The following is a 57671-nucleotide window of genomic DNA, read 5'->3' on the forward strand; positions in this document are numbered from 1 at the left end:
AAAGACATGCTGGGACGCGTTCCGGACAGTATCGAGGTCGTTCAGCCGCTCCGGAACGGCGTTATCGCCGAATATGAAATTACCGAAAACCTGCTCCGGTTCGCGATTCAGAAGGTCTGCGGGACGATGCTCGTGTTCCGGCCGCGGATCCTGATTACGATCCCCTGCGGGATTACCAGCGTCGAACGCCGCGCGGTGCATGAAGTTGGACTGGGAACGAGCAGCCGCGAAGTATTTCTCATGGAACAGCCGTTGGCCGCGGCGATCGGGGTCGATCTTCCGATTTCGACGCCGTCGGGGAACATGATTATTTGTCTGGGCGGCGGACTGACCCAGGCGGCGGTCCTGGCGATGAACAGCGTCGTCACGTCCGAAACGAGTCAGGTCGCCGGCCTCCGGCTTGACGAGGCGATTCAGGGGTACGTCCGGAAGAAGTATGGGATTATTATCGGCCAGCCGACCGCGGAGCAGATTAAAATTCGAATTGGCTCCGCCGTGCAGGTCGAGCAGCCGCAATCGATGGAAATTCAGGGGCAGGACCAGGTAACCGGCCTGCCGAAACCGGTGCTGCTGACGACGGACGACGTGGTCGACGCGCTGCATGATCCGCTGGAGGAGATTGCCGGCACGGCGCGGAAGGTCCTCGAGAAGACGCCGCCGGAGCTGATTTCGGATATTATTGACCGCGGCGTCGCGCTTTGCGGCGGGACGAGCCTGCTGCGCGGGATCGATAAGTACCTGACGAAGACGCTGGGAATCCCGGCGTATATGGTCGACGAACCGACGATCTGCACTGCGTTAGGCGCGTCCAGGGCGATTTCGATGCGCGAAGTGTATCGGCGATCGATTATTCAGGGTTAAGTGAGCGCTGGACGCTTGCAGGGCGCATGCTGCTGTACTTTTTTCGGAAGTGAACTAATAACTTCTCTAAAGGTAGAACGTCATGTGCTGCAGCGCGCTAATCGGATCGATATACCGGACCTGGACGTCCTGGGGAACGACGAGATTCTGCGGCGCGTAGGTTAAGATTCCGCGGACGCCATATTCGATCATCTGGTTGGCGACGGACTGCGCTTCGCTTCCGGGAACGGCGAGAAGGGCGAGGCGGATTTCGTATTTACGGATAAACGCCTCGGCCTCATCCATCGAACGGATCGGAACGCCATGAACTTCTCTTCCGATCAGGTTCGGATCAATATCGAAGACCGATACGATCCGGAATCCAGAATCCGGCGTATTGTAATAGTTCAGGACGCCATGGCCGACGTTCCCGAAGCCAATCAGAACCATTTCCCATGTCCGGTCGACCTGCAGGATTTCTTCAAGCTGCCGGATCAGGTAATCGATATCATAGCCTTTCCCCTGTTTCCCGAATTCGCCGAATTGGGAAAGGTCCTTTCGGACCTGCGGCGCGGTGTATCCGAAGATTTCGGCTAATTCTTTGGAAATAATCGTGTTTCGCGTCGCCTGAAGCTGCTTGAGCGTCCGGAGGTAATACGGAAGACGGCTGATCACGATGTCGGAGGCGATTCGTTCGTTTTTTGGCATGTGTTTCTGCCTTTTTAATACCTTCGCCGGCGATTTCCGCCGCTCAGGATACTGGAATAGTAAAGGAGCGTGGCGATCGATTGAAGCGCGGCGGCGATATACGTCAGCGCGGCTGCGTCGAGGACGGTGGCAATGCCTTTCTGTTCTTCTGCGGTGAAGACGCCGGTATTCGCAGCCCATTTTTTCGCGCGGTTCGAAGCGTCAAATTCGACCGGCAGCGTGATCAGCGTGAAGACGGTCGTCAGCGAAAAAAGAATAATCCCGACCCAGGCGATCGTGATCCCGAAGTTCCCGACGAGAGAGGAAAGCGCGAGCCCGCCGATGAATAACAGGATCCCCAGATTCGAGCCGATTCCGACGACTGGGACGATCCGCGACCGGAGTGTCAGCCATGGATAAGCAGCCGCATGCTGATAGGCGTGTCCCGCTTCATGGCAGGCGACGCCGACCGAAGCGACGCTGGCGGAATCATAGACGCCCTGGCTGAGCCTGAGAACGCGTTTCGTCGGGTCATAATGATCCGTGAGGGTTCCTTCGACGCGCTCGATCTGAACGTTTTGGAGCCCCGCCTGATCCAGCATTTTGCGCGCGGCTTGCGCTCCGCTCATGCCGTACTGCGTCGGGACGGCGGAATATTTACTGTAGGCGGAGCGGATACGGGACTGCGCCCAGAGTCCGAGGATCATGGGGATGATTACGAACAGGAAATAGGTTTGCATGCTGCCTCTTTTCGGTTGACGCGAGGATTCCCCGCGTTTTTTCTTTCAGGCTTCCATAAATTCTGGAAGGCGAAGTAACTGCATTGAAAGATTTTAGCATAAGTTCGCCGGATGTTTTCGGGTTTCTGCGCTGATTTTCTGACCCGGATGAGGACGGGATGGGTCCGTTTTGAAGATACCCTTCCCTGGTCATAAGTTGTATATAATTAGGGGGGTAACGGATTCCGGACGCGTTTCGGGCTATTTCAGAGATAAAAGCGAAAGTTGGGCGATAAGTATGGATCCTAAGTCGTTTCAGGAATGTCATATCGGGCTGGCAAGGCGGGTCCTTCCGTGCTTAATGTTTTTGTTGATTCTGGCTGTCGGTTTGATCGTATATGATGATTATGGAATCCCGTATGACGACGTTCAGGAACGGCGAACGACTTTAGTCAATTTGAAATATATACTGCGGTCGGCTGCGCCTTCGCTTTCGCTGCCGGCGGAGCTTGAATCCGCTCAGGATCTTCTGCAATGGGGCGACCGGTATTATGGCGTTGCAGCGCAATTGCCGACGGCGATCGTCGAATATATTTTCGGTTTCTCGTTCAGTTGGCGCCGGATTTTCATGCTTCGGCACTTTTGGACCTTCCTTCAATTTTTCACGGCGCTGATTTTTTTCTTTTTGATCCTTCGGCGCAGGTTCAGATCGACGTTTTTAGCGATGGCAGGCGTTCTATGCCTGTGGCTCAGTCCTCGAATTTTCGCTGACGCATTTTATAATATCAAGGACATCCCCTTTCTTTCGTGGGTCATCATTGCGAGTTATTTTATGTTCCTTCGAATAGAGAACAGTTCGAAAAGCGCATTGGCGCTCTTTGCGTTCTTCTCGGCGATAGCAACGAATACCCGTGTCGTCGGAGGTATTTTGCTGTTGCTGGGCTTTGTCGTCCTCGTTATTGAATTTATCCGGAAACGCCGTCCGGTCAGGTCTTTTTTGTTTGATTGCCTGATTTTATTTTTGGTGTATGGCGTGGGCTGGGTCCTGATTTCTCCGGTCGCCTGGAGTGATCCGATTGGCGCAATGATTCAAACGCTTCGATATTTCTCTGCGCATCCGCATCCTTTAGCTGAACTGTACTTTGGAACCGTATTGACTTCAAAACCGCTCCCATGGCATTATTTGCCTGTCTGGATTGGAATTACGACGCCGATCCTGATTGTTGTCAGCTTTGTTATCGGGGCGGGTATTTTTACGCGGCGCTTAATGCTGCGGCGCGGACGTGAGAGCGCGTTTGAGCTGCAGCTGATGGATGGATACGCTGCCGCGTTGGTAGTACTGCCGGTTCTTTCCGCGATTCTATTAAATTCGACGCTGTATAATGGATGGCGTCATTTTTACTTCGTGTATCCATGGATTATTTTTATCTCGGCTATCTGTGTGGATTGGTTGCTTCGAATGGATCGACGGATGGCCCGATCCGCGGCGACAGCGATCGTTATTCTTGGGATCGGCTGGCTCGCCGGGTGGAACCTGCGCTTCCATCCGTATCAGTACGTTTACTTTGGAGGTTTCCTCGCTGAAAGCCAGCGAGAAGATTTTGAGAACGATTATTGGGGCGTTTCGGGGCGACGGACGTTAGAAAAGATCATCGAGACGGATTCTGATTCCCGGGTTGCCGTGTCGACGATTGGCGTTCGGTTGGATCTTGCAATTCTTTTTTTTCCGGAACAGGAAGCTGAAAGGATCTACCTGGTTGATTGGAACGACGATTATTCAGAAAAGGATTATCTTGCTATTGGATATTCCTCGAAAGAATATAATCTGTTTGGAAAAAGCTGCGTCTTTCGATCTGACTTCCAGTTCCCGGCTTACGAGCGGGTCGACCTGTTAATGGTGGACAGACTGCCGATCGTGGGGCTCTACAAGCGGATCACGAACCGATATTTGGGGATCGAAAAGATATCGGCCGCTTCCGACGAAGAAAAGGCTGGGGAAGCGATTCCGGCGTTGACGGATTGGGACCGGACGACGGAATGGAGCTATGACGAAACGGCGAACGCGAAGAAAATTTCACTGCTGATCGAGTTGCGAGAACCCCAATCTATTTCCGGGGTGACGCTGCGGACGGTTATCCAGCGGCATGGGGTCCCGGCGAAGGTGGTTATCTCGACGTCCATGGATGGCTCGGCGTATCGACCGGTGACGCTGACGGATACGAGCTATGCGGAGTTCTTCTTTGAACCGGTCGAGGCGCGGTACGTTCGGATCGAAGGCGCTGAAGCGGGGACGGATTGGCGCCTGAGCGAAGTGCAGCTTTGGGCTGGGACGCTTGATTAGAATGGATATGCTGGCATGACGAACTTGAATGATTTTTTGAAGCGTTCCTGGAAAACGATTGTTATTGTGTTTGTTTTCGCGGGAATTCTTCTGATCGGATTGGTCATTTATGATGATTATGGTATAGCGTATGACGAAACGATCGAGCGGACAACGACTTTTGTAAACTTGAAGTATATTCTCGAAACGATTCATCCGCAAATCCGGCTCCCGGAGGTATTTGACGAGATTCCTGATTTGGCTGAATGGAAGGATCGGTATTACGGCGTCGCGGTTCAGCTTCCGGCTGCAATGATCGAATGGATGACTGGTTTTAAATTCAGCCAATTTACGATTTATAGAATCAGGCACCTGTGGATTTTCCTGCAATTTTATGCTGCATTGATTTTTTTCTTTCTCTTGTTGCGAAGACGTTTCGCCTCTGTCCGGACCGCGATAATCGGCGTTCTTTTGCTATGGTTGAGTCCGCGAATTTTCAGTGACGCTTTCTATAATATTAAAGACCTTCCGTTTTTATCCTGGATCGTTATTTCGTTGTACTTCATGTTCCGCTGGCTTGAAAATCGTTTGAGAAGGTATTTGATTCTTTTCTCGATCGTCTCTGCTGTAGCGATTAATATTCGAATTGTCGGGGGAATGCTGATTGCGGTAGCTGTCGGAATTCTGATCAGCCAGCTTTTGCGAAAGGAAAAATTACCGAAGACAGTTGTTGCGGAGGCTCTGACTATTTTTTTTGTTTCGGCGGCTGTTTGGATCTTGATTACCCCGTTAGCCTGGAAGAATCCGATCCTCGTTTTGGGGGATACGTTGCGGACGTTTTCATCATATCCCCACTATACTCGCGAACTATATTTTGGGAAGCGTTATTTAAACACACAGCTTCCCTGGCATTATCTTCCGATTTGGATTGGGATTACGACGCCTGTCCTCGTTATTTTCAGCTTTTTGGCTTGTTTGTTGTGGGAAACTGGAACCTTTGTCTGGCGCTTTTTCAACGGTGATAAGCCCCGAAATATAGCGGGTTCGACGATTCAAAAAAGTTTTGATCGCGGCATTTTGGCGCTTATTTTTATCCCGATTCTTTTCACGATACTATTTCATTCACCGATATATAACGGATGGCGACACTTTTATTTTGCTTATCCCTGGATTGTTTATTTTGCGGTTGATTGGATAGATCGTTTATCAAAGTCAAGATTTAGTTTTGTCAGGGCTGCTATTTTTAGTTTGGTTGGGATGAGCCTGATTTATAATGCATCTTGGATTATTCGCGTTCATCCTTATCAATTTATCTATTTCAATGAAGTATTCCCGCGGAATATTCGGACGGGGTTTGAAAAGGATTACTAGTGCGTCTCTTGTCGGGATTTATTGCGGCAGCTTCTTGATCAGGACTCTAACCTGAGAATCGGTATTGATGCCTGGGGAATGATCCTTTCGCAGAGTTTTGATGGGCTACGAACGGAGGAGGCTGAAAGACTGATCTACGTTTTCGGCGGAGACGATTACTCGGAAATTGATTATTTCCTCGTTTCATATACCGGGTTTGTCGAGTCTCCATTCTGCAATCCCGCTTACGAAAAGGTTGATGAAATGGTTGTGGATGATTTGCCGCTTTTTGGAATTTACCGCCGCGTTAAGGATCGCTTTGTGGGTTCGCAGAATTTAACCGTTCTTGCGGAGGGAGCTGAGAATGAGGTGGTCGTGTCAGAAGCGCTGACGGATTGGGACCGGACGACGGAATGGAGCTATGACGAAACGGCGAACGCGAAGAAAATTTCACTGCTGATCGAGTTGCGAGAACCCCAATCTATTTCCGGGGTGACGCTGCGGACGGTTATCCAGCGGCATGGGGTCCCGGCGAAGGTGGTTATCTCGACGTCCATGGATGGCTCGGCGTATCGACCGGTGACGCTGACGGATACGAGCTATGCGGAGTTCTTCTTTGAACCGGTCGAGGCGCGGTACGTTCGGATCGAAGGCGCTGAAGCGGGGACGGATTGGCGCCTGAGCGAAGTGCAGCTTTGGGCTGGGCGCGAGGCGAAACAGGAGGGGCCGGACGGAGAGATTTCGCAAGGCTCGCAAATGTCATGACTTTCGCTATGGCGGAGCAGGACGACGGTATAATCAACATGCCTGAAAGTTGGGTTTATTACGGTGGGCAGCACGAAGGAGCAAGATCAATGACACCACTTCCAAAACGAAAAGTCGCGGCCGCGCGACGCGATCGACGCCGAGCGCATGATTTTCTGACGCCGAGTAATTTAACCGTTTGCAGCAATTGCGGTGAAGTCCGCTTGCCGCATACGGTGTGCCCGAATTGTGGATTTTACAAGGGCCGTGAAGTCGTCAAGGTCAATAGCGACGAAAAAGCCGCCTGAAGCGTAAACCCGAATTTGAAAAGGCCGCCTCATTTTGGAGACGGTCTTTTTTTATTTACGCCGCGGACGAAGCCGCAGGTTCCGCGGCGAGATAGGGCTGAAAACGGACGAAATAGCGTCCTGGAATTGAGCCCGCGATGACCACGCCGGAAGTCCGGCTTTCAGTCATCGTTACGAGTCCTTCGTCATGAAAAAGCGCGATCAGGGCGCCTTCCTGATATGGGAGGAAGAGCTCGACCTCGATCATTTTCTCATACAGCGCTTCCATGATTCCTCTTTTCAGTTCTTCTAATCCGACGCCAGACTTCGCTGAAATCAGGAACGCATCTGGCTCGGTCCTTTCAAGCAGTTCGCGTGTTGCGGCGGCGTCTTCAAGCGTGTCCGCTTTGTTGAAAACGTTCAGAGCTGGAATGTGATCCGCGCCGATTTCTTTCAGCGTCTCTTTAACGCTTTCGAACTGCTCGAAGGCGTTGTCATGCGAAACGTCGATCAGGTGAATCAGGAGATCGGCTTCGACGATTTCTTCGAGCGTGGAACGGAACGCCGCGATGAGCTGGGTCGGAAGTTTGCGGATGAATCCGACCGTATCGGTAAACAGGCAGTAGCGTCCTCCTGGAAGTCGGACGCGGCGCGTCGTCGGGTCGAGCGTTGCGAAAAGCTGGTCAGCGACGTAAACGTCGGCGTCTGAGAGCGCGTTGAGCAGGGTTGATTTACCGGCGTTCGTATAGCCAATAATCGCAACGATCGGGATACGCGATCGTTTTCGCTGACCGCGATATCGTTCGCGATGTTCCGAGACTTTCCCGATCTGTTTTTTGAGGATCGCAATCCGTTTTCGGATTTCCCGTTTATCGACTTCAAGCTGCGTTTCGCCGGGGCCGCGAAGTCCAACGCCGCCCGCGGAGCCGGAACGCCCGGACGCGCCGCCGCCCTGCCGTTCGAGATGGCCCCATGCATGCGACAAGCGCGGAAGGCGGTATTCATGCTGTGCCAGTTCAACTTGCAGCCTGCCTTCATGCGTTTGCGCGTGTTGAGCGAAGATATCGAGAATCAGCGCGGTCCGGTCGATGACGCGGAGCGCATTCCCCAGACCCTTTGAGATTTCGCGCAGGTGCCTTGGCGAAAGCTCGGTATCGAGAATGACGACGTCGGCCATACGCTCCTCCGCGAGCGCCCTGACCTCTTCTAATTTGCCTTTGCCGATGTAGGTTGCCGGATCCGGAGCTTGACGTTTCTGCGCAGTTTCGCCGACGACTTCGAGCCCAGCCGTTTCGGCTAACAGCGCGCATTCTTCCAACGAATCAGCGACCGGGAGCGGTTGGGGTTCGCTGATAATTTCAACGCCGACGAGAAACGCCCGTTCGATCGGGCGATTGGTTGTACGCAGATTCGATTCATTCATTAATACAGGATTATAACGGCGTTTTACCGATTACGGACTATCGGTTTATATCGATAAGGAGTCGCGGACATCAGATTCAGACAGTCTGGCGGAGCTGGCGCGGCAGGGCGCGAACGCAAACGAAATCATCTGACGGCGAATTATCGGGAGCTGAGCGAGGCAGCGGGACTTCCAACACGACGAGAGCGGATGAGAGCGAGCGGAGGGTATGACGTTCAGCTCCCCGGTTCGTTAGCGCCTCCAACTGGATTCGAACCAGCAACCTACGGTTTAGAAGACCGCCGCTCTGTCCGTTGAGCTATGGAGGCGGGTACCCGCCTATTATAACAAAATTATTCGATCCCGTACCTGCTTTCCGCGAACGCCGCAGGCCCGATTCGGGGCGGCTAATATGGCTTGATTCCTCGATAAATCCTTGGCCCCGACAGCGTTTTCAGGATCGTCCCCGCCGGCTTCTTCAATATCTCGCTCAGTTCGCGACAGGATAGGGGTTGGTTCCCGTTCGCCAGGAAAATCCGGAAAACAGAATCGGTCAACGGACCGTTCGGTTGGAGAAAACTTTCCTGCCGGGCGCAGTGATTCGTTAAAATCTCCTGAAGCGTATCCCGGCGCGAAACTTCGCCCGTCTCCGGATCGATAAAATCGACCATGGTATCGCTTTCCGGCTGGCTCAGGAAGAAATCCCGATGCTCGTCGCACATGCAGCGGACCATCGCGTTCCGCCAGCCTAAATCGCTGGCCTGCCACCACTCGAAGTCGATATGAAACTGCGTATCGATCGACGGCTTGAAGAAAAGGCCTTTTTCCGCTTTCGTCTCGCTCATCCGTTCCCTCCTTCCTCGGCTCCTTCGACAGGATTAAGTTTAAACGATAAATTGGACAGGGGCGTAATGTTTTCGTCCTCCAGCAAGGCCGCTAAGAGTTCTTTCGGGGCGCAGCGATGCATCATATTTAAGCCGGCATAGAGTTCGGAAAAATGGATAATTCCCTGCGGATTTTCACGGGTGATTTCGCGAAACGTCTGCCGGATGAGGCGTTGAAACTGGATGTCTTGCCTGTTATGGTTTTCCCAGAGAACGTCCAGCTGCGGCGTATTTTCAACATGGATCGCAAGCCGTTCGTCAAAAGCGGTCGAGACATGCTGCTGCCGTGTTTCGAAAAAAAGACGCCCTTTTGCGTCGAACTGCGCCGTGCGAATCCAATCCTTTGACGACCGCGGCGGGATTTTCGAAAGCAGGACCTGATCATGCGTTTCGCCAGGGCGAATTCGAATCACGCTTCCGGGAATAATTTTATTCGCCCGGTACCAAGGCTTCAGGCCGCAGACGTAATTCTCGTCGCGGATGACCCACCCCATGAACGTGTCTTCGGTCGATTCGTCAACAAAATTAAAAACATAGTGATTCGTTTCGGTCGAGCTTGGAAAGATATCGAGCGTCGCGCCTAAAAGCGGAAGCGTGCCCGCTTTCCAATGCGGATAGGACACGCAGAAGTCAAAATGATCCGGGGACGCATACGGCTGTTCCAGACTGCCTTCGTCTAATTCGTCATGGATCAGGTATTCCGTCGGATCGAGCTCGATTTCTTCGTGGTTCGTCGAGTAGGCTGAAGGACGGTGCCGCAATGTCAGCGGGACCTTCCGAACGTCTTCCGGTTCCAGCGAATACAGCGTCCAGAGAATTTTTCCGAGAGAGCCGACCTCGTCGAAACGTTCGTCCTGTTTCAGCGCATAATTAAACGAAAATTCGGTCAACGCTGCGTTGCTGTCGCTTGGATACTCGATCATTTCGAGGATTTTCGCGGTCGAAAGCGGGACCCCGTTTTCCATCTCCATCGCCGCTTCGGCCAGGTTCAGGAAGCCGGGATTGACGTCCGCTAAAAGCGCGGTCGGGAACCAGTAATCCGACATGCCGAAAAGCTCCTCGGATCGGCTCAGGTCGCGCCGAAGCGACTTCAGGATCAGTTTCCCGTATTTCTTCAGCGTGCCGTTCAGGTCCATGAAATCCGGATAGAACGCGCTGAGCGGATCCAGCTGGTTCAGCGCATGCGTTTCGACGCCGGCGGCAAACTCTTTCTCTTTACCGTCGGCGAAGCGAAATTTCGCGACGCTGAATTCAGGCAGATCCGGATTTTTCCCCTTTCGAAGCTCGATAACCGTTCCGACCTGATTCGCTAACTTGGGAAAGGCAACCTGATCGCCGGGCTGATACGAATCGGCAGGGCGATAAATTTTCCCGAGCTCCGAGATCGATTTCATCAGTTCGTTCCGTTGAACGCGAATCCGTTCGCCGATCATCGCTTCCGCGATTTCCCTGGTCGACGCGGGCGTCTCTTTCTCAAGTAAATAGTTATAAATAAAATCCAGATCGGACGAGGATAAGGAAAACTTCGTCCAGTCAGGTTGTGTGATCGTTTGATTCGGTTCCATCGTAAGTAATCTCCTAACCGGAAAGATTCAGTCTACGGAAAATCCGTTTTCAGCCATGTATTCGGGTCGACGTAAATCCCGTTAACGCGGATTTCCCAATGCAGGTGCGGCCCGGCAGAGCGGCCGGAATTCCCGATCAGCCCGATGACCTCGCCGCGCTTTACTTCCTGTCCGACGGTGACGACCGCTTGAGATTGGTGCGAATAGGTCGAGTATACGCCCCAGCCATGGTCAATAATCGTGTGAAGCCCATGAATCGGAAGCTCGGAACAGAAGAGGACTTTCCCGTCCGCAGCGGCGTAGATATTGATATTATTCGCGGTCCAAACGCCGAAGTCAAGCCCTGTGTGGTAATTTTTGTAATCGGTATTATTGTACGTCCTGCGGTTTCCGAAACCCGACGCAATATATGGCTCGTCGACAGGGTAGGACATTCGCGTTCCCCATTGCCGGATCGGCGACGTCTCGGTCACGCCTTCGAGCGCCTGTCGGTCAATATCGTTGCTGTGATCTTCGAGAGTAGCGGCGTCGACGCCGGAAACGACCTCGTAGGTAAACAGGCCCGGCTCGATCAGGATTTTCTGGTCGAGCGTAAAGGTTTCGCCGTCTTCAGCAACCGCTCGCAGGCTGATATCGCTCAGGCCGGTGGTCTGGTCGGCTTTGATCCCGATCATCGCGATCTTCCTGTCGGGAGTCTCTGGATCGTTGAAAAAGCGAAGCGCGGCTCCGGCGAGCGACCCCGAGAGGTCGAGATTCTTCGCCTGATCGATTTCCAATACATAGGTCTCGCCCTGAACGAGCGGAAGGCTCCGCAATTCGAGCCTGGTAAACAGCGGCGTAATACTTTGAGCGGTTGCGTCGCTGCCTTCCGCCGATCTGACAAAAACGAGCTGGCGGTCGGTACGGTCCCAGTTGCCGGCAAGCTGATTTATTTTCTTTAATTCTGCCGGATTGACGTTCTGCTGAACCGCTTTTTCGATTAGCGTTTCTCCCTCGGCGAACGAAGAGGCGGGGGCGTAGGGCGACGCTTCTTCGGATTCCACGAGGATAATCGTTTTTCCGATATAAAACTCTGAACGGCTGGCGACATGATTGATTCGAAGGATGTCCTCCGCGCTCATTCCGGACCGGATCGCAACGCTTGAGAGCGTATCGCCGATCTGGACAGCGTCGGTTACGAGCTTCCCGGACAGCCCTTTTAGCGAGGGGATTTTAATCTGATCGCCGATCGAAATCGTATCCGCGTTGGCAATGTTGTTAATATCGATAATTTCCTGAACAGTTGTTCCAAATCGAATCGCGACCAGCGAAAGAAAATCGCCGGATTCAATCTGATAAATCGGGTAAACGTCGTTATTTTGAGCGAAAACGACTGCGGCCGGGAGAAGAATAGCGGCGAAAAGAATCGGGAAAAAATGAGCGCGGCGGATCAGCTTGTTCAACATAATACCCGAATATTGTAACATAATTGTCCGGGCGCTGACCGTTATTCATCAGATGCCTTACGCCTGCCCGTTCTGGGCGTGCCGAAAATCGCCTGATACGTGTCGTCGAGTTCTTCGTTTGCCAGATGCGAATAGCGCTGCGTTACGGCAATATTGCTATGCCGGGCAAATTCCTGCGCGATTTTCAGGTTGCCGGTCGCCTGGAGGACCATCGTTACAAAATAGTGGCGGAAGGAGTGGGGCGTGATCGTTCCGACCGCATCTTCGCCCAGGCATTGTTCAACCCGCTCAGAAACGATCATGCGACCGGTTTTCGTCGTAATCGGGAGCGTCTTTTTCCCGGCGCCTTTATCATGTCGCGAGAAAATCGGGAGAGCGGAGCGGGCGAGCGCGAATTTCTCGCCGAGTTCGGCGCGGAGACCTAAATAATTTCGCATAGCCAATATAGAACGATCAGAAAACCTGATTATCGCTTCTTTATTCCCCTTCCCAATAATAATAGCCTTTCCCGTTCGCCAATTAATATCGCCAAGCCGAAGGCCGCAGATTTCATGAATTCGCAGTCCGGTATCGGCAAGCGTCAACAGGAACGCCGAATCCCGGCAGTTAATTAATCGATCCGTCTCGGTTTCGCATAGGATAGAGGGGAGGGACTCCGCGTATTCAAGGACCTTGCGAATATCTTCTTCCGGGAACTGCGGCAGGCGAACGCCGGGTTTCCGCGTTCGATGACGGATCAGCATTTTGACACGATTCAGATTCAGGCTCAGCATATTTTCCGCCGCAAGATATTCTAAAAAGCTTTTGAGTACGTTGATATACAGCGTTTCTGTCGTCGGTGAATAGCTTTTCAGATAGGTCGAAAAATCCGAGACGATCGTTTCGTCGAGGACTTCGACCAGGACCGAATCGAGCTCCGAATCCTCAAGGTTTTCATTTTCCTTGTACATCTCCAAAAAAGCTTTCATTCCATTTTGATAGGTTTTCGCTGTATTTCGGCTGCGTGAATTTTCGATCTGGCGGACGAACCGATTCGTCGCGTCTGAAAGCGTTACGGATTCCGGCATGATTAAATGGCTCCTGTTTTGCTGGCTCTTATGCGTACGATAATAATTCTTATCGCACCCATAATAATAACCGAGCTGCGTTCGACTGTCAAGATGCTCTTATCCTTGAATTCGCGCCGGTTTGCAAAGCTTTCTATCTCGACCCGTGCGTACTTAAAATCCTCCGCATAAATTTTTTTGGACTTTATCGTTTATACTAAAGGTACGTTTTAAGGGCGCTTCGACGATACTGGCAGCGGTCCCTGAAAGGCGTAAGTGGCTGAATCAGAATCTTTTTTTAGCAGAAAGGTTTATTGAAAAATGGCAGAAGAAAAAGACCGCGCTTCCGGGATAACGACGATTGCGGCAGAAGTTATTGAAACGATCATGATCCAGACGGCTGTCGAAACGAAAGGCGTTTCGCGCATCTCCCCGCATTCTTCGCATCCGGGCGTCAAGCTGAAAATCGATGGGAAAACGGTTAATGCGGACGTTTTCGTCATCCTGAAAGCAAAGGAAAACACGAACAGCGTCGGGGCGGAAATTCAGAAGAATATTTCGCGCTCGATCGTTGAAACGGTCGGGATGGACGCCGGCGCGATCAACGTCCATATCGATAATTTCGATATTACGCCGCCTGAAGCCTGATTGCCGTATGAAACTTCGCTTTATCGACGACAGCGAGACAAAAGGGATCCCTGCCGATTTTGAAGACGGGGATAAGTATGAATCGGTTGAAATTGAGAACGCGCCGCTTGACGATCGGACGCAGGCGCGTGGCGTTGCGCTTCAAATCCTATACGAAAGAGATCTTACGGACCATCCGCTGGGCGCGATTATCCGGGAACGAATGGAAACCGTCGATTTAGATAACGATCTGGCGAAATTCGTAATTCAAATCGTTGCCGGAACCATTCCGAATACGGCGATGATCGATTCATTTACGGTCAGGTATGCGCCGGAATGGCCCATCGATCAGATCGCCGTCATCGATCGGAATATTATCCGTATGGCGGTCTGGGAATTCGCGATCGCGGAGCTGAATCCGCTGAAAGTCGTTATTAATGAATCGATCGAATTAGCGAAATACTTTGGATCGTTGAGTTCTAAACGCTTTGTGCATGGGGTTTTAGGAAGTCTTTCGGGTCATATCGATGAGATAAAAGCTGCTGCTAAGCTCCCGGAGGAAGACTAAAATATACTAATTCCTGAACTGGGATTTTCTGTTTTTTCCCGCCTCAGGATACGGCTGTGCTCGCGCGCAGGCGTCACTTGATCTTTTTACCCCTCTCTCTTTTCTTTTATTGAAGACTGACGCGGATCGCCGGCGTCTTGTCATTATTAATTTAAGCTAACCTAAAGCCTCGATTCCCAACAAACCGGTTTATAATTATCGTGATTGGAATTCTTTGCGGGGACGACTTGCCCCGTGTCAGTTTCAGGTTAGTTTTTTTCCATAAGAGACCAATCGAAACACAAAATCTATAAAGGAGTATTGCAAAATGGAAATTATTGGCGTTCCTGGAAAATATGGTCTGGAAAATTACGGTATTATCAATCCCAATAAGGTCTATTGGAACCCGGCTCAAACCGTATTAATTGATGAAGCTGTCTCTCGCGGCGAAGGCGTTTTCTCTCCTGACGGCGCTCTGATGGTTGCCACCGGTAAATACACCGGCCGTTCCCCTAACGATCGTTTTGTCGTCGATAACGGAACTGAAGAAGAAAAGAATATCGACTGGGGCAAAGTTAACGTTAAGATTTCCCCGGAAAAATTCGACGTTCTTTATAACCGGATGCTCGGATATGTTCAGAATCGCGATCTGTTCGTTTCGGATCTGGCCGTCGGAGCCGACCCGGCGTATCGGCTCCCGGTTCGCGTTATCTCCGAACTCGCATGGTCGAACCTGTTTGCGACCAACATGTTCCTTCGGCCGCCGCTCGCCGAACGCGTCGACCAGGTCCCTGGCTTTACGGTCATCTGCGTTCCCGGCCTGCTCGGACGAAAAGAAGACGGATTGAACTCCGAAGCGTTTATTCTCGTTAACTTCGCGAAGAAAATCGTCCTGATCGGCGGTTCGCAATATGGCGGAGAAATTAAGAAATCGATCTTCTCGGTCATGAACTTCATGCTCCCGCTTAAGGGCGTCATGACGATGCACTGCTCCGCTAACGTCGACAAAGTTAACGGCGATACGGCGCTGTTCTTCGGGCTGTCCGGAACGGGGAAAACGACCCTGTCCTCCGATCCGAATCGGCTCCTGATCGGAGACGACGAACATGGCTGGAGCGATCATGGGACGTTTAACTTTGAAGGCGGCTGCTATGCGAAAGTAATTCGTCTGAGCCATGAGCATGAGCCGTTGATCTGGGACGCCATCCATCGCTATGGCGCGATCCTCGAGAACGTCGATTATGACCCGGTGACGCGCGTGATCGATCTTGACAGCGCCCGTCTGACGGAAAACACGCGCGCTTCCTACCCGATCCATTTCATTGACGGTATCGTCGAAAACGGGCAGGGCGCGATTCCGAATAATATCTTCTTCCTGACGGCTGACGCCTCCGGCGTCCTTCCTCCGCTTTCGAAATTGGACAAGAACCAGGCGATGTATTACTTCATGTCGGGATATACGTCTAAGCTTGCCGGTACGGAACGCGGGGTTACCGAGCCGCAGCCGAACTTCTCGGCCTGTTTCGGTTCGCCGTTCCTTCCCCTCCATCCGTCCGTCTACGCCGCGCTTCTCGGAAAGAAAATCGCTGAGCATGAATCAAACGTTTGGCTGCTGAATACGGGTTGGTCAGGCGGTCCGTACGGTATCGGCTCCCGCTTCAAGCTCCCTTATACGCGCGCGTTTGTGACCGCGGCGCTGAACGGGACGCTGAAAGATGTCGAATTCGTCAAGGAACCGTTCTTCGGTTTAGCGATTCCGAAGAGCTGTCCGGGCGTTCCGTCCGAGGTTTTGAATCCGCGCGATACATGGGCGGATAAGGCTGCATATGACGAAGCCGCGAAGAAACTCGTCGCCTCGTTTGAACAGAACTTCAGGAAATACGCTGCGCAGACCGCCGCTGAAATCGTCAACGCCGGGCCGAAAGCCTGATTCCCTGGCAAAGCAGCGAAAGTTGAAAGTTATCGAAGGAGCCCCTGGAAAATCGGGGCTCTTTCTTCTTCATTCGGAAGAGCCGCTCAGGGCCAGCAGAGCAAGCGCCAGACAAATAAAAGGAATCATGGGAATCGTCGCCTTCCTTCCGCCGATCCTCTCGCGGAACAGCGCGGCAAAGAGACCCGCGCCGGCCATTCCCAGCCCAAACGCGGAAAATCCGCGCATGAAGCCAACCGCTCCGCAGAGCGCGGCCGTAAACAGAATATCCCCAAAAGAAAAAATCTCAGCTTTTAAAAATCCGGAGAGGCCGCTTTGAAGAAAAAAGCAGGCAGAAAACGCGGTAAAACCGGGGACGAGTCAGGTTTGTATATTGCCATGCCTATGCGAAACCAAAAAGCCCGCAACAAACAGCAGCAGGTTCGTCTCGATCGGGATCCGTTCGATCCAGATATCGCTGATCGCCGCGAGGATCAGCACAACATGGATCGCCATAGCCGGGGGGAGATCGAGGGATGAAGATTTTCCGAGCGTCATCAATAGATAAGACAGCGTAAAACTAAATCCGATCCAGAACCGCGCCGTTGAAAAAACGGGCGATTGAATTCCAGCTGCATGAAACTTTATCCGCGCCCGAAGCGTCATAGAAAAAGAGAGAGATGTCCAGGCGATGAATTGGAGCAGGACGGATAAAAGCAGAATGAGTTCAAGCCGCAAGATATGGATATCTCCTTGCCGGCAAAGTATAACCAATTTTCACCGCTGTGGACGTTCTCGTGATATAATGGATATCTAAATTCGGGGATGCCATGGCTTCGACGGGGGAGGCTGGATCCGGATTGCGAGTCGAGAGGCGCCCGATCTCGTAAAATCAGCGCAAAAAATTAAGTGCCAACAATCGCACTTCCTACGCTGCAATGCCGTTAGCCGCTTAAGCGACCGGCGTTCAGCCTGACCTTTTCAGGTCACGTCCGCCCGAATCGTATCCTGACCGATCGCGGAGCGGGCGCCATAATGTCAGGATGCTGACCGCGAATTCACGGCGCGGGACAAAAGAGGACTTTCGGGTCTGAGTGAATCGCTTCCGTCGAGTGCGTTCCGTCTCTCGATGATAAGCTAAAATGAAACGGAAATACGCTCGTAGTATATTCGAGGTTCGATTCTTTCGGACGCGGGTTCGACTCCCGCCATCTCCACTCGAAACAGCGCGCTGACGATTCAGACGCGCTGTTTTTATTTTTCACGATTCACGCTATAATTTCGTCTATGGAAACCAACCCATCACGACCGATCGCACTCCTGAAAGGCTCCGTACTGATTGCGTTTCCGGTCGCGTTCGCAGTGCTTTTCTTCTATCACCCCCTCATCGAAATCTTCCGCGTCTCGTTCAGCGAGCTTTTCGGCAAGGCTGAGATCGACTGGGGCAGGGTCTTTTCCGTCTTCCGCTTCACGGCGTTTCAGGCGCTCCTTTCAACCGTCCTCACGATCCTCCTTGGACTCCCCGCCGCCTGTATCTTCGGGAGGTACCGGTTCCTCGGGAAACGATTCCTGAACGCGCTGTTCTCGATCCCGTTCATCCTCCCGACGATCGTCGCCGCGACCGCATTCAACGCGCTGATCGGGCCGAAAGGTTGGATCAACCTGTTGATGATGAAGCTGAACGGGCTGGCGACGCCCCCAATCCGCGCTTTTGGCACGCTGCAGATAATTATCGTCGCGCATATCTTCTATAATATTTCGATCGTCATCCGCATGGTCAGCGCCGCATGGTCGGGGCTGGATACGCGCTATGAAGAAGCCGGCCGCGTCTTAGGCTGCTCCGGATGGACGACGTTCCGAAAGGTCGTCTTCCCGCTGCTCCGTCCCACGCTGCAATCCGCCGCGCTGATCGTCTTCCTGTTTGATTTCACCAGCTACGGCGTCGTGCTCCTGCTCGGCGGCGGCGCCTTTCGGACGGTTGAAGTCGACATATCGCAGCAAGCCCTGATGTTCCTGAACTTGCCGATGGCGTCGACGCTTTCGATTCTCCAGCTTATCGTAACGCTGGGCATAACTCTGTTGGACCAGCTGTCCTCGAAAACAATTGCCGCGCTGCGAATTCCCCGGGTTCGCGGCGAGAATCAGCGGAAAATCCAAGGATTTGGCTCACGGCTTTGGATATCGCTGTACCTTTTCGGACTGATCTTATTCCTGGGCTTGCCGCTGATCGCGCTGGTAACGCGCTCGTTTTACCTTCTTCCCGCTGAAGCTGAACGTCTGGGCGGAAACGCCGGCTGGACGCTGACATTTTTCAAGCAGCTCTTTATCAACGAACGGAAATCCTTCTTCTACGTTCCGCCGCTGATGGCGCTGGTCAATTCGTTAGCGGTCGGGATCGGCGTCGGCGTTCTCGCAACCCTGACGGGAGGGCTGATCGTCTTCGCCGAGAATCGTTTTCCCTGGACCCGACGGCTTGAATGGCTCTTCATGATTTCGATTGGGACCTCCGCCGTCACGCTGGGCCTCGGATATTTAATCGCGTTTCGGAGCCAGATCCGGAATCCGCTGCTGATCGTCGCCGCGCATGGACTCATCGCGCTTCCCTTCGCGATCCGCTCGCTCAAACCCGCTTTTTCCGCGATTCCACTCTCGCTTCGTCAGAGCGCCGCCGTCTCAGGCGCGAATCCGTTCAGGACGTTTCTTATGGTTGAACTGCCGCTGATGAAAAACGGGCTTATTCCTGCGTTCGTTTTTTCGATGACAATTTCGCTCGGCGAATTCGGCGCTTCGTCGTTCCTATCCAGCCCGGAGCGCCCGACGATTCCAATCGCGATCTACCGCTATCTGGGACAGCCGGGCGCAAAAAATTTCGGTCAGGCGATGGCGCTGTCGACGATCCTGCTGCTCTTATGCATGCTGAGCGTTTTGGCGCCGGAGCTGCCCGCGAATGACAGGAGCTGACACGGCTATGCTGATGATCTCGAATTTATCATACCGATATGGGAACGAGCCGCTGCTAAACGATCTGTCTCTTTCGCTCTCTGATCATGAAGTTCTGTGCCTGCTGGGAGAAAGCGGAAGCGGAAAAAGCACGCTCCTCCGGATTATTGCCGGACTGGAAAAACCGCTGTGTGGCGAGATTCGTTGGAATGGGGTGAAAATCAACAGCCTGCCGCCGCATAAGCGAAACTTTGGGCTGATGTTCCAGGATTACGCACTTTTCCCCAATCGGACCGTCGCGGAAAACGTCGCGTTCGGGTTGGAAATGAAAAAAGGTGTTTCAAAAAAGATGATTCGCGAGCGCGTCAACCTGCTCCTCGGCCAGATCAGCATGACCAGCTTCAGCGACCGGCGCGTGACCGAGCTCTCCGGCGGGGAGCAGCAGCGCGTCGCGCTCGCCCGTTCGATCGCGCCCAGGCCGCATTTATTAATGCTTGACGAACCGCTGGGCGCGTTGGATCATTCGCTTAAGCGCGGTCTGCTTGCCGAGCTACGCGAGATTCTCGGGCGAAACGGGATTCCCGCGATCTACGTTACGCATGATCAGGAGGAAGGCTTCTCGATCGGCGACCGGATCGCGCTTCTCCATGACGGAAGAATTATCCAGAACGGGAGTCCGGAAAGCGTCTACCGGAACCCCGCTTCCGTCTGGGCGGCGAAATTTCTGGGACATCAGAATATGACGCCCGCCGCGGCGATCAGCGCCAATAAAGTCGAATGCAAGCTGGGCGAACGCCTGAGTCGGCTTGAGGTTAACCTGAACCATGACCTCATCCTCGGGCAGAAAATACATCTCCTCTTTCATGAGCTGACGATCGAAGACAACGCGGACAGTTTCAAGTACCGCATGGACGGCAGCGTCAAAGACGTTATTTTCAAAGGGTCGGCGTATGAAATTCACGCTGAAATCGCCGAAGGAACGATATTTTCCGTATGGTCGAAGCGCTCGCGCGAAATCGGCGAAAAAATCGTCATTCCATTCAGCAGCGACCAGATCAGCGTCCTGTTTACCTGAAGGCGCTGATTTCCCGAATCCATCCGCCAGCGACCTGATATCGAAAAACGATCATCGAGCCGACAAATAAAGCCGTCAGCGCAGCCGCGCCGAGGACGCGATCCCAAACCGGAAGCGGCTCCCGCGCAAAACGGATTAAACGGTCCATCGCCGAAAGCAAAACGAAAAACAGCGCACCGGTCGCCGCCACCGGAACCAGCCCCAACGTCAGGCCAAACGCGCGCTGAATCGGGATCCAGCGCGGATCAGCGTTCACGAGCAGGTAAACGCCGGCAATCGACAGGCAAAGCGCAATCAGCAAATCACGCCATCTGATTCGCCGCCCCGCGCTGAAGCGTCCAGGCTCGGTAAATTCGCGGAGCATGAGCGTCAAAATCCACCCGACCCAAACGCCCAGCCCGAACCCGGAAAGGCAGCGTATAATCGGGCGGTCCGGGTAAAGATCGGAAAGAAGCGCGCTGCGGTTCAGGTTCTTCATCCCGTCAAACGCGTAAAATCCAATCGCCGAAACCGCGCCGATCATCGGTACAGGCCCCAGGAGCGAACGGAACGAAACGGCGCGCCGGCGAAACAGAGAAAAACCTACGGCTATTCCGAGAAACAGCCCGCTGCAGCGATAGCAAAGCGGACAGGCGACGCCGCCAAACGACGGCGTTCGCGTCGGTAGCTGATGGCAGAACGCAAAGCCCAGCGTATTGAACCGCCCAAATACGCCGGGCTCACCAAACAGAAGCCAAACAAGCAACGCCGCGACGATAAATAAGATTGCTCCTATGCGCAGCGCGCGCTGAAGCCCGCTCCCCCTCATCGATCGCTCACGCGCCGTCGTCAGGCGATTCATTCATGAGGGCCCCTTCCGCAGTTACCCAACCGACGGCGGGTTGAATCAGGTCGATCAGGTCCCTTCCGCGAAGACGGACCGACAAGCCGCGCTCTCCGCCTGACAGGATCATCGCTGGCGCCTCTGCGGCGGAAGCGTCGACGACGAAGCTGAACCTCTTATGGAGAAGACCCAACGGCGATATGCCGCCCGACAGCATTCCGGTCAATTTTTCGGCTTCGGACTGCGTTGTCATGAATAATTTTTTCTCTCCCAACAAGGCGGCGACTTTCTTCAAATCAACCGACGCAGGCTCCGGGATGACGACGACGATCGGCTTTCCCCGTTCCGCTCGCTTCAAGACGATCGATTTATAGACCATCCGAGGATCAACGCCAAGCCGTTCCGCCGATTCGACCGCAGATCGCTTGACCGGTTCGCTTTCTAAAACCTCGAACACAATCTTTCTCGACAGCAAAAAACGGATAATATTATTCGTCCTCATGGCGCTTCCTTCTCAATAAAAATAAATCGGATTCGTATAAATCCAGCCGCGAAGCTGGAACCGATAGGGGATATAGACTTCGACCCGATAATAACCCGGCCGATTCGCGATCAGCGGGATCGAACGGACATTCTCCCATTCCCGAAGGATCTTTCCCTGATGGATCAATCGGCAGACGGATTTCTCAGTCGGAATTTCAATTTTAATCGTCGCGCCAGCGTCCAACGCAGCCCGGTCGCCTGGATAAACCGTCCCCATAGCCGTATCCGCTTTGAAAACGAAACCGTCCGTCGGGCGGAACCAGTCGATCGAAACGAACCCCCGCCCCAATTTCAACGAACGGTAAATATTCGCCCGATCGCTTTCAAGATCGCCGCTGAGCGGTTCCGAAAGATAGAGATGGTTCTTCGCCGCCGCGAACAGGTGCGATTCGTCCAGAATTTCCAAACGACGGCCCGCAGCCCATTGCGCAAAGTTAACGCAGGCTGATCCGCAATACGCGGCGACGCGCCGACCTGCGGTCAGGAACTCATCCCATTTCTGAAGCGCCGCCAGCGACGCATGCGTCAACCTGTCTACGCCGGTTGACCGGATGAAGAAGTCGGATAATCCGAATCGTCTCCGCTGCCCGGCTGTTTTATATTCGCTTTGCAGGTTTAAAATCTCGATCCCGGTAAAGTTTTGAATCTCCCAGTTTACCCATGGCGAATTCAGCGGCGAACGGGCGGAATCCGCCCGTCCTGAAATCAGGCCTTCCCGATTCGCCGTCAGAACTTCCCGTTCCGTAAGGCCGTCGAACGGATGTGCGATAATCGTCAGCCCTTCCCACTGGCTGCAAAAGTTAATCAGCTGCTGCGGCGTATCCGCCTGATTCGCCATTTCCCGTCCCCCGTTCAGGATCAGCATATGCCCCGTGTCGTTCGGGAACGACCGGAACACTTCTTCGCCGGTCAACAGGAGCAGCCTGCGTTCGTCGCGGTAATAATACTGTTCCTTTCCAGAAACGTAAACGTTCGCGTCAGTAACGATCAGGACGTCGATCCCGGCGGTCAGGCCTGCCTGCGCGAGCGAATGATACTTTTGCTCGCCGCGGGAGAATGACGAATGATTATGTAAATTAACCGTGATTTCCTGCATATATCCGTCTCCGCTTTTCAAGATTTCATGTATAATAGCCATGTTAACAAAACATGGAGGATTTTTAATGGAGACTTTTTTTGATATCGCCCTGATTATAACGTCGATCGCTACGATTGCCTGCGTCGTATTACAGAACCGGGGCCTTGGATTGGGAAGCCTGGGCGGAAACGAACCGGGCGCGTCCGTTTTTAACGCTCGCCGCGGGATCGAAAAAATCCTGTTCAACATGACGATCGGCTTCTCGGGCTTACTGCTGGTTTTAGTCCTCCTGCGCGTCATTATTTTCTAAAGCCCGGTTGGTTCCCGCGCCAGATTAAACCATTCGGCGGCGCTCTTCCGGAAACGGCTTTCATCGAGCCATGCAGTATGTAAGGAATATGAAAAGGCGGATTCATTCCTGACGGAATCCTTTCAAAACAGGCTATAGTCTGGCTTTTGGGACCGGTTCAGAAACGGAACGCTTTTTTTTCGCCAGTTCATGGGAAAATATACGATGGCCGTCATGGTTTCTGAAACAAAATCCATTATTTCTTCAGTTTTTCACAAATTCCGACTATACTTTTCCTATAAATAAAGGGAAATACATAATGGGTTAGGGAAGCAAGGCCATGAATATCAAGATCACGCTGAAAAAAATCGCGCAGGAAGCCGGCGTTTCGCAGGCGACCGTATCCAGGATCGTTAACCAAAATACGAACGTCAGTCCGGAGCTTACCGAAAAAGTCGAGGCCGCTGCGCGGAAGCTCGGCGTAGAGCTCCCCAGAGAACATAATAATATCAGCCAGACGCACGAACGCTGCCACGTCGTCGGGATCCTTTTGTCCGATCTTTCGAACCCGTATTTTCAGGAAATTCTGAAAGGAGTTGTCGACGAGGCAAAGCTCCTGGATTACGGCGTTCAGGTTTTCGAAACGTACGAAGACCCAAGATCCGAAGAAGAATCCTTTCAGCATATCGGCCGTTTCAACCTGGACGGAGTGATCATGTGTGCGTCGCGATTATCGCGCTACCGGCTCCTGAATTTTTATCAGAAAACGCAGCTGCCGATGGTCCTCGTAAACCGCTATATCAAGAATTCCAATATCTGTTCTATTCTGATTGACTATGAAAAAGCCATGATTCAGGCGACAGCGCACCTGATCGCGCTGGGGCATAAGCGGATCGGCTTTTTAGCCGGTCCGGCCAGCAGCGAATCAGCGAAGGTTCGGATGAACGGGATCCGGATCGCGATGGAACGCGATGGACTCGAACTGGACGAGGAGTACTGCCCGCGCTGCTTCCCGACGATCGAAGGCGGATTTCAGGCGATGACCTCGCTTCTCAGTATCACGAAGAACCGCCAGCCGACCGCGATCCTGGCGTACAACGACCTGATCGCGATTGGCGCGCTGCGCGCCGTCCGCTCCCGGGGGCTGCGGATTCCGGAAGATATCTCGCTGATCGGGATCGATAATATTGAAATGGCGTCGCATTCCAACCCACCGTTAACGACGATTTCCCCGCCCAAGAAACAGATGGGATCGCTGGCAATGCGGACGATTTACCGAATGAACACCGGCGACTATGAGCACAGCGAAGGATATATCGAACTGGACGCCCCGCTGACGCTGCGCTCGTCGACGACGGTCTGCGCCGAGAGATAACGAAAACGGCGCAGCCGAAAGACGTCCGCTCAACGCCGGCTAATTCAAAGGCGCGGCGCGGCCGCTTTTCCGTCGATAGCGATAAAACTCGATCGCGACGCCGACGAGAATGACGACGCCTTTAATAACGAATCGCCAATAGCTATTAATCGTCAGGATCATCAGCGCGCTCGCCAGGACCGTAATCAGTACGCAGCCAAAAAACGTCCCGCTGAGCCGCCCTGAACCGCCGCGAATCGACGTCCCGCCGATAACAATCGCCGCCAACGCGTCAATTTCATAGTCATACCCGGAGGTCGGAACGACAGAGCTCAACCGCGACGCCGCGATCACTCCGGCCATTCCAGCGCTGAAACCAGAAAGAAGGTAGGCGATCCGCCGCACCTTTGAGACGTTGATGCCAGAGAAATCGGCGGCCTGCGGATTCTCGCCGATCGCGTAAATATGCTTTCCAAACGTCGTTTTATTCAGCAGTATCCAGGCCGGAACGTATATCAGCAGCGCGGCGAAGAAACAGACGGGAATTCCGAAAAGCGTCGCCTTCCCGAGCCAATCCCAGCCGTCGACACTGACGCGTACCGACGCGCCGTTGGAGAGCAGGAAAGCCGCGCCGCGAAAGATACTGAACGTCGCGATCGTGACGATAAACGGCGGAATCGTCATCCAGCTGATCAACGCGCCGTTCAGCGCCCCGATCGCGATCCCGGCCGCCAGACCTGAAAGAATCCCCAACCCGAGCGGGAGCCCGCGCGTTCCGACCGCTACCGCCGCGGCCATTGCGGCGAAGCTCAGCGTCGACCCGACCGAAATATCGATCCCGCCGGACAGGATGACGAACGTCAATCCGCAGCTGACCAGTAAGTACACCGACAGCTGCCGCAGCACGAAAACGAGGTTGCTGGGGCGGAAGAAAACGTTTCGCAGGCTATCCGACGCAAAGATCATCAGCAGCAACACGATAATCGTCAGGATCGACCCGAAATTTCTTTTCAGGAAAAATCGGGCGTAGCGAATCGGATCCCTCAAATCCGGATCGGTTCTTTCTGAAAGCTGGTTCATGACAACCTTCCGCGTTTTTCCATCAAACGGTTCAGGACTTCGGATAAAAACGCCCTCGTCGAAACGGCTCGCGGGCGCGTCCCTGTTTCATACAAGTTTACCAAATCCTTCGTACAAACGCCTTCGGAAAACGCCGCCAGAACGGCGCTTTCCAGACGATCGGCGAATTCCGCCAACTCCGCCGCCCCGTCGAGCTCCCCGCGCTTTCGCAGCGCGCCGCTCCAGGCAAAGATCGTTGCGGCTGGATTCGTCGACGTTTCTTCCCCGTTCCGGAAGCGATAATAGTGCTGCGTGACAGTCCCATGCGCAGCCTCGTATTCATAGCAGCCGTCAGGACTGACCAATACGCTCGTCATCATCGCCAGCGAACCGAACGCGGTCGCGACCATGTCGCTCATGACGTCGCCGTCATAGTTCTTGCACGCCCAGACGAAACCGCCTTTCGAGCGCATAACGCGGGCGACCGCGTCGTCGATCAGCGTATAAAAATACGAAAGCCCGGCCGCCTCGAAGGCGGACCGGTACTCGCTCTCGTAAACGGACTGAAAAATTCGCCGGAACGTCCCGTCGTACGTCTTCGAGATCGTATCTTTCGTCGAAAACCAGAGATCCTGACCAACCGACAGCGCGTATGAAAAGCAGGCGCGGGCGAACGATTCGATCGAATCGTCTTTATTAAACGTCCCCTGAAGGACGCCGGGGGACTCGAATTCATAAATCGTTTCCGCGCTGCGCCGGCCGTCCGCGTCCGTAACGACGAGCTCCGCCCTCGATCCGGCGGGGACGCGCAGCTCCGTACCTTTATAAACGTCTCCGTACGCATGGCGCGCGATCGTAATCGGAAGCTCCCAGTTCCGGACAGCCGGTTTAATCGGCGGAATGACGATCGGCGTCCGGAAAACCGTCCCGTCTAAAATCGCGCGGATCGTTCCGTTCGGACTTTTCCAAAGCTGTTTCAGGCCATATTCCTCCTGCCGCTGACGATTCGGGGTAATCGTTGCGCATTTGACCCCCACGCCCAGCCTTCGGATCGCCGCGCCGGCTTCCTGCGTGACCCGATCGTCGGTCGCGTCGCGGTTCTCCAGCCCCAGATCATAGTACGCTGTCTTCAGTTCAACGAACGGCTCGATCAGCGTCTCCCTGATCCAACGCCACAGAACCCGCGTCATCTCGTCCCCGTCCAACTCAACAATCGGGGTCTTCATTTCAATTTTCGTCATTTTCTTGCTCATTTTCGGTCCGTCCTCTGCGTCGCGATGCGCTTTGCGTAGAAATTCATCAGGCTCCCGGAAAGCAGGATCTCTTTTTCTTCGACAGTCAGCTCGCCGATCCGCAGTTCAATATCATCGAAACCGTCCGCGCGGTATACCCGCGCCGGAAACGTTCGTTCGCCCTTCTCAAGCTTTTCGCGGATAGATTCTACCCAGACGATATCTCCGGTCGCATAATCAAACGAAGCGGACGATATCAAAAAAGGAACCAATCCCCAATTAATACAATTGCTCCGATAGCGTTTCGTCGCGTATTCGATCGCCAGGTTCGCGTTTCCGCCTAAAACCCGCTGGCAGGAGGCAGCCTGTTCCCGGGCAGAACCATCGCCGGGCTTCCTCGCGAAAATCGCAGAACCAATCGACGTTTTTTCCCAATCGATCGCCGCCGCCTTCAACCGCTTTAATTCCGCCTGGAGCCTGAGAGAATCGATATCGCCCGTTCGCCGGAGCGCTTCCAGCTCCGCGATCCGTTTCGCGTCGCCGACGTACGAAGGGACGCGCCGCGACAGCGTAAATTCGGCCAATTTCAGCGGATTTGACCGGTACGAGGACGTTTCTCCCGAAGGGATCAGTTCGTCGGTCGTCGTGACCGCGTCCTGAATGACCGCCGCAAGGATCATGATCATCCCCTCCACCATCGGGTACGCCTTCGGCCAGGGCGTAATATTCGGCCCCATCCGCAGCGATTCAGCGCTAAGCGGATTCCCAACGCCACGATACACGCGCTTCCGATAGATCTCGCCTTCGAACTGATACGGAAGCGCTTTCTCCTCGTAGTCGATATCCGCCGCCGAAGTCAGCGCGCCGCCGCGCGCCGAGGTCGCCGCGATCGACCGCGCGTCCATGAGCGCCACGCCGGTCGCCTGCCCTTGGTCCGGCTTGGAACCGTCCCGGTTCGGGAAGTTCCGCGTCGTATGGCGGATACTGAGCGAATGGTTCGCGCCGATATCGCCCGCCCCGAAACAGGGGCCGCAAAAAGCGGACTTCGTCACAACACCCGCCGCCTGAAGCCGATAGACGACCTGATTCTTCGCTAACGCCGCGTACACGGGCAAGCTCGACGGGTAAACGCTGAGCTCGAAAAAGCCGTCGCCTATCGACCCGGTCTCCATAATATCGGCGGCAGCGCATATATTTTCGTACATCCCCCCGGCGCAGCCCGCAATCTCGCCCTGATCGATCCGGATTTTTCCGTCGATGACCTTATCCGTCAGCTTTAATCCGCGCTCCGCGCCATAAAGCGCCTCGGATTCGATTTCAACTGCGCGGAGATGGTCCCCCGGATTTTCAAGCAGTTCACGGATCGGAAGCGCGTTGCTCGGGTGGAACGGAAGCGCGATCATCGGCTCAATCTCCGAAAGCTCGATTTCAACCAGCCGGTCATAAAAGCTGCGCGCTCCCGGTCGAAGCGGACGATACGCGTCCGGACGACCATGAAGCGCGAAATAATCGCGGACGCTGCCGTCCGTCGCCCAGACCGACGACAGGCAGGTCGTTTCCGTTGTCATCACGTCGATCCCATTCCTGAAATCGATCGAGAGCGAAGAAATTCCCGGTCCGGCGAACTCGAGAACGCGGTTCTTGACGAACCCCTGCGGAAAAACCGCCTGGATCAGCGCCAACGCGACGTCCTGAGGCCCGACGCCATGCCGCGGCGCGCCCGTCAGATAAACGAGAACGACTTCCGGATCGTCGATATCATACGTGTTCGCCAGCAGCTGCTTGACCAATTCGGGACCGCCCTCGCCAATCGCCATCGTTCCAAGCGCGCCATAGCGCGTATGACTATCCGATCCAAGGATCATCCGGCCGCATCCGCTCATCATCTCCCGTTCGAACTGGTGAATAACCGCCAGATTCGGCGGAACGTATACGCCGCCGAATCTGCGCGCGGCCGACAGTCCGAAAGCATGATCGTCAGCGTTGATCGTCCCGCCAACGGCGCAAAGACTGTTATGGCAGTTGGTCAGAACGTACGGGATCGGGAACCGGTCCAATCCGCTGGCGATTGCGGATTGAATTATCCCGACATACGTAATATCATGCGAAGTAATCGAATCGAACCGGATCCGGAGTTTTCCGGGAATCTCTGACGAGTCGTGCGCGCGGAGAATCTGATAGGCGATCGTATGGTTACGGAGCGCTTTCAGCGATTCGATCCCCAGCCCGGTCTCGGCCTGAACGTCGGGCAGGGTTCTAACACGTTGACCGTCGGTAAGAATAACGGGGGCGGATGTCAATCTGATCATAATGGCGCTTGTCCTGTGGAAATGGCCGGAGCCTATCCAGCCTTAGATAAGAAATCGACGATCTGCTGCGCGTTGGTATCCGGCTTCGCGCGTGGAAAGATCCTGGCAACGACGCCGTCCGGATCGATCACGAACGTAGAACGAACGACTCCCATCGTCGTTTTTCCAAAATTCGTTTTCTCCCGCCAGACGCCGTACGCTTCGATCGCCGTCCGCTCCGGATCAGCGCATAAAATAAACGGCAGCGCGTATTTCTCCGCGAATCTGGCGTGCGATTCGACGCTGTCCTTGCTGATACCGATGACAACCGCGTTCAGCGACCGCAGCGCCGCGAACGAATCGCGGAACGCGCAGGCCTGCCGCGTGCATCCGGGCGTATCGTCCTTCGGATAAAAATACACGACCACGGTCTGACCCCGAAAATCTGTTAACCGCCGAACGATCCCGTCCTTATCCGCCAGCGCAAAATCCGGCGCGGTCATTCCAACCTCAAGCTTCATCGTTTTTCCCTCCAGTTCAGAACCCTTATAATCATATCATCGCGGAGAACAAATCTGCGAATCAGCATACAGATCATAACGAATCCAGTCCCAGCGGGGCCGTCTTTCGGCTGGAGCACAGCCAGACAAAACTGCTATCCGGTCATAATTTATCGAAGCTGCGGAAATTATCGGGTAGAATAAAATCTGCGCTTTGCGCTACCTCTCTTAAAGGGCGAGGGTAACGAGAGGAACGTTCTCGTGAGAGGCGCCCGAAGGATAAAAAAATGGAAAAAATGTTGATTAATGCTGAGAAGCGAACGGTCTTCGGTAAGAAGGTCGGCGCTTTACGCCGGCAGGGGCTCGTTCCCGGGGTTATTTACGGTCATCATACCGAACCGCTCTCGATCCAGATGAACGCGCGCGAATTAGCCCGCTTCCTGACCAAAATTACGTCGTCCAGTATCGTTTCGGTTTCGGTTGACGGTAAGGACCACCCGGCGCTCGTTCGCGAACTTCAGCGCAATTACATCCGCAACGAAGTTATCCATGTCGACTTTCAGGAAGTCTCGCTTAAGGAAAAGATCCGCACCCGTATCATGATCACGCTGAGCGGCGTTGCGCCCGCGGTCAAGAATTTCGGCGGGATTGTGCTGCACGAACGCGAATGGGTTGAAGTCGAAGCGCTCCCGACGGATTTACCGGAACGGATTACGGTCGATATCTCTGGTCTCGAAAATATCGGAGACGCGATCCGCGTTTCCTCGCTGAACCTTCCCGACAACATCACGGTCCATGCCGAACCGGAAGACGTTATCGTCTCGATCAGCGGCGTTTCAGCCTCCGCGGAAGTTGAAGAAGAAGAAACCGCGGTGGACGAAGCTGAACCTGAAGTCGTCGAAAAGGGAAAGAAAACCGAGGAAGAGTAGGTTTTCTTATGAGGATAAAAAAATGGACCCCAATCCGGGTCCATTTTTTTATCCTCCGTCGTCAGCCGCGAATATCGTCATAAAAATCCGGTTCATCGATAAAATCATGCCTTTGGCCCTTTCCCGCGTTGAGATCGTCAATTGCCTTCTTAAGTCTTCCAAGATTCTCTTCACTGTAGAAAGGATCTGTATCCACCAAGGAACGGCCAAAGATCAGGTAGCCTGTATGACCGACCATACGATCGGACGGGCGGAACTTCGCCGCGTCCGCGCGGTAATACCGGAGCATGACCTCGCACACCTCGATAAATCCGAACCGGTTCGTCTCCAATGCTTCAATCAGGAGCGAAACCTGGTTCGCGGTTGGGAGAAGCGATCCGAAAAAGCCGCCCGATTTCAGCGCGCGTTTAGTCTGCGGCAGGTAGTCATAAGCGTTCGGGACGTCTAAAAACAGCGCGTCGACGTTCCGTTCGTCAAACCCTTCCTCGATATTGCGGACTTTAAACTCGACCCGCGATTCAAGCCCGATGCGCGAAACGTTTTGCTTCGCGAGCTGCTGGAACGGTTCCTTTGCCTCGTACGAATAAACTTTCCCGGTCTCGCCGACCGCGTTCGCGAGCGCGATCGTCATCGCGCCCGAGCCGCTCCCAGCCTCGATCACCCGCTGGCCCGGGGCGATCGCCAGATTCAGCAGCAGAAAGCCGATATCCTTAGGATAAAGAATTTGCGTCTTGCGCGGAATAAATTTAATTAAATCCGCCAGCGCCGGCTGAAGCGCGCAGAAACGATGACCGTTATGCGTTTCGATGACCGACCCGAACGGCTTCCCGAGAAGATCCTCTGCACGGATAATCCCCTTATGCGTATGGATCGTTTGACCAACGTCGATCTTTACGATCTGATGAATATGCCCTCGCCCAACGATCTCAACCAGATCGCCGATCTGAATTTCGCTTGACGCTTCGTCCGCAGGATTCGTTTTCAATTCGTCCATTTACATTCCATTCCAAAGCAATTTGAACTAATCATAGTTGATTTTCATCGTCCCACTTAAAATTTCGCACAAATCGATTGTCCCGTTTCCATATCAGCAGGAACGCGATTGAGGCGGAACTTGAGTACAATAAAAGCATCATTCGCCGGGCGGCCCGTCCTTCCGGTTTTCTATATCAATCGATTCAAAAGAGAACAGGGAGTCCGCAACTTTGAACCCATCCTCGCGAAAACGAATTATCTCCGGCCTGATCTCGTATACGCTCGCGCTGGTCGGACTGATCGCCGCCGTTTACGTCCTGACGGTCGTCCCGATTCCAAGACAGTTTGGCCTGATCTTTCGGCAGGAAATTTACATCCTGCCCTTCGTCGTCATTCTGGTCATGTTCACGTTTTCCATCCAGAGCCCGTTTCTCAAGCGGATCGGATACGCGTTCCTGATCGCTTTTTTCTTTATCCCATTTTCCGGATTGCTAAACAGCGGAACGTCGGATCAGTATATTCTCGGCGGAACGATCCCCTGGTCCGACGCATTTACGAATCATATCAACGCGCTGCGCTTCCTGTATGGCGGAGAAATGGGCCAGTCGACCGCCCTCCGTCCAATATCAGCGGTCTTCTACGATTTGATCCTATATATTTCAGGGAATAATTTCCTGGCGCTGCAGCTTACCGTCACCCTGCTGATCGGGGTTTCCGTCATCCTCCTCGTTCAGAAGATCGAAACCGGCTTCAGCGGGATCGCCGCGCTTTTTGTTTACTGCAACGCGTTTTTTTATGTTCGCCGCTATATCGGAACGTTCATGACCGAGCCGGTTGGATTCATTCTCGGAAACCTCGCGCTGTATTTCTTTCTGAAAGCGATCTTTGACGGGAAACAGCAGGCCTATATTTTCGCCTGCTTTCTCCTGTCGCTCTCGCTGAACGCACGCCCGGGGCCGATGCTCGTGTTAGCGACGGCTGGGCTCTGGTATTTCTTCCGGTTCGCGAAATACGAACGGCGCCGCTTCCTCCTCGCCGCGCTGGCGCTCCTCGCGATGGCGGCCGGGTTCGCGATCAACGAGCTCAGCGCAAGAATCGTTACCAACAACGCGAAACTCGTCAACCGTCAGTTCGCCGAATTCGTTTATGGGATGTGCCTGGGCGGGAAATCCGGCTATGAAACGATGTTCATGTCGGAAATGAGTTCGCTCGATACCTCGCCGCGGCCAACCGCTGAACTGATCGGCCTCTGCCGCGAGGCGATCCGCGAAAATCCGGCGAATCCGATCCGGTCGATCGTCGAAATATTCAAAGTCCTGATCTTTGATCCGGTCCGCGGCGCGTTTTCCTACTTTGACGGCGGGAACGCGCTGCTGATATCCGCGCTCCGATATTTATCGATGACGTTTTGGCTGGGCGGCGTCGGAATCGCGATCCGAAAACGAAAAAAACCGCTCTATGCTTTTTTCTTAGCAGTCTCGCTCGGCTTCCTGCTATCGCAGCTGATCGCGCCGCCGTTCGCCGCTTTCCGGATGCGTTACCACGCCGGCGTAATCGCTTTTCCTGCGATCCTGTCCGCGCTTCCGTTCGAATTCGCCTACGTCCGTTATTTAAAAAAAGGCGACGATAAAAAAACCGGCGCGGGGTCGGTTACCCAAAGCCAGACGAATTCAATCGGCCCCGATCGCTTTGCCGCCATTATCTCGACCCTGTTGACGATCCTGATCTGCGTTTCGCCGTTCCTGATCCGCGCGAATCCGCTCCGCCCGCCGGAAGGCGCGCTGGAGCTTCGCTGCGCCAGGGGCGAGGCCCGGCTCTTCACGCGGATCGACCCGGGCGCGTATTTTTACATGATCCATCGGGAAAATCTCCGTGCGGATCATTACCCGAATTTCCGTCTCGCTTACGTTCGGCAGGAATTCCATAACAGCGCTTCGATCGAGATGTTTGGGTTTACCGACCTGATCGACGAAGAAACCGCCGTTTTCCGCGGGCTCGATTTTGATACGTATCAGGACGCGCTCGTCTTCGCGCCGCTGCCGCTGGTTCGCGGGAAAGAAGGCTATGCGCAGCTCTGCGGGACCTGGATCGAGCCGCCAATTCTTCGGAACGACCGCTTCTTTATCGCTACCGGCGCCGTTTTTCTATCCGATCTCGAAGCGTCTGAAACTGACTCACCAAAGGAACTTGATTAAAATGACCCGTTTTATCCTTCTCCGCCATGGGCAGACCGACTGGAACGTTGAACGCAGATATCAGGGGCAAGCCGATATTCAGTTAAACGCCGTAGGCGTTGAGCAGGCGTATAAAGCCGCCGAAGCGCTGAGAGATGAAAAAATTGACGTCGCGTACAGCTCAGATCTCAGCCGCGCGCTGGATACCGCCCACGCCGTGCTGAAGTATCACGCAGATACAGAATTAATTGTCGACCCGCTTTTACGCGAACGCGCATTCGGCGAACTTGAGGGAACCTTTTATCAGCGCGACCTGCTGAACCCGACCGTACGGAAGCAGATCGACCAGGACCCGTACGGATATCGTTTCGAAAACGGCGGCGAATCGCTCCGCGACGTTTACGCGCGGGCGGAGAACGTCTACCGAAAAATTTCGGACGAATCGCCGGATAAAACGGTTCTCGTCGTTTCGCATGGGACTTTTCTGAGCTTATTCATGGTTATCATGAAGGGCTTGCCAATTTCCGCCAGGAAAAATTTCGTCGTCGAGAACGCGGCGCCGATTTTCGTCGGACCGAACGGCAAGACCGGCCCGGAAATCATGGCCCACCCGAAATAAAGCGCGGCTGCTGATCCCGATCAAGGGCGCCGGCGCCACCCCCAGATCAGATCCGGCGCTTTTTCCCCGACGTTCAGCAGCAAATCGAGAATCGAAACGGCGGGATAAAATTCGTCAGACCGCTGCGGATAGGCGGGATACCCGGCGTAATCCTTCCAGACAACTTCGATCCCCGCATCCCGGAACGCGGGCAGCTCCAGATACGACCGGGCCGCCGGCCCGGATACGTACGTCGATGCGCCGGACGATTTCAGCAGTGACAACAATTTCTCGCTCCGCTTTCCCTGCGACAGGAAATCGCTGCTTTGACGGAACTGCGTTCGAATTCCCAGGAAATCGCGCGCGATCTTTTGGATCAGCGCCTGATTCAGCGCTGAAAGCGATCTCCAGTCCTGCCGGTAGACTTCTTCCAACCAGGGGCGATACATTTCGAAAAACGGCGCTTTCCCGTAATTCGTACGCAGCGCCTGATAATGTTTCTCGCCCCAACGGCCCGGAACGATCTCAACCTCGCGAATCGATTTTCCGGTCGAACCGAAAACCGGAACCGTCAGCCATTGCGGCCCGTTCGGCGTGACGATCCGGTTGCGGTTGCGCCAATCGTTTTTGGTATATTGGACCTCGTCGTAAAAAATAAAAACGTCGACGTCATGGATCAGGTCGAAGTACCCGCGCCAGGGCACATAATTCGACTGCAGGACTGCGACACGTCGCCCGCCGGTATCGCCCATTCTCAATTCCCCCGGTAAAAAGCCTCGACCGCCTCGACGACCGTCTCAACCTGATCGCGGCGCAGCCCGTAATACAGCGGCAGCCGCAGCAAGCGGTCGCTTTCACGCGTCGTAAACGTATCTTCGCCATGGAAAACGCCGAACTCGCGTCCCGCTGGAGACGAATGAAGCGGGACGTAGTGGAAAACCGCTTCGATCCCACGCTCTTTCAGGCAGCGCAGAAGGCGCGTCCGCTCGTCCAGGTCCGCCGCCTTGATATAAAACATGTGCGCGTTATGTTCGCAGCCGGGAGGAACCGTCGGTAGCGTGATCCGGCCGCTGGACGCCAACGGCGTCAGCAGCTCGCGGTACAGCTTCCAGCTCCGCATCCGGTCCTCGATAATCAGCTCCGCATTTTCAAGCTGCGCAAGGAGATAAGCCGCGTTGATATCGCTGGGAAGAAACGACGAGCCGACCGAAACCCAGGTATATTTATCGACCTGCCCGCGCCAGAACTGACTTCGGTTCGTCCCTTTTTCCCGGATAATCTCGGCGGCTTCGATCCGATCTTCGTCCTGGATCAGGATCGCGCCGCCCTCGCCCATGCTGATATTTTTCGTCTCATGGAAGCTCAGACAACCGAACGCGCCGATCGTTCCCAACGCCCGGCCTTTATAGCTGGAAAAAATTCCCTGCGCCGCGTCTTCGACGACGATCAGGCGATGCGCGTCCGCGATCCGCATGATTTCGTCCATTTCGCAGGCGACGCCGGCGTAATGAACCGGGACGATCGCGCGGGTCCGCGGCGTCAGCGCGGCTTCGATTTTCCTCTCGTCCAGGTTCATCGTGTCCGGACGGATGTCGACAAAAACGATCTTCGCGCCACGGAGAACGAACGCGTTTGCGGTTGAAACGAACGTATAAGAAGGGCAGATGACTTCGTCGCCGGGGCGGATATCGGCGAGAAGCGCCGACAGCTCCAGCGCGTCGGAGCAGGACGTCGTCAGGAGCGCTTTTTTCGACCCGGTCTCCGCCTCGAGCCAGGCGGCGCAGCGTTTCGAAAACGCGCCGTCGCCGGAAATCTTTCGCTGCGCAATCGCTTCCTGGATTTTATTCATTTCAGAGCCGATAAACGGCGGAACGTTAAACGGAATTCGAATTTCCAATTCTTTTTATTTAACCAGCCTTTACGTTAAAATAATCCTGTCAGTCCTGCTATTATACTATCGAAGTTTTTCAAGGAGATTCATGACCGCGTCCTTCCCCTCGCAACAGGATATTTTCCCGATCACAACTGAAGTTCCCGCCGACGGAGCGATCCGTATCGCCGGGCATGACCTGAGCAAGTTAGCCGATGATTTCAAAACGCCGCTCTACGTCTACGACGCCAGGACCGTCCGCGCGCAGATCCGGGACATCCGCCAGACGCTCACGGATTTCTATCCGGGCGAATCGTCGATCGCTTACGCGGCCAAGGCGTATTTTTCAGCGAAATTCTCATCGCTGATATCGCGGGAAGCGGTCGAGCTGGACGTCGTTTCTTACGCCGAAGCGCGTCTCGCGCTTCTTCACGGCTTCAATCCCGACCGGATCCACCTGCACGGCAACAATAAATCTTACGAAGAACTGACGTTAGCGGTCGAAAACGATTTCCATTCGATCGTCGTCGACAATTTCGATGAAATCGAGATGGTCGAAGAAGTCGCGAAAGCGCTCGGGAAACGGGCGCGCGTCTGGCTTCGAATTACCCCGGATATCCGCGTCAGGACCCATCCGCACGTCGAAACTTCGGCGAAAAACAGCAAGTTCGGCTTCCATATCGTCAACGGCGACGCGGAAACCGCGATCCGCCGGGTCGAACTCCAGCCAAACCTGACGCTTACAGGGCTGCATTTTCATCTGGGTTCGCTCCTGTTCGACGCGGACGTTTACGTCGCCGCGATCGAGGAGCTTTTCAGCCTGGTTGAAAAAACGGGAATACGGCTCGAAGAGCTGTCGCCGGGCGGAGGCTGGGGAATCCGCTACACGCCCGCCGCGCCGAAAAATCCGGTCGAAAACTGGATCGCGCCGATCGCGAATATGGTCGTCGGCAGCTGTCAAAAACGCAGGCTGCCGCTGCCTCGACTGTCGCTCGAATCGGGACGCTTTATCGTCGGACGCGCCGGCGTCTCGGTTTACACGATCGGAACCGTCAAAGAAGGTCTGGACGGAACGCTGATCGCGGCGATTGACGGCGGCATGGCGGATAACCCGCGGTACGCGCTTTACGAAGCGGCGTACTGCGCCGCGATCGTTGAGAACCCGTTGGGCGAAGCGTCCGACCGACCGATCCGCGTCGTCGGGAAATACTGCGAAAGCGGGGACCAGCTTATCGCCGCGACTGAACTCCCCCGTCCGCGCTTTGGCCAGCGTCTGGCGATTCCGGCCTCCGGCGCGTATCATCTTTCAATGGCGTCGAATTACAATCTGGCCCCCCGCCCCGCCGTTTTATGGCTGGAGGAAAACGAGCCGCCGATGCTTCTCCAGTATCGGGAGAGGCCGGAGATCAGCTCCTGGTGGCTTGCGGATTAGGGAAGGAAGTCAATTGTTGGACAAATGCCACATAAAAAATGTTACAGGTGTATCTTGCTTAGAACGGGGTATTTGTCGTACAATTAAAAGTATCAAAAGAGGGAGATTGGCGTGTCGCCGCGTTTCCCGAACAATCAAACCACGGAGGCTCAGGAATGAAACATAATTTCAACGCAGGACCGGCAATACTACCGGAATATACGATTCAGAAGAGCATTGAAGCGATCCAGGACTTCAACGGCAGCGGTTTGTCGCTGCTCTGCATCTCCCATCGCTCCAAGGATTTCGATAAAGTCATGGACGACGCGATTGCGATGACGAAAAAGCTCCTCGATATCCCGGAAGGATATTCGGTTCTTTTCGTCGGCGGCGGCGCTACGACGCAATTCTACAACGTCCCGTTCAACTTCTTTGGAAAGAAAGCCGCATATTTAGATACCGGTACGTGGCCGAGCGGCGCGATCCGCGAAGCGAAAATCTGGGGCGAGCCCGAGGTCGTCGCGAGCTCATCCGATAAAAAATACAATTATATTCCGCGGGGCTATACGATTCCAGCCGACGCCGATTATTTTGAAATCTGCTCGAATAATACGATCGAAGGCACGGAAATTTTCGAAGACTTTGATTCGCCGGCGCCGTTGATTTCGGACATGTCCAGCGATATCTTCAGCCGTCCGGTCGATATTTCAAAATACAGCCTGATTTTCGCGGGCGCGCAGAAGAACTTCGCCCCGGCTGGCGTCACCATGGTCATCATCAAGGATTCCTTCATGGAAAAACAGGTCCGGAAAGTCCCGACTCTCAGCAACTACAAGAAACTCGCTGAAAAGAAATCCATGTTCAATACGCCGCCGGTATTCCCGATTTTCGCCGGGCTGAAAACGATGGAATGGATTGAAGCCGAAGGCGGCGTCAAAGAAATGGAAAAACGAGCGATCGCCCGTTCGACCAAGGTCTACGACGCGCTCGAAGCCTCGAAATTCTTCGTCCCGAATATTCCGGATCCGCGAGACCGCTCGCGCATGAACATTACATTCTCGATGAAGCCCGGATACGAAGAGCTCGGAGCCGATTTCCTGTCGCTGAGCAAGGAACGCGGCTGCGTCGGACTCGCGGGCCATCGCTCGGTCGGCGGCTTCCGCGCTTCCTGTTACAACGCGCTGCCAATGGAATCCGTCGACACGCTCGTCGCCCTGATTAAAGAATTTGAAGCCGCCCATTAATTCCGGGGGAAAGAAAGGAAATCATGAAAAAAGTTTTGATTGCGACCGTAAAACCGTTCTCGAAAGACGCGGCGAACGCGATCGTTGAAATCTTAAAAGGCGCGGGACATGAAGTCGTCCTCCTTGAAAAATACGCCGACGCGGCGCAGCTTCACGAAGCGGTCAAAGACGTCAACGCCATGATCGTCCGTTCGGATATTATCGACAAAGCCGTGATCGATCACGCGGAAAAACTCGAAATTATCGTCCGCGCCGGCGCCGGCTACGACTCGATCGATACCGCGTACGCCGCCGGGAAGGGGATTATCGTCGAAAACACGCCGGGGCAGAACGCCAACGCCGTGGCCGAACTCGTTCTTGGCTTAATGATCTCCCACGCGCGCAACTTCTTCGACGGAACGTCCGGAACTGAACTCAAGGGCAAGAAGCTGGGGATCCTCGGCTTCGGCGCGGTCGGTTCGCGAATCGCGGCGCTTGGTTACGGCTTCGGAATGGACGTGTACACGTTTACCGGCGACGGCGTCTTCGCCACGATCAGCCCGGAACAGAGCTATGTCAAGGATCTGGACAGCTACGACGCGCTCTTCAAAGAATGCCAATACCTGTCCGTCAACCTGCCGCTCGACGACCTGACACGCCATTTAGTTAACTACGACCGCCTGATGATGTCGCCCAGGAACGCGACGATTATCAACTCCGCCCGCGTCGAAATTATCGACGAGGCCGGATTAGCGAAGGCGATGGCGGAACGCGCGGACCTGACGTATATTTCCGACGTTGCGCCGAAAAGCTACGCGGATCTGAAAGAAAAATTCGGCGCACGGATTTTCGCGACGCCGAAGAAATGCGGCGCGCAGACAGCCGAGGCGAATAATAACGCTGGAACCGCCGCCGCTAACCAGATCAACAGCTTCTTCGAGACCGGGAAACCGAAGTTTAAAGTCAACTGACTTTAATTCTGAAAAAGGAAACGGCGTGGGCATGATCCGCGCCGTTTTTTCATACGCGCATGCCCAGATAAAACAGCCCGAAAACCAGAATTGCAAAAATGAAACAATCCGGACATACTTATTAAAAGCATCGATCAACCGCGCTGAAATCGCCAGGATCAGAGATAAACTCAGACAAGAGACGCAATCTTTGCTCAACATTCAGGACGCGTTCAAAAAATTCATTCTCGTCAAAGACGATATCAAGCCGTGGCAGAATGAAGACGGGGTCATTGTGATGGGCGCGCTCGATTTCCTGCTGAATCCGAATAGCCTGGACTATTAAAAACAGGGCTTGACCAGCATAAGGCCTGTAGTTTTCGAGGTCATTCCGTTCGGAACCGCCGAATTCGATATAATCAGAGGCATCAAAGAAACGAGGCAGGGAAAAGTTCATGAGCCTAATCGAAACAGCAGACCCAGTGGGCCAAGTTCTCTCCGTCGGCGACGTCGTCCGAATTTCGGATTTCGCCGCTGAATTTGAAATCGGCGGAAGCTATGACGTCTCCGGAATGAAAGGAGTCGTTACCGATCTCTTTTCCGAAGACGAGAATCAGGTCCGGGTCACGCACGCAATGATCCGCTGGACGGCGGATACGATCCGCGCGATCCCGGAAGCCTACGTCAGCCAATGCGTTGAGAACGAGTATTGCTGGACGATGACGAACGTTCCGGCGGATCGCCTCGAAATAACCGGCGAGCCGTTCAACGAGATCGAATGGCAATGGACCGTGAACGAAAAAGCTTCGGAATTCTTCTGGGGAGCTTCGCCGGAAGGCCGAAAACTACGGCAGCTGTTCTATGCCGCGGACCGAAAGAAAGCGATGATCCCCGCCCAAGTCGTTCTGGATTTTCTCCGTGATCAGGTCCGGCTGCCAGCGGGCGCGGTCGTCAGCTATGAATCGCCGGATCCGGAAGACGTCAAGCTGGATACCGGGACAAGAGTGGAGCTCGTGGCGTTTAATAGCGCCGATATCCGAATGAATCTCTACTGCGAGGTTGTCGAGAGCGGACGTTCTTACCTGCTGCCGCTTGAGGATCTAGAATCGACCGAAAAAAGGAGCTCGAAGAATTCGCGGCTGTTTGAGATTTATTATCTATGGGTATCGTCGCGCCTATGACGGTTTCCCTCCGGACCCCGATTCAAATCGGGACCGTCCGCTTCGACGCGCGAATCGTTTTGGCCCCGATGGATGGGTACAGCGACCTGCCATTCCGCGTCCTGACCCGGCGACTCGGCTCTGGGGCCTCGTTCACCGAGTTTATTAACACGATCGAAGTCATGTCGAAAAATACGAAATATCAGGACCGCTGCAGGTTTACCGACGCGGAAAAACCGGTCGCGATCCAGATTTTTGACGACGACGTCGATCGACTGATCGCGGGGGGGATTCGGATATACGAACGATTCCGCCCGGATATCGTCGACGTCAACATGGGCTGTTCCGTCAATCATGTTTCCAACCGAGGCGCCGGCGCCGGCCTTCTCCGCCGTCCGGATAAAGTCGAACGGATTATCGCCGGACTGGTCAAAGCCCTGCCCTGTCCGATTACCGCGAAAATCCGGCTTGGCTGGGACGAGGCATCGGTCAATTATCTCGAAATCGGGAAGATCTGCGCGGATCAGGGCGCCGCGCTCGTCACGCTCCACGCCCGTACCCGCGAGCAGCTTTTCAAAGGCAAGGTCGATTGGGACGCAATCGCGGCGCTGAAATCGAGCCTGCCGATCCCGGTCTTTGGGAACGGAGACGTTCGGAGTTTCGCCGAAGCCGAACGCATGGTCGAAGAAACCGGCTGCGACGGCGTCATGATCGGACGGGCCGCGATCGAGAACCCATGGATTTTCGCGGGCTACGACCCGGAAACCGTCCCGTTCGCGCTGTTCTACGCGACCGTCATGGATCATTACGCTCTCGTCAAGCAGCGTTACGCGCCGGAGCGGGCGTTTATCGTCTTCCGGAAATTCGCGAAAAAATACCTGACGAAGCTGGGGACGTCAAAAGACGAAATCCGCGGGATCCTGACAATGAAAAATCCGGATGAATTTGAAGCCGCGCTGAGCCGTCTCGCCTCGGATGACCGCCGCGGCCGCGCCCCGAGTACCGGAGCGGACGAGGAAGGCGACGGGTGAAGCTGCCCCAGATTTTCAGCGACGAAGAATGGGAACTGCTCTGCGATCAATGCGGCGTATGTTGCTTTTACAAAATCGAAGACGAAGATACCGAAGAAATCTTCTTTACGACGGTTTACTGCCCTTTCCTGTCGCTTCGACAGGCGCGCTGCGAAGTTTATTCTGAACGGTTCCAGCGAATGCCGAGCTGCGTCAAGATCGCGCCGGAAACGATTCGACGCCAGGCGAAATGGATGCCGGCAAGCTGCGCTTATCGCCGGATCGTCGAAAACCGCCCGCTTCCAGCCTGGCACCCGCTTTTCAGGCAACCCAGCGCGGATTCGCTCCGCCTGATCGAGAAGTTGAAGGGAATGGAGCTGACGCCGCCCGAGCCGTTCGGCGGCGAAGAGCCGAACGGAATCCGAAAGCTGAAGCGGCGCGCGAAAAAAGGACGGCCTGACGATCCGGATTTCGTCGACACGCTCATCAGCAGCGTTTTTCCGGACCCGCTTGACGAGCCGGATCAAGGCTGAAGCCAGACTGGATACGCTCTTTCGCCAGCGCACCAATTTCAGCGAAATCGCCCTGTTCAACGCGAATTTCGCTATAATATTCGTTGTGCAAGATTTCTCCAGCGAAACGCAAATGCATCCTATCCATATCGCAGCCTTTATCTCCTCCCATGGCTTCGGACACGCGTCCCGGTTGTCCGCGATCATTGAATCGATCACGTGGAAGAACCCGGCCGTTAAAATCTCAATTTTTACTGAAACGCCGCGCTGGGTCTTCGAAGATTCGCTGAGCTGTCCCTTCGCCTATCAGAAAGCCCGGACCGACGTCGGAATCGTTCAGTTGACGCCGATCGAGATGGATATTCCGGGAACGCTCCGGAAACTCGAAACGTTTATCGCCGAACTTCCGCTGAACGCGGACATGATCGCGGAAAAGCTCCGGAAGGAGGCGGTCGACTTCGTCGTCGCCGATATTTCGCCGCTCGGGATCGTCAGCGCGAACCGGGCGGGAATCCCGGTACTCCTCCTTGAAAATTTTACCTGGGACTGGATTTACGAACCGTTCTCCCGAAAATACCCACGCTTCACGGAAATTTCCGCCGCGATGAAACGCATTTTTGAATCCGCTTCGATTCACGGCCAATATCTTCCCGCCTGCGTACCGAGCGAGAGCTGCGACTTCGAGCTTCCGCCGGTCAGCCGGAAACCGCGGACTTCCGCCGACGCAGTGCGTCAAAGGTTAGGCGTTCGGCCAGACGAGAAATTAGCGATCGTAGCGATGGGCGGAATTCCCGCCGAATACCGAACGCTGGAGCGGATCCGGAGCGCCTATCCGGACGTCGTTTTCGCCTTTACCGGGATTTTCCCGGAAATGAGCCGGAAAAATAATGTGCTGCAAATTCCGCATCATTCCGATTTCTTTCATCCGGATTTGGTTCAGGCCGCTGATTTCGTATTCGGGAAAGTCGGCTACAGTACCTACAGCGAAATTTACAACCTGCAAAAGCCGTTCGCGTACCTGATCCGTTCAGACTTCCGCGAATCGTCTGTCTTGAAAGAAGCGCTGACCGCCCTCCCGTCCGCGTTCGAAATCGATCAGCTTTCCTTCAACAACTTCGTTTTCGATCCATGGTTAGAAAAGATGGCGTCCTGCGCGAAGAACCCCGTCGCGACGAACGGCTGCGACATCGCCGCGGATAATATCCTGTATTTTATTCGGTCGGGAAAACCGCGTCCGGTTCTATCGCCGTGCGCACTGGACGGGCTGCGCCGGTCGTCAATTTGACGACCGCGTTCTCGAACGCCGGAAAAACCTGAGTCAGGATCCGGCCGCTGAGCCGAACCCGGTCGGTAAACGTCTCGGCGAGCGTCTGGACCCGGTAATCCGCCGCAATCAGGAGATAGCGATCGTACAGCCCGTAAGGAAGATCGAGCGAAAAAACGGTCGCGGATTTCAGCTCGCCGCGCTTTGTTCGTTCCAGAACCGCCTTACCGGCATCTCCATATGCGCGAACCAGACCGCCGACGCCTAATTTTGTCCCGCCAAAATAACGCGTTACGACAATCGCCGCGTCGCCGAGCCCGCTGCCCTGTAAAACGGCCAGGAGCGGCCGCCCCGACGATCCTGACGGCTCGCCGTCATCCGAACAGAACGCCATCGTCGAATTGCCATGCCCGATCAGATACGCCGGGACGTTATGCGTCGCGTCGGCGTACTTCTCTCTCATCTCATAAATAAACGCCCGAGCCGCTTCACTCGTCCGGACAGGTCCGATCGTCGCGATGAAGCGCGAATTGACGACTGTAAGCTCCGCTTCCGCCCGCTCAAGCGGAATCATCCGGCGAGCCTCGCAGGGACCGTTTTCCGCCGGCGCTTTCTGTAGCGGTCGCTTTTTCGCCACCGTCCGCCCTATCCTTCGCGCGATCCGGAAATAAGCCGTTCCCAGCTTCCGACCCAGGGTTTTCCCAAACGATGATGCTCGGAAACGGTCGTATCCGAAAGCGCCTGCCCTAGGCTGACGAGGTCCGGAATTAATCCGGCGACGTCCTGCGCGAGGACCTTCGGGCGGATCCGTTCGGCTAAAATCGAGGCCCAGCTCCATTCCCGTCGGAACTGATCGGCTTTCAGCCAATAATCCCGTTTTTCCCAGGCTTCGACCGACAAATCGATCGTTTCGGTAATCCGATCCAGCGAAAGCAGGATATAAGCGATCAGGTCCCGCGCGCTGTCGTCAACTTCGCGCTGCCGCATAAGTTCCCGAATTGCCAACGCCATGCCCTTTTTCAACCGGGCCCGTTCCGTCCGGACGCTATCGGTAGCGATAACTCTTCCCATTTATTTCACCTCTGTAATACGCTGCCATCATCGGCTTTATTATATTGTATAAGGTTTCGCCGTCCAAACTTTTCGGGAGAATCGGCCCGGCCGCGCCGATATCCGTTAAAATCTATATCGGAATTTTCTATGTCAAAAGCTACTCGGATCGGTTTGATTTTTCTGGCCTGCTCGCTGCTCTTCATGTCAGGGTTGCTTTTCATCCTTGCACGCTCCCGTTTTGATCAGGGCTGCGCAGAGCTGCCGGACGGCTCCACGATCGGCGCATATTCGATCGCCGGGCTTACCGACGAACAGATCGTCGAGGGATCAGAAGCGATTTACAATTCGCCGATTGCGGTCAGCTATCTTGAAAACGAGATTCAGCTTTCCGCGCCTGAGATCGGGCTGACGCTGGTCGATTCGGACGCGATCCGCCGCGATCTTCAGGCCGCCCGATCGAAACAATGCAGCCGGGGGGCGTTTCTGAACAGCCTCTTCGGCAAGAATGCCGCCGAGCCGGTTCATATCGAGATTCGCTGCAGCGCGGAAAAAGAGCCGGTTCGTTCCTGGCTCGAACGCGAAATCGTTCCGCGTTACGACAGCGAACCGCTTTCTGCGCAGCCGAATACGGGAGGCGTCGGATTTTACCCGAGCCGGGAAGGTCGGAAAATGAACGTCGACGCCGCCGTTGAGCGGATCGCGGAAGCCCTTTGCGCAGTTTCCGGACGCAGCGCCGCGATCCCGGTTGAAACGGTCGCCGCTCTGCCGCCAGTCCTCGATAATCTCGCGATCCAGGTTCGATCGGTGATCGACCAGCTCCAGGACGCTGGGCAAATTACCGAAGTCGTCCTGATCGACCCGAAAACGGAAACGGGTTTCGATATCGCCCGCCGGGATCGGGCCGACGTCCCGCCCGAAATTTCGTTTACCGCCGCCAGCACGATCAAAGTTCCGGTCATGATCTCTTCGTTTATCCGCATGGACGACGAACCCGACGCGCTGACAACCCGGCAGCTGACGCTGATGATTACAGAATCCAAAAATGACCAGACGGATTGGATGATGGAAAATCATGTCGGCGGGAACCTTGCCCCGCTGACGATTACGGAAGACATGCGAAAGCTTGGGCTCGAAAACGTCTTCTTAGCCGGCTACTTTTATATGGGCGCGCCGTTGCTTCAGGACTACCGCACGCCTGCAAACAGCCGCGCCGATATCGACCTGAAGCCCGACCGCTATAACCAGACGACCGCGTCGGATATGGCGAAGCTGATGGAAGGATTGTACCGCTGCGCCGAAAACGGAACCGGGTTGCTGATTGAGGCCTTTCCGGAAGCGTTAACCCAGCGGGAATGCGGCACGATGATTGACCTGCTGAAAAATAATAAACTTCCCTACCTGATTACCGCCGGGATTCCCGACTCCGTCGAAATCGCGCATAAACACGGTTGGATCGAGGAGAGCGACGGCCTGTTGCATACGATGAGCAATATTGCGATCGTTTTTTCCCCGAACGGTGATTACATACTCAGTATTTACACCTGGCACCCGACCAATCTTGTATTCGAAAACGGGAACCGCCTGTTCTCCGCGATTTCGAACGCCGTCTATAATTACTTCAATCCGAACCTTGAACGATAGGGAACCAGCCTGCGGAACAGACGCGGGCAGTCCAAATTCCACAAGATCAGTTTCCTTAAACGTATTCTTTTAAATTATGCTCGACGGCGTAAGCCGCCGCCTCGGCGCGATTGCTTGTCCCCAGCTTCGACAGGATACTGCTGACGTAATTGCGGACCGTCCCCTCGCCGAGAAACAGCGACTTCGCAATTTCCCGGTTCGTCTTTCCTTCGGAAACCAGCATCAGGACATGCTTTTCCTGCTGGGAAAGGACGGCGAACGCCGAAGCCTCCTCTTCTTTGACCGCGCGCCGTACTTCCTGGAAAACCCGCTGCGTGACCATGGGGTCCAAAAGCGCCGCGTCGCCGCGCGCGACCGAATTCAGCGACCGGATCAGGTCCTCGCTGCTGATCTGTTTCAACAGGTAGCCTGAAGCGCCGGCCCGGATCGCCGCGAACAGCATTTCATCCTCCGCATATGACGTCAGCATGACAACCTTCACGTCCTTGTTTTTCTGGGTAATCTCTTCGCAAGCCTCGATCCCGGACATCCCCGGCAGACGAATATCCATTAAAACAATATCAGGCATGATCTCAGCGGTTAATTCAATCGACTCTCGCGCGTTGCTGGCCTCTCCGACAACCTCAAAGCCCTCGCTTTGGTTCAGTAAGGCTCGAATCCCTAATCGTACGACTTCATGATCATCTACGAGGAGAACACGTAATTTATCCATAAAATTTTCCGCTCCCTTTAAGCATGTTTCCATATCTGTCATCATTCTTTTTTACAAATGTCACTTTCAGACCATGTCAAATGTTTTAAAATAACCTGACAAGTTTCATTGTAATCGAATTACTTTTGTAAGGCAATAAAAATGAGGGTGTCAATTTTAGGAGCAGGCGCATCAGGAATCTTCTCCGCGCTGGAAATCAGGCGGAACACGGCGATCGAAACGACGGTCTTCGATCTCAATCCGGCGCCGGGGAGAAAATTAGCGGTCACGGGCAGCGGCCGCGGGAACCTGACCAACATGAATCAGGACGAGAGCGCTTATCGGAGCTTCACGATCAAGAACGTTTTCCGGTCTTTCCCGCTCCTCGATCCACGGGAACTTCGGAAGCGCCTCGCCGACCTCGGAATCCCCACGGACCAGACCGCAGACGGCTGGGTCTATCCGATGTCTGACTCCGCCGCAAACGCGGCGGCGACGCTCCGCGCGCAGCTATCCGCCTCCGGCGTCCGATCAGCCGCAAATACCAGGATCACGCGCGTCATCGTCGATCATGACGGAAAATTCACGCTCCAGTCCGATCAGGGCGAAACCTTCGCCGGCTTTGACGCGCTCGTCGTCGCGACAGGATCAAAATCCTATCCGCAGCTCGGCGGCGACGCTTCGATCCTGGAATCGATCCGCGCGCTCGGGATTCGTGTTGCGGAGTTTCAACCTGCGCTTACTGGCCTGATCCTCAAAAAAGCGGAGAAGCGTCTTTCCGGTGTCCGCCTTGACGTAAAAGCCTCGCTTCGCGCCGACGGTCGGCTTCTCGGGGAGGAAGCCGGAAACCTGATCTTTACCGACTTCGGCGTGAACGGGCCCGCCGCGATGAACCTGAGCCACCTCGTTCATCGTCCGCTTTCGCAGCAAAAACCGATCACGCTGACGATCGATTTCCTTCCGGAAGGCGCCGCCGCAACCATGCGGCGCTATTTCCGTTCGCGCGCGTTCCGTCGGATCCCGTACGCGACGATCTGGCACGCGTTCCTCCCTGATAAGCTTTGCGCGTTTTTTTCAGATCGATGGGGCGCGACCGCGGATCAGCCCGTCAATTCCGTCTCCGACGCGCAATTTAAGGCGCATCTCCAATCGCTCGCCGCCTTCGACCTCCCCGTCGTGGGAACGAAATCCTTCGCCGACGCGCAGGTTTCGATCGGCGGCGTCGATCTGAACGAAGTGAACCCCGCGACGATGGAATCCAAAAAAATCCCCGGACTTTACTTTGCCGGGGAAGTTTTAGACTGTATTGGGAAATGCGGCGGGTACAATTTGCACTGGGGATTTTCAACCGGCGTTATCGCCGGCAGAGCCATCGTCAACAACGCCGCGGGCGGCTAAGCGCCCTCGATCCGTTCCCGTTCCCGGCGCTGCACTTTGCCGCGTTCTTCGGTATCCAGAATCTTTTTTCGGATCCGGAAATTTTTCGGCGTAACCTCTAAAAGCTCGTCGTCCGCTAAATATTCGATCGCTTCGTCGATGCTCATCTGCCGAACGGCGTTCAACCGGACCTCGATATCCTTATTCGATTGTCGCATGTTGGTCAAATGTTTCTTCTTACAGACGTTGACCGCCAGGTCCGTCACACGCATCGACTCTCCGATGACCATGCCCTCGTAAACCTCAACGCCGGGGCCGACAAACAGAACGCCGCGCTCTTCCGCGTTCTTCAGTCCATACGTCGTCGTTATCCCGTTTTCCCAGGCGACGATTGAATTCGTCAACCGCGACTGAATCGGACCCGCGTACGGCGCGTATTCAAGGAACGACGTATTGAGAACGCCCATGCCGTGCGTCGCGGTCAGGAACTGGTACCGGAAGCCGAGCAGCCCGCGCGTCGGAATAACGTACGTCAGGTGTGTCGAGCCATCCGGATTATCCGACATATCCTGCATCCGCCCGCGACGCGCGCCCAACATCTCGACAATCGTCCCCACCGACTCCGGCGCGGTCTCGATATAAACCTCCTCAAACGGCTCCAACGTCTCGCCGTTTTCGCCGGTCTCAAGAATAACTTCAGGCCGCGATACCTGAAACTCATACCCCTCGCGGCGCATCGTCTCGATCAGGATCGCCAGGTGCAGCTCGCCGCGGCCGGCGACAACAAACGCGTCCGAGGTATCGGTATCTTCAACGCGAAGCGCAACGTTGTTGCGCAACTCGTTATACAATCGTTCACGCAGGTTGCGCGACGTACTGAACTTCCCTTCGCGCCCGCCCATCGGCGACGAGTTGATCGCGAACGTCATCTTTACCGTCGGTTCCTCGACGCGAATAATCGGGAGCGCTTCCGGCGTATTCGGATCGGTCAGCGTTTCTCCGATCGCGACCGCCTCCAACCCCATAATCGCGATAATTTCGCCCGCATCCGCCGATTCAATATCTACCCGACTCAACCCATTATACGTCATCAGGTAGCGGATCCGCTCAGGGACCGCGACGCCGCTGAAATCGATCCGCGCCAGACTCATTCCCGCGACCGCGCGTCCGCGATTGATCTTCCCCAACGCGCTCAAACCGCGATATTCGTCATAGAAAATATTGGTAACCATCATCTGGAACGGCCCGTCGACGTCCAGCTCCGGCGGATCGATCTTGCGTAAAATCGTATCAAACAGCGGCTGGAGCGAATCAGAAAGCGCAGGTGTCGTACCGGCGCGGCCCTCGATCCCGTTCGCGTAAATAACCGGGAAATCCGCCTGTTCGTCGCTCGCGCCCAGATCGATAAATAAATCGAACGTCCGGTTCAGCGTCCGTTCCGGATCGGCGTCCTTCCGATTCATTTTATTAATCACGACAATCACCTTCAATCCGCGGTGAAGCGCTTTTTTCAAGACAAAACGCGTCTGCGCCATGGGCCCTTCGGCGGCGTCGACAAGGAGAATCGCCCCGTCGACCATATTCATGACGCGCTCGACCTCGCCGCCGAAATCAGCGTGCCCCGGCGTATCGACAATATTAATTTTGACCAGCCCGCCCGATTCCGGATCCGGAATCGTAATCGCGGTATTCTTCGCCAGGATCGTAATCCCGCGCTCACGTTCAAGCGCGTTTGAATCCATGATCCGCTCGTCAACCTGTTGATTCTCGCGGAATACTTTCGCCTGTTTCAGCATCGCGTCGACCAGCGTCGTCTTACCATGATCGACATGCGCAATAATCGCAATATTTCTTAAATCCGTTCGTTTTCGAAGTCCCATAAAGTAAAGCGCTTTCCCCTCTTATTCCAAATCCGAACCTTCGCCTTTTCCAAGGTATATCATCGGAATACTGACCAGCGTCACGGCAAATTTAATCAGGACATTGCCGTAAAAAATCTGCATAACAATATCTGACGGAAACAATCCGTAAAACGCAATAAACGCGAACAGCAGCGAATCGACCGGAATCGACACCGCGTTCGACAATACGACCCGTCCCCATATATGTCGATCACGGAAACGCCGGACGTAAAGCGCGTACATCTCCGTGTCGACCAGCTCAGAAATCAGCTCCGCAAGAATCGACGCAGCCGTAATTCGCCAGACCGGCGTCAGGATCGCCGCCCATTCCGCCCTTCCGCCGCCTTCAACGTTAATCGGCAGCGCCGCGACCAGATAAAAGTACGCGGCCATCAGCGCGTTGATCGCCGCCGCCGCGGCCACGACCCAGCGAACCATGCGCTTGCCTAAAATCCGATGCGCCAGGTCGCGAAGCGTAAACGAAATCGGATAAATAAACGTCCCGGCGTCGAGCGCCAGCCCAAAAACAGTGACGACCTGGAGAGACGCGATATCGGAGATCATCTGGACCCCGATATACGCGGCGATAACGAGAACCGCGCCGCGCGTCAACCGGATCGACGTCTCCCGAAGCGCGGCCGTCCGCGATCCGCCTGTGGCGACAAAAGTTTGCCCTTGCGCTTTTTCCATAACCGGTTTATTATACATTTCTTTTCAGGTCGTTTTTTTATTTTCTCCGAAACGATGATAGAAAAAGGCGGAAGCAAGACGGGAAACGCCGGAAAACACGGATGAAGAAGCCAATCTTCGAAATCGTTTCGTTTCAGCGCGTTTTCAAGCCAAATAACAGTTACAATTAAGCGCGTTATACGAACGAATCATGCGGCTTACGCCACCCGGGGGGAGACTTATGCAAAAAATTGTCATCTTAACAGCAGACGCGGGCTTTGGGCATCGCAGCGCGGCGAACGCGATATACGACGGATTGGTGAACCACGCGCAAATCCCGCTTTCTGTAGAGATTATCAACCTGCTCGACGCGCCCGGCGTTCCCAAGGCTTTTTCGAATACGCAATCGGAATATGACAAAATCGTCAAATCGATCCCAAAAATTTACGAGTTTGGCTACACGCAATCCGACCGCACCGTTCCCGCCAATCTGGGAAAAATCGGATTCTCCGCCGTGCTTTATCGCGCGTATGATGAAATGATCCAGACGCGCAACCCAGACGTTATTATCAGCACGTATCCGTTCTATCAGGCGCCGGCGCAAACCTGGTCTTATATCAACGAAGAAACGTTCAAGGAACAGAACGTTTCAGACGTCAAAGCCGAAATTGAAAAAGAACTCCCTGGCGTTTTCAACATGTTTACCACGAAACGCCGGCCGCACATTCCCTATATCACCGTTACCACCGACTTCATCTCGCTGCACCAGCTCTGGATGAGCAAGATGCCGGATATTTACACGGTCGCGAACGAAGACACGAAAAAAATCGCGGTTGAATACGGGATCGATCCCAACCGCGTCGTGATTACCGGAATTCCGGTCAAACCGATTTTTTCCCTCGAAACGCGTTCAAAACCGGAAATTCGCGAATCGCTCGGCTGGGAGCTAAATCGGACGACAGTCATCGCCATCGGCTCCAAGCGCGTTTCGAAATTGGTTGAGAACCTGTGCATAATTGATCATTCCGGCTTCGACTTTCAGCTGATCATGATCGCAGGCGGCGACGACAAGCTGTATCGGGAGATGAGAAAAACCGAATGGCACCATCCCGTTCAAATTTATAATTTCACCAGTCAGATGCCGGAGATGCTCCTGGCGTCGGACGTCGCGATTACGAAGTCGGGCGGACTGATTACCAGCGAATGCCTGGCGGCGGGACTGCCGATGCTGCTAATCGACGTTCTCCCGGGACAGGAGGAAGGAAACGCCAATCTGGTCACGACCAACCGGGCCGGGATCCTGACCGGATCGCCGACTGAGCTGCTGGAAGCGTTTTTCCACCTCATGACCAACGATCAGGCGCAGCTGAAACGAATGAGCCTGAACGCGAAGAAAATCGGGCGTCCGCGCGCGAGCCTGGATGTCTGCGATATTATTCTGTACTACCTGAAAAAACAGAACGACGCTCAAAATAAACCTCAGAGTTAAAGGAGACGAACTGAAATGCCGATTTACGAATACACCTGCCCAAACTGCGGGAACCATTTTGAATTATTACGATCCATTCGCGACGCCGATCGGGACGCGGAATGCCCCGCATGTCACGAGCCGCGGGCCAGGCGCAAAATTGCCGTCGTGTTCAGCGCGTCCGGAGGGGCGAACAGTTCGTCTTCCTGCGCCAGCTGCGGCGGCGGAAGCTGCTCCAGCTGTGGGCATCAGGCAAGTTAAAATCCGAATTGCCGGTAAGTCCGGCGCAAAAATCTAAAATAAGGAAGAACTCATGAAACATACCGCCTTTCTATCCGTCATGGATTATTCAACCGATGAACTGGCGCATCTTTTCGACGTCGCGATCGATCTGAAGAAAAAGCTCAAAGCCGGCGTCCCGACGCCCATCCTGCAAGGCAAGACGTTAGCCATGATCTTTCAGAAGCCTTCGCTCCGAACGCGCGTCAGCTTTGAAATCGGGATGCATCAGCTCGGCGGATACGCGTTCTATCTATCGCCCGACGAAATCGGGCTTGGGAAACGTGAAGCTATCAAAGACGTCGCGCAGGTCATCGCCGGATACGTCGACGGGATCATGGCGCGCGTTTTCAGCCATCAGCATCTCGTCGAACTCGCGCAGTACGCCGGGATTCCGGTTATCAACGGGCTCTCCGATTTCAATCACCCGTGTCAGGCGATGGCCGATGGGCTGACGATGATCGAAGAATTCGGAACGCTGAAAGGGATCCATATTGCCTATATCGGCGATGGGAATAACGTCGCGGTCTCGCTAATGGATATCGCCGTGAAGATGGGCGCGAATTTCGCGATCGCCAATCCGGAGAAGTACGCAATGCCGGACGAGGCAATCGCGGCGGCGAAAGACGTTGCGAAAACGACGGGAAGCCGCCTGAGCTTTGAGCTCGATCCGTTCGCCGCGGTCAAAGGCGCGAACGTTATTTACACGGACACCTGGGTCAGCATGGGACAGGAAAGCGAAAAAGCCGAACGCGAAAAAATCTTCGCGCCCTATCAGGTCAACCGGGAACTGGTCGCCGCCGCCGACCCGAACTGTATCGTCATGCACTGTCTCCCGTCGCATCGCGGACAGGAAATCACCGACGAAGTTCAGGATGGCCCAAAGTCCCGCGTCTTCCCCGAAGCGCATAACCGTATGCATGCGCAGAAAGCGATTCTGGCGTACCTGCTGGGAAATGCGTAAGGCTTTAATCCTGTAACGGATAACAGAAAAGCTCCGGTTCATTTGTCCCGGAGCTTTTCTGTTATTTTCGGTATGCACTGGCAATATTCATACGATTATCTAATATTCTTACAATTAACACTTTATCATCTGTTATGCAGTAATAAACCGAATATCTATCAACGACCATCCTTCTAACCCCGCCTGATTTTTCCGGTTCAAAATCAACCAGGGAATATCGTTCAGGCATTTCTTCAAGGCTGTGATGGCAACATAAAGTCTTTTTATCTGCCTTTTAGCAGAATCAACAGAAAACAACACGTTCGCAATATACACATAAATTCTATTTAAATCATCACTGGCCTTATCCGAGATGACGAATGAAAAGCTATCCATCAGAGATCGCCCAAGACCTTCGCAAAGACGTCATCCAAATCCTTGTACCGCCCCTCCGCAAAATCTTTCACACCTTCCGCTACAGCGGCCTGAAGTTCCTCATCCGTCATCAACGCAGCATTCAGCTCGTCCGGAACCACGGGAACCGATAAATGAAGAGGGATCCTCCCTTCAAAAGCGATCTGCTTCAGGTACATTTCTACAGCCGCCCGCATCGAAATTCCCAACTTATCCAAAATCCGTTCCGCGCTTTCTTTTACGCCAGCCTCAACACTGATATTCAAAACTACTGGTCATAACATTCACGAAAGGCTTTCCCCTTAGCTATCGTCATCTCAGATCATCGACGCAGCTGACTGAAGCAGGATCAGCAGGAACCAAAGCGCCATAAACGCCATATCGAACGGTCCCGCCTGCGGAATGACGCGCCGGAGCGGCGCAAGGAAAAATTCAACGATACTGTCGACAAAAGCGCGGAAACGGTTATCCGGCGGGACGAAAAACGGGAGGATCACGTAAACGATCAGGACCGCTTCCATCACGTTTACGAACGTGTTAATAAAAACTGCAAGAAAATCCATCATTTCTGCCGACCATTAAAATACGCTGAGAATAATCCGCTGAAAAAACCAGACCAGCAGCAACAGGATCATCGGCGAAAAGTCGATCCCGTTTCCCGTCGGGAAAAGGCCGCGAATCCGATCCAGAACCGCGTCCAGAACGTCGGCGACGGGACGGAACCAGCGCTGATTCCGGTTTCCGGTATACCCTAAAATAACGTAAAGAACAACGCAGAAATAAATCAGATTCGAAAGCAGATTAACGATAATACGGATTGCATGATTCATTTGACTGTCTCCTCGGCCGGGCGGCGGTAATTCCGCGCGCCGACCAGTTTCGTTCCAATTCGCACGATCGTCGCGCCTTCTTCGATCGCCGTCTCAAAATCGTCGCTCGTCCCCATTGAAAGCGTCCGCCACGCCAGCCCGAACGTTCGATTAACCCGGTCGAGCAGCTCCCGCATCCGCGCGAAATATCCGCGGTTCGCTTCGGCGATCGGAGAATACGGCGGAAGCGTCATCAACCCGGACGGCATGATCCGCGAAAACGTCAGCAGCCGTTCAATATCCCGAAAAAGCGCGTCCGCCGCGCCGTCGATCGTCCAACCATGCTTTGAAGCTTCGCCGCCAACGTTAATTTCCAGCAGCGCCGGCATCGTTCGATCCAGTTCTGTCAGCAGCCGTTCCATCCGCCCGGCAGTCTTCACGCTGTCCAGCGAATGGAACTCGTCAAAATTCGCCGCGACGAGTTTCGCTTTCCGACTTTGCAGGCTGCCGATCATGCATAAGCGCGTATCCGCCGGGGAGGCGCGAAACGCGTCAATTTTCCCAGCCGTCTCGTCCGGATAGTTCTCGCCAAAGTCCCGGACACCCAACGCGATCAGCGATCGGATCACCTCGGCCGGCTTCGTCTTCGTCACCGCCATCAGCGTCACGTCCGAAACCGACCGCCCGCTCCGGACGCAGGCATCCCGGATCGCAGCGCGAACCGATTCCAGCCGTTCCCGAACTTTATCATCAATCTCAGGCATACTTCATCCCATCCAACGATACCAATACGCCGAAGCGCCCCGTTTTTCCAGAATCACCGCGATGCGAAAACCAATCGCCGCGATTCTGAACTGTGCAGATCCCGGCAACGTCGATCCGCTCAACGCCGCAGCCTTCCAGCGTCAGGCGATTCGCCGTCCATAGATCAAAAAAGATTCGTCCCTGCGCGTCGCGCCGTTCGATTTTTCCCCGCTCGCCCGGGAAAGCGGCGCGCAGCTGCCCCGCGACGTCCTCTTTTACCTCAAAGCGGTCTGGACCGATCGACGGGCCAATCCCGGCGATCACGTTGCACGGATCGCAGCCGTAAACCTTCTCCATCACGCGCACGACGTTCGCGCCGATTTTCTTTACCGTCCCGGGCCAGCCCGCATGATAAACCGCGGCGACGCGGCGGACCGGATCAACCAGAATCACAGGAACGCAGTCGCCAAACCGCATCACCAACGTCACATCCGGTCGATCCGTCACGAGCGCGTCGGTTCGCAGCGACCGCGCCCGCGGATCGCGCGGCGCCGTCACGCACGTCACCGTACCGGAATGCACCTGCCACCCGTCGTAACGCGTCGCCAGGTCCAGCCCGAAAACGGAAAACATCCTCTTCAGATTTTCCAACACGTTCTCATTCCTGTCGCCGACCGTCGTCGCCATGTTCAGCGAGTCAAACGGTTTCGGGCTGACGCCGCCATGACGCGTAAAAAAACCATGACGCAGTCCCAGTCCGCACATTGACTCAAACTGAATATATTTCAAACCATCCCTGGTCCGCTCCGCGATTATTGGCATAATCCATCCTTCTTCTCTAAATATGAGAGCGCCAACCACGCTGTGGAAACGCCGAAGATCAGCCCCGTCAAAACGCGCAGCTCCCAGGTCGACTCGCGCAGCCGCTCCTGCGCCGTCCAGAACGCCGGAAGAAACTGACTCCCTCCGTCAATCGCCATCGGCGCGCATCCGCAAAAAATCCAGATCCAAAACGGAATCGGACGGATCCGCCGCCGAAAGATCAGGAAGCCCGCGGTAAAAATCGCCATTCCGCCGATAATCGCCAAATCCCGCTGGCAGAGCGCCGCTTTATACCCGAAACGATCGTCCCCATAAAATTCCCCCGCCGCGCGGTAGATCGGTTCGCCGCTTTCGAGAACACGCTCATAATTCATGCCGACCGACGCTCCCGCCAGCGCTAACGGATAGACGCGCTGCGCGCCGAAGAGAAAAAACGACCGATATCCTTTTTCATGACAGATCGGACGATAAAGCCAATAACCGACCCGCGCCGCGCTATGGAACCCGTTCTTCGCCAGAATCGGCGGGACGAACGCGCCGAACCAGAGAACGATCAATCCGCCCAGCAGCAGCCATAAGAAAATCCGCCGTTTCCGGCGCGGTAAGATGTCACCGCGCCCTGCGCCGTCCAGGATCGAACCGCTCAACTGACCACTTCAATTAACGTCCCGACCGGACCGGAAACCGTCAGGTCGCCGGGATCGTATCCTACGACCGGATTCGTCCAGCGCCAAACCCATTTCGCCACTTCCGGTTTAACGTTGACGCAGCCATGCGAACGCGGCGTCCCATAAGCGTTATGCCAGAAAACGCCATGGATCGCCGCGCCGCCGGTCGCGAAGAGCGTATTCCAGGGAACGCCGGGCGTGTCCCAGCCGCTCCCGGTCAGCGAACCGGCCATATGCAGCGAGATCGATTTTCGCCAGGGATGATGTTTCCCGACCGGCGTCGAATAATTATCGGTAACGACGCCGTCGTTGGTATATAACGTTCCCGACGAGACGCGGCTGAAATACACTTCCTGCTCATTTTCATAGGCGGTCATCGTCTGATAACTGACGTTGACCAGGATCCGTTTATTCTCGACTTCAGGCGAAATCGGCGCAACTTCCTCCGGCGTGATCCGCCGGAACGCGCGCGCGTCGGCGTAAATAATATCTCCGAACGAACCGATTTTCTCGTTCGCGCGGTACAGCGTCGTCGTCCCATCGGAAGACTGGCGAATTTCGTC

59 protein-coding genes, 1 tRNA gene and 1 other RNA gene (2 of these 61 cut by a window edge) are annotated in these 57671 nt (G+C 54.6%); 29 read left to right on the top strand and 32 right to left on the bottom strand.

Features of this window, described 5'->3' with window-relative positions; genetic code table 11:
- Window positions 1-861 carry the 3' portion of a rod shape-determining protein gene (locus BEQ56_07510; protein ID AOH43335.1) on the top strand. Its footprint begins 147 nt before the window's first position, so 861 of the gene's 1008 nt are visible here — the last part of the coding sequence; the start codon falls outside the window, past its left edge; the stop codon is at window positions 859-861.
- A 66-nt stretch (window positions 862-927) separates the two neighbouring features.
- Here BEQ56_07510 and BEQ56_07515 read toward each other — a convergent pair whose 3' ends face one another.
- Both BEQ56_07515 and BEQ56_07520 read right to left on the bottom strand, forming a co-directional pair.
- Window positions 928-1548: a redox-sensing transcriptional repressor Rex gene (locus BEQ56_07515; GenBank protein AOH43336.1), complete on the bottom strand. Its 621-nt coding sequence runs from the start codon at window positions 1546-1548 to the stop codon at window positions 928-930.
- Between the two features lie 14 nt (window positions 1549-1562).
- Window positions 1563-2267: a zinc metallopeptidase gene (locus tag BEQ56_07520; GenBank protein AOH43337.1), complete on the bottom strand. Its 705-nt coding sequence runs from the start codon at window positions 2265-2267 to the stop codon at window positions 1563-1565.
- Window positions 2268-2607: 340 nt separating this feature from the next.
- Here BEQ56_07520 and BEQ56_07525 point away from each other — a divergent pair, with 340 nt between their 5' ends.
- The 4 genes from BEQ56_07525 to BEQ56_07540 all read left to right on the top strand — a co-directional run bounded on the left by BEQ56_07525 (window position 2608) and on the right by BEQ56_07540 (window position 6968).
- Window positions 2608-4587 (top strand): hypothetical protein, encoded by a 1980-nt coding sequence (locus tag BEQ56_07525; GenBank protein ID AOH43338.1) that lies wholly within the window; start codon window positions 2608-2610, stop codon window positions 4585-4587.
- A gap of 15 nt (window positions 4588-4602) precedes the next feature.
- Window positions 4603-5937, top strand: a complete 1335-nt coding sequence (locus BEQ56_07530) for a hypothetical protein (GenBank protein AOH43339.1) — start codon at window positions 4603-4605, stop codon at window positions 5935-5937.
- A 21-nt stretch (window positions 5938-5958) separates the two neighbouring features.
- Entirely contained in the window at window positions 5959-6681 is a 723-nt protein-coding gene (locus BEQ56_07535) for a hypothetical protein (GenBank protein AOH43340.1), read from the top strand.
- A gap of 89 nt (window positions 6682-6770) precedes the next feature.
- Window positions 6771-6968: a 50S ribosomal protein L32 gene (locus tag BEQ56_07540; protein ID AOH44455.1), complete on the top strand. Its 198-nt coding sequence runs from the start codon at window positions 6771-6773 to the stop codon at window positions 6966-6968.
- A gap of 55 nt (window positions 6969-7023) precedes the next feature.
- On the opposite strand, the gene BEQ56_07545 is transcribed toward BEQ56_07540, so the two are convergent.
- From BEQ56_07545 to BEQ56_07570, 6 genes are all read right to left on the bottom strand, one after another.
- The gene (locus BEQ56_07545) at window positions 7024-8370 is read right to left on the bottom strand and encodes a GTPase HflX (GenBank protein ID AOH43341.1); all 1347 of its coding nucleotides are present in this window, start codon (window positions 8368-8370) and stop codon (window positions 7024-7026) included.
- Between the two features lie 232 nt (window positions 8371-8602).
- Window positions 8603-8678: transfer RNA gene (locus BEQ56_07550), tRNA-Arg, on the bottom strand.
- Window positions 8679-8756: 78 nt separating this feature from the next.
- On the bottom strand, window positions 8757-9194 hold the full coding sequence (locus tag BEQ56_07555; GenBank protein AOH43342.1) for a hypothetical protein: 438 nt from the start codon (window positions 9192-9194) through the stop codon (window positions 8757-8759).
- The gene (locus tag BEQ56_07560) at window positions 9191-10798 is read right to left on the bottom strand and encodes a hypothetical protein (GenBank protein AOH43343.1); all 1608 of its coding nucleotides are present in this window, start codon (window positions 10796-10798) and stop codon (window positions 9191-9193) included. Before BEQ56_07560 ends, BEQ56_07555 begins: the two co-directional genes overlap by 4 nt.
- A 32-nt stretch (window positions 10799-10830) precedes the next feature.
- On the bottom strand, window positions 10831-12264 hold the full coding sequence (locus BEQ56_07565; protein ID AOH43344.1) for a hypothetical protein: 1434 nt from the start codon (window positions 12262-12264) through the stop codon (window positions 10831-10833).
- 20 nt (window positions 12265-12284) lie between these two features.
- Window positions 12285-13310: a hypothetical protein gene (locus tag BEQ56_07570; protein ID AOH43345.1), complete on the bottom strand. Its 1026-nt coding sequence runs from the start codon at window positions 13308-13310 to the stop codon at window positions 12285-12287.
- 300 nt (window positions 13311-13610) lie between these two features.
- Here BEQ56_07570 and BEQ56_07575 point away from each other — a divergent pair, with 300 nt between their 5' ends.
- The 3 genes from BEQ56_07575 to BEQ56_07585 all read left to right on the top strand — a co-directional run bounded on the left by BEQ56_07575 (window position 13611) and on the right by BEQ56_07585 (window position 16393).
- Window positions 13611-13937: a hypothetical protein gene (locus BEQ56_07575; GenBank protein AOH43346.1), complete on the top strand. Its 327-nt coding sequence runs from the start codon at window positions 13611-13613 to the stop codon at window positions 13935-13937.
- Window positions 13938-14028: 91 nt separating this feature from the next.
- Window positions 14029-14484: a transcription antitermination factor NusB gene (locus BEQ56_07580; GenBank protein ID AOH44456.1), complete on the top strand. Its 456-nt coding sequence runs from the start codon at window positions 14029-14031 to the stop codon at window positions 14482-14484.
- A gap of 307 nt (window positions 14485-14791) precedes the next feature.
- Window positions 14792-16393, top strand: coding sequence for a phosphoenolpyruvate carboxykinase (ATP) (locus BEQ56_07585; protein AOH43347.1), 1602 nt, complete (start codon window positions 14792-14794; stop codon window positions 16391-16393).
- Window positions 16394-16753: 360 nt separating this feature from the next.
- On the opposite strand, the gene BEQ56_07590 is transcribed toward BEQ56_07585, so the two are convergent.
- Window positions 16754-17110: a hypothetical protein gene (locus BEQ56_07590; GenBank protein AOH43348.1), complete on the bottom strand. Its 357-nt coding sequence runs from the start codon at window positions 17108-17110 to the stop codon at window positions 16754-16756.
- An 83-nt stretch (window positions 17111-17193) separates the two neighbouring features.
- Here BEQ56_07590 and ssrA point away from each other — a divergent pair.
- The 3 genes from ssrA (at window position 17194) to BEQ56_07605 (ending at window position 20387) form a co-directional block, all read left to right on the top strand.
- Window positions 17194-17592, top strand: a transfer-messenger RNA (tmRNA) gene (gene ssrA, locus BEQ56_07595).
- A gap of 67 nt (window positions 17593-17659) precedes the next feature.
- The gene (locus tag BEQ56_07600; protein AOH43349.1) at window positions 17660-19333 is read left to right on the top strand and encodes a hypothetical protein; all 1674 of its coding nucleotides are present in this window, start codon (window positions 17660-17662) and stop codon (window positions 19331-19333) included.
- A gap of 7 nt (window positions 19334-19340) precedes the next feature.
- Window positions 19341-20387, top strand: a complete 1047-nt coding sequence (locus BEQ56_07605; protein ID AOH43350.1) for a hypothetical protein — start codon at window positions 19341-19343, stop codon at window positions 20385-20387.
- On the opposite strand, the gene BEQ56_07610 is transcribed toward BEQ56_07605, so the two are convergent.
- From BEQ56_07610 to BEQ56_07620, 3 genes are read right to left on the bottom strand one after another with little or no spacing between them, the layout of a single operon-like run.
- Window positions 20380-21228 carry a hypothetical protein gene (locus tag BEQ56_07610; GenBank protein ID AOH43351.1) on the bottom strand — a complete coding sequence of 283 codons (849 nt, stop codon included), beginning with the start codon at window positions 21226-21228 and terminating at the stop codon, window positions 20380-20382. The two genes, BEQ56_07605 and BEQ56_07610, sit on opposite strands and share 8 nt — an antisense overlap.
- Window positions 21203-21712: a hypothetical protein gene (locus tag BEQ56_07615; GenBank protein AOH43352.1), complete on the bottom strand. Its 510-nt coding sequence runs from the start codon at window positions 21710-21712 to the stop codon at window positions 21203-21205. Before BEQ56_07615 ends, BEQ56_07610 begins: the two co-directional genes overlap by 26 nt.
- Window positions 21713-21724: 12 nt before the next feature.
- On the bottom strand, window positions 21725-22849 hold the full coding sequence (locus BEQ56_07620; protein ID AOH43353.1) for a hypothetical protein: 1125 nt from the start codon (window positions 22847-22849) through the stop codon (window positions 21725-21727).
- Between the two features lie 67 nt (window positions 22850-22916).
- Here BEQ56_07620 and BEQ56_07625 point away from each other — a divergent pair, with 67 nt between their 5' ends.
- Both BEQ56_07625 and BEQ56_07630 read left to right on the top strand, forming a co-directional pair.
- Window positions 22917-23141, top strand: a complete 225-nt coding sequence (locus BEQ56_07625; GenBank protein AOH43354.1) for a preprotein translocase subunit SecG — start codon at window positions 22917-22919, stop codon at window positions 23139-23141.
- A 319-nt stretch (window positions 23142-23460) separates the two neighbouring features.
- Window positions 23461-24495 carry a hypothetical protein gene (locus tag BEQ56_07630; GenBank protein ID AOH43355.1) on the top strand — a complete coding sequence of 345 codons (1035 nt, stop codon included), beginning with the start codon at window positions 23461-23463 and terminating at the stop codon, window positions 24493-24495.
- Window positions 24496-24534: 39 nt separating this feature from the next.
- Here BEQ56_07630 and BEQ56_07635 read toward each other — a convergent pair whose 3' ends face one another.
- Genes BEQ56_07635 through BEQ56_07650 form a run of 4 tightly spaced genes read right to left on the bottom strand, consistent with a single transcriptional unit; the run spans window position 24535 to window position 29574 of the window.
- Window positions 24535-25521 carry a hypothetical protein gene (locus BEQ56_07635; protein AOH44457.1) on the bottom strand — a complete coding sequence of 329 codons (987 nt, stop codon included), beginning with the start codon at window positions 25519-25521 and terminating at the stop codon, window positions 24535-24537.
- A gap of 29 nt (window positions 25522-25550) precedes the next feature.
- Window positions 25551-26774, bottom strand: coding sequence for an isocitrate dehydrogenase (locus BEQ56_07640; protein AOH44458.1), 1224 nt, complete (start codon window positions 26772-26774; stop codon window positions 25551-25553).
- An 8-nt stretch (window positions 26775-26782) separates the two neighbouring features.
- Window positions 26783-29074 (bottom strand): hydratase, encoded by a 2292-nt coding sequence (locus BEQ56_07645; GenBank protein AOH43356.1) that lies wholly within the window; start codon window positions 29072-29074, stop codon window positions 26783-26785.
- Window positions 29075-29106: 32 nt separating this feature from the next.
- Entirely contained in the window at window positions 29107-29574 is a 468-nt protein-coding gene (locus BEQ56_07650; protein ID AOH43357.1) for a peroxiredoxin, read from the bottom strand.
- A 266-nt stretch (window positions 29575-29840) separates the two neighbouring features.
- On the opposite strand from BEQ56_07650, the gene BEQ56_07655 reads away from it, so the two are divergent.
- Entirely contained in the window at window positions 29841-30482 is a 642-nt protein-coding gene (locus tag BEQ56_07655; GenBank protein ID AOH43358.1) for a hypothetical protein, read from the top strand.
- A 61-nt stretch (window positions 30483-30543) separates the two neighbouring features.
- Here BEQ56_07655 and BEQ56_07660 read toward each other — a convergent pair whose 3' ends face one another.
- Window positions 30544-31476, bottom strand: a complete 933-nt coding sequence (locus BEQ56_07660) for a hypothetical protein (GenBank protein ID AOH43359.1) — start codon at window positions 31474-31476, stop codon at window positions 30544-30546.
- A gap of 211 nt (window positions 31477-31687) precedes the next feature.
- On the opposite strand from BEQ56_07660, the gene BEQ56_07665 reads away from it, so the two are divergent.
- The gene (locus BEQ56_07665) at window positions 31688-33652 is read left to right on the top strand and encodes a hypothetical protein (GenBank protein ID AOH43360.1); all 1965 of its coding nucleotides are present in this window, start codon (window positions 31688-31690) and stop codon (window positions 33650-33652) included.
- A gap of 1 nt (window position 33653) precedes the next feature.
- Complete coding sequence (locus tag BEQ56_07670) at window positions 33654-34250, top strand: hypothetical protein (GenBank protein ID AOH43361.1); 597 nt, start codon at window positions 33654-33656, stop codon at window positions 34248-34250.
- A 20-nt stretch (window positions 34251-34270) separates the two neighbouring features.
- On the opposite strand, the gene BEQ56_07675 is transcribed toward BEQ56_07670, so the two are convergent.
- Together BEQ56_07675 and BEQ56_07680 are read right to left on the bottom strand one after the other, a co-directional pair.
- Window positions 34271-34981 carry a hypothetical protein gene (locus BEQ56_07675; GenBank protein ID AOH43362.1) on the bottom strand — a complete coding sequence of 237 codons (711 nt, stop codon included), beginning with the start codon at window positions 34979-34981 and terminating at the stop codon, window positions 34271-34273.
- Between the two features lie 2 nt (window positions 34982-34983).
- On the bottom strand, window positions 34984-36078 hold the full coding sequence (locus BEQ56_07680) for a dTDP-4-amino-4,6-dideoxygalactose transaminase (GenBank protein AOH44459.1): 1095 nt from the start codon (window positions 36076-36078) through the stop codon (window positions 34984-34986).
- 160 nt (window positions 36079-36238) lie between these two features.
- Between BEQ56_07680 and BEQ56_07685 the strand changes: the two genes are divergently transcribed.
- From BEQ56_07685 to BEQ56_07720, 8 genes are all read left to right on the top strand, one after another.
- Window positions 36239-37531 (top strand): diaminopimelate decarboxylase, encoded by a 1293-nt coding sequence (locus BEQ56_07685; protein AOH44460.1) that lies wholly within the window; start codon window positions 36239-36241, stop codon window positions 37529-37531.
- 155 nt (window positions 37532-37686) lie between these two features.
- The gene (locus BEQ56_07690; protein AOH43363.1) at window positions 37687-38754 is read left to right on the top strand and encodes a phosphoserine transaminase; all 1068 of its coding nucleotides are present in this window, start codon (window positions 37687-37689) and stop codon (window positions 38752-38754) included.
- 23 nt (window positions 38755-38777) lie between these two features.
- On the top strand, window positions 38778-39704 hold the full coding sequence (locus BEQ56_07695; protein AOH43364.1) for a 3-phosphoglycerate dehydrogenase: 927 nt from the start codon (window positions 38778-38780) through the stop codon (window positions 39702-39704).
- Between the two features lie 31 nt (window positions 39705-39735).
- Window positions 39736-40029 (top strand): hypothetical protein, encoded by a 294-nt coding sequence (locus BEQ56_07700; GenBank protein ID AOH43365.1) that lies wholly within the window; start codon window positions 39736-39738, stop codon window positions 40027-40029.
- Window positions 40030-40165: 136 nt separating this feature from the next.
- Window positions 40166-40864 (top strand): hypothetical protein, encoded by a 699-nt coding sequence (locus BEQ56_07705; GenBank protein ID AOH43366.1) that lies wholly within the window; start codon window positions 40166-40168, stop codon window positions 40862-40864.
- Window positions 40843-41874 (top strand): hypothetical protein, encoded by a 1032-nt coding sequence (locus tag BEQ56_07710; GenBank protein ID AOH43367.1) that lies wholly within the window; start codon window positions 40843-40845, stop codon window positions 41872-41874. The genes BEQ56_07705 and BEQ56_07710 overlap by 22 nt, the downstream gene beginning before the upstream one ends.
- Window positions 41871-42386, top strand: coding sequence for a hypothetical protein (locus BEQ56_07715; protein ID AOH43368.1), 516 nt, complete (start codon window positions 41871-41873; stop codon window positions 42384-42386). Before BEQ56_07710 ends, BEQ56_07715 begins: the two co-directional genes overlap by 4 nt.
- Window positions 42364-43650, top strand: coding sequence for a hypothetical protein (locus BEQ56_07720; GenBank protein ID AOH43369.1), 1287 nt, complete (start codon window positions 42364-42366; stop codon window positions 43648-43650). The genes BEQ56_07715 and BEQ56_07720 overlap by 23 nt, the downstream gene beginning before the upstream one ends.
- Here the strand turns inward: BEQ56_07720 and BEQ56_07725 are convergent.
- Together BEQ56_07725 and BEQ56_07730 are read right to left on the bottom strand one after the other, a co-directional pair.
- Entirely contained in the window at window positions 43577-44266 is a 690-nt protein-coding gene (locus tag BEQ56_07725; protein ID AOH43370.1) for a hypothetical protein, read from the bottom strand. The genes BEQ56_07720 and BEQ56_07725 overlap by 74 nt on opposite strands.
- Before the next feature lie 8 nt (window positions 44267-44274).
- Complete coding sequence (locus tag BEQ56_07730) at window positions 44275-44640, bottom strand: hypothetical protein (protein AOH43371.1); 366 nt, start codon at window positions 44638-44640, stop codon at window positions 44275-44277.
- Window positions 44641-44829: 189 nt separating this feature from the next.
- Between BEQ56_07730 and BEQ56_07735 the strand changes: the two genes are divergently transcribed.
- The gene (locus BEQ56_07735; GenBank protein ID AOH43372.1) at window positions 44830-46323 is read left to right on the top strand and encodes a hypothetical protein; all 1494 of its coding nucleotides are present in this window, start codon (window positions 44830-44832) and stop codon (window positions 46321-46323) included.
- 55 nt (window positions 46324-46378) lie between these two features.
- Here BEQ56_07735 and BEQ56_07740 read toward each other — a convergent pair whose 3' ends face one another.
- On the bottom strand, window positions 46379-47035 hold the full coding sequence (locus BEQ56_07740; protein ID AOH44461.1) for a DNA-binding response regulator: 657 nt from the start codon (window positions 47033-47035) through the stop codon (window positions 46379-46381).
- A gap of 141 nt (window positions 47036-47176) precedes the next feature.
- Here BEQ56_07740 and BEQ56_07745 point away from each other — a divergent pair, with 141 nt between their 5' ends.
- Window positions 47177-48412, top strand: coding sequence for a hypothetical protein (locus tag BEQ56_07745; protein AOH43373.1), 1236 nt, complete (start codon window positions 47177-47179; stop codon window positions 48410-48412).
- Here the strand turns inward: BEQ56_07745 and BEQ56_07750 are convergent.
- Entirely contained in the window at window positions 48409-50271 is a 1863-nt protein-coding gene (locus BEQ56_07750) for a GTP-binding protein TypA (GenBank protein ID AOH43374.1), read from the bottom strand. The two genes, BEQ56_07745 and BEQ56_07750, sit on opposite strands and share 4 nt — an antisense overlap.
- A gap of 21 nt (window positions 50272-50292) precedes the next feature.
- The gene (locus BEQ56_07755) at window positions 50293-50910 is read right to left on the bottom strand and encodes a hypothetical protein (protein AOH44462.1); all 618 of its coding nucleotides are present in this window, start codon (window positions 50908-50910) and stop codon (window positions 50293-50295) included.
- A gap of 292 nt (window positions 50911-51202) precedes the next feature.
- On the opposite strand from BEQ56_07755, the gene BEQ56_07760 reads away from it, so the two are divergent.
- The 3 genes from BEQ56_07760 to BEQ56_07770 are packed head-to-tail and all read left to right on the top strand — an operon-like array spanning window position 51203 to window position 53672.
- A complete protein-coding gene (locus BEQ56_07760; GenBank protein ID AOH43375.1) occupies window positions 51203-52450 on the top strand; it encodes a hypothetical protein in 1248 nt (415 codons plus the stop codon).
- 15 nt (window positions 52451-52465) lie between these two features.
- Entirely contained in the window at window positions 52466-52690 is a 225-nt protein-coding gene (locus tag BEQ56_07765) for a hypothetical protein (protein ID AOH43376.1), read from the top strand.
- Between the two features lie 52 nt (window positions 52691-52742).
- Window positions 52743-53672 (top strand): ornithine carbamoyltransferase, encoded by a 930-nt coding sequence (locus tag BEQ56_07770; protein AOH43377.1) that lies wholly within the window; start codon window positions 52743-52745, stop codon window positions 53670-53672.
- Window positions 53673-53804: 132 nt separating this feature from the next.
- On the opposite strand, the gene BEQ56_07775 is transcribed toward BEQ56_07770, so the two are convergent.
- The 8 genes in view from BEQ56_07775 to BEQ56_07810 are tightly spaced (at most 51 nt apart) and all read right to left on the bottom strand, a layout consistent with a single transcriptional unit that may run on beyond the window.
- A complete protein-coding gene (locus tag BEQ56_07775; GenBank protein ID AOH43378.1) occupies window positions 53805-54047 on the bottom strand; it encodes a hypothetical protein in 243 nt (80 codons plus the stop codon).
- Window positions 54047-54331: a hypothetical protein gene (locus tag BEQ56_07780; protein ID AOH43379.1), complete on the bottom strand. Its 285-nt coding sequence runs from the start codon at window positions 54329-54331 to the stop codon at window positions 54047-54049. Before BEQ56_07780 ends, BEQ56_07775 begins: the two co-directional genes overlap by 1 nt.
- Before the next feature lie 51 nt (window positions 54332-54382).
- On the bottom strand, window positions 54383-54631 hold the full coding sequence (locus BEQ56_07785) for a hypothetical protein (protein AOH43380.1): 249 nt from the start codon (window positions 54629-54631) through the stop codon (window positions 54383-54385).
- A 12-nt stretch (window positions 54632-54643) separates the two neighbouring features.
- Window positions 54644-54895 (bottom strand): hypothetical protein, encoded by a 252-nt coding sequence (locus BEQ56_07790; GenBank protein ID AOH43381.1) that lies wholly within the window; start codon window positions 54893-54895, stop codon window positions 54644-54646.
- Window positions 54892-55629, bottom strand: a complete 738-nt coding sequence (locus BEQ56_07795; protein ID AOH44463.1) for a YggS family pyridoxal phosphate enzyme — start codon at window positions 55627-55629, stop codon at window positions 54892-54894. The genes BEQ56_07790 and BEQ56_07795 overlap by 4 nt, the downstream gene beginning before the upstream one ends.
- Window position 55630: 1 nt before the next feature.
- Window positions 55631-56440 (bottom strand): hypothetical protein, encoded by an 810-nt coding sequence (locus BEQ56_07800; protein ID AOH43382.1) that lies wholly within the window; start codon window positions 56438-56440, stop codon window positions 55631-55633.
- On the bottom strand, window positions 56431-57087 hold the full coding sequence (locus BEQ56_07805) for a hypothetical protein (protein AOH43383.1): 657 nt from the start codon (window positions 57085-57087) through the stop codon (window positions 56431-56433). Before BEQ56_07805 ends, BEQ56_07800 begins: the two co-directional genes overlap by 10 nt.
- A protein-coding gene (locus BEQ56_07810; GenBank protein AOH43384.1) for a hypothetical protein crosses the window boundary here: on the bottom strand, window positions 57084-57671 show its 3' portion. 507 nt of this gene lie beyond the right edge of the window; 588 of the gene's 1095 nt are visible here — the last part of the coding sequence; its start codon lies beyond the right edge, outside the window; its stop codon occupies window positions 57084-57086. Before BEQ56_07810 ends, BEQ56_07805 begins: the two co-directional genes overlap by 4 nt.

It is taken from the genome of Anaerolineaceae bacterium oral taxon 439 (assembly GCA_001717545.1).
GTDB lineage: Bacteria > Chloroflexota > Anaerolineae > Anaerolineales > Anaerolineaceae > Flexilinea.

Coding starts and splice junctions, on each gene's coding strand:
- BEQ56_07515 (AOH43336.1), bottom strand. CDS start 1,548: ATGCCAAAAAACGAACGAATCGCCTCCGACATCGTGATCAGCCGTCTT.
- BEQ56_07520 (AOH43337.1), bottom strand. CDS start 2,267: ATGCAAACCTATTTCCTGTTCGTAATCATCCCCATGATCCTCGGACTC.
- BEQ56_07525 (AOH43338.1), top strand. CDS start 2,608: ATGTTTTTGTTGATTCTGGCTGTCGGTTTGATCGTATATGATGATTAT.
- BEQ56_07530 (AOH43339.1), top strand. CDS start 4,603: ATGACGAACTTGAATGATTTTTTGAAGCGTTCCTGGAAAACGATTGTT.
- BEQ56_07540 (AOH44455.1), top strand. CDS start 6,771: ATGACACCACTTCCAAAACGAAAAGTCGCGGCCGCGCGACGCGATCGA.
- BEQ56_07545 (AOH43341.1), bottom strand. CDS start 8,370: ATGAATGAATCGAATCTGCGTACAACCAATCGCCCGATCGAACGGGCG.
- BEQ56_07555 (AOH43342.1), bottom strand. CDS start 9,194: ATGAGCGAGACGAAAGCGGAAAAAGGCCTTTTCTTCAAGCCGTCGATC.
- BEQ56_07560 (AOH43343.1), bottom strand. CDS start 10,798: ATGGAACCGAATCAAACGATCACACAACCTGACTGGACGAAGTTTTCC.
- BEQ56_07565 (AOH43344.1), bottom strand. CDS start 12,264: ATGTTACAATATTCGGGTATTATGTTGAACAAGCTGATCCGCCGCGCT.
- BEQ56_07570 (AOH43345.1), bottom strand. CDS start 13,310: ATGCCGGAATCCGTAACGCTTTCAGACGCGACGAATCGGTTCGTCCGC.
- BEQ56_07575 (AOH43346.1), top strand. CDS start 13,611: ATGGCAGAAGAAAAAGACCGCGCTTCCGGGATAACGACGATTGCGGCA.
- BEQ56_07585 (AOH43347.1), top strand. CDS start 14,792: ATGGAAATTATTGGCGTTCCTGGAAAATATGGTCTGGAAAATTACGGT.
- BEQ56_07600 (AOH43349.1), top strand. CDS start 17,660: ATGGAAACCAACCCATCACGACCGATCGCACTCCTGAAAGGCTCCGTA.
- BEQ56_07605 (AOH43350.1), top strand. CDS start 19,341: ATGCTGATGATCTCGAATTTATCATACCGATATGGGAACGAGCCGCTG.
- BEQ56_07610 (AOH43351.1), bottom strand. CDS start 21,228: ATGAATCGCCTGACGACGGCGCGTGAGCGATCGATGAGGGGGAGCGGG.
- BEQ56_07615 (AOH43352.1), bottom strand. CDS start 21,712: ATGAGGACGAATAATATTATCCGTTTTTTGCTGTCGAGAAAGATTGTG.
- BEQ56_07620 (AOH43353.1), bottom strand. CDS start 22,849: ATGCAGGAAATCACGGTTAATTTACATAATCATTCGTCATTCTCCCGC.
- BEQ56_07625 (AOH43354.1), top strand. CDS start 22,917: ATGGAGACTTTTTTTGATATCGCCCTGATTATAACGTCGATCGCTACG.
- BEQ56_07630 (AOH43355.1), top strand. CDS start 23,461: ATGAATATCAAGATCACGCTGAAAAAAATCGCGCAGGAAGCCGGCGTT.
- BEQ56_07640 (AOH44458.1), bottom strand. CDS start 26,774: ATGACGAAAATTGAAATGAAGACCCCGATTGTTGAGTTGGACGGGGAC.
- BEQ56_07645 (AOH43356.1), bottom strand. CDS start 29,074: ATGATCAGATTGACATCCGCCCCCGTTATTCTTACCGACGGTCAACGT.
- BEQ56_07650 (AOH43357.1), bottom strand. CDS start 29,574: ATGAAGCTTGAGGTTGGAATGACCGCGCCGGATTTTGCGCTGGCGGAT.
- BEQ56_07655 (AOH43358.1), top strand. CDS start 29,841: ATGGAAAAAATGTTGATTAATGCTGAGAAGCGAACGGTCTTCGGTAAG.
- BEQ56_07660 (AOH43359.1), bottom strand. CDS start 31,476: ATGGACGAATTGAAAACGAATCCTGCGGACGAAGCGTCAAGCGAAATT.
- BEQ56_07670 (AOH43361.1), top strand. CDS start 33,654: ATGACCCGTTTTATCCTTCTCCGCCATGGGCAGACCGACTGGAACGTT.
- BEQ56_07675 (AOH43362.1), bottom strand. CDS start 34,981: ATGGGCGATACCGGCGGGCGACGTGTCGCAGTCCTGCAGTCGAATTAT.
- BEQ56_07680 (AOH44459.1), bottom strand. CDS start 36,078: ATGAATAAAATCCAGGAAGCGATTGCGCAGCGAAAGATTTCCGGCGAC.
- BEQ56_07690 (AOH43363.1), top strand. CDS start 37,687: ATGAAACATAATTTCAACGCAGGACCGGCAATACTACCGGAATATACG.
- BEQ56_07695 (AOH43364.1), top strand. CDS start 38,778: ATGAAAAAAGTTTTGATTGCGACCGTAAAACCGTTCTCGAAAGACGCG.
- BEQ56_07700 (AOH43365.1), top strand. CDS start 39,736: ATGATCCGCGCCGTTTTTTCATACGCGCATGCCCAGATAAAACAGCCC.
- BEQ56_07710 (AOH43367.1), top strand. CDS start 40,843: ATGGGTATCGTCGCGCCTATGACGGTTTCCCTCCGGACCCCGATTCAA.
- BEQ56_07730 (AOH43371.1), bottom strand. CDS start 44,640: ATGGCGTTGGCAATTCGGGAACTTATGCGGCAGCGCGAAGTTGACGAC.
- BEQ56_07735 (AOH43372.1), top strand. CDS start 44,830: ATGTCAAAAGCTACTCGGATCGGTTTGATTTTTCTGGCCTGCTCGCTG.
- BEQ56_07740 (AOH44461.1), bottom strand. CDS start 47,035: ATGGATAAATTACGTGTTCTCCTCGTAGATGATCATGAAGTCGTACGA.
- BEQ56_07745 (AOH43373.1), top strand. CDS start 47,177: ATGAGGGTGTCAATTTTAGGAGCAGGCGCATCAGGAATCTTCTCCGCG.
- BEQ56_07750 (AOH43374.1), bottom strand. CDS start 50,271: ATGGGACTTCGAAAACGAACGGATTTAAGAAATATTGCGATTATTGCG.
- BEQ56_07760 (AOH43375.1), top strand. CDS start 51,203: ATGCAAAAAATTGTCATCTTAACAGCAGACGCGGGCTTTGGGCATCGC.
- BEQ56_07765 (AOH43376.1), top strand. CDS start 52,466: ATGCCGATTTACGAATACACCTGCCCAAACTGCGGGAACCATTTTGAA.
- BEQ56_07770 (AOH43377.1), top strand. CDS start 52,743: ATGAAACATACCGCCTTTCTATCCGTCATGGATTATTCAACCGATGAA.
- BEQ56_07775 (AOH43378.1), bottom strand. CDS start 54,047: ATGGATAGCTTTTCATTCGTCATCTCGGATAAGGCCAGTGATGATTTA.
- BEQ56_07785 (AOH43380.1), bottom strand. CDS start 54,631: ATGATGGATTTTCTTGCAGTTTTTATTAACACGTTCGTAAACGTGATG.
- BEQ56_07790 (AOH43381.1), bottom strand. CDS start 54,895: ATGAATCATGCAATCCGTATTATCGTTAATCTGCTTTCGAATCTGATT.
- BEQ56_07800 (AOH43382.1), bottom strand. CDS start 56,440: ATGCCAATAATCGCGGAGCGGACCAGGGATGGTTTGAAATATATTCAG.